Source organism: Capsulimonas sp. (genome assembly GCF_039929585.1).
Taxonomy (GTDB): Bacteria; Armatimonadota; Armatimonadia; order Armatimonadales; family Capsulimonadaceae; genus Capsulimonas.
In genome coordinates this window covers 1-57,671 of record NZ_JBDSQY010000149.1, presented here as the reverse complement: position 1 = coordinate 57,671, position 57,671 = coordinate 1, and the positions used below count along the sequence as shown (strand labels likewise).

The window sequence follows — 57,671 nt, the reverse complement described above, 5'->3', positions numbered from 1 at the left end:
AGGTCATGACGTGTTCCTCTGAAGGCGTTTTTTACACGCGAAGAGGCATACCACTGAGCGCCGCATCGTTGCGGGTTTATATTACCAAATTCAGGAAATCAAGCTCAACAAACAAGCGGCAAAGAGAGGCTAAGCGGCGAGCTGGAGATCGTCCCAGCCTTCGCTTTCATCTCGTCCCTCCTCGACAACGCGCAGGAAGATTTCTGTCAGCGTAGGATCGAAGTGCGTTCCGGCGAGGCCGCGGATATGGGCGCAGACACGGTCGTGGGACCATGCTCTGCGGTATGGACGGTCGGAGCGCAGGGCGTCCCAAACGTCCACAAACGCAAAGAGGCGAGCGGCGAGCGGGATTTCTTCACCGCTCAAGCCACGCGGATAACCGGTTCCGTCCCATTTTTCGTGATGGTAGCGTGGGATGTCCAGCGCCGGCTCTAAGAACTCAATCGGCTGCAGCATCTGAACGGCGTATTCCGGATGGAGGCGCATTACGACCCATTCGGCTTCGGTCAAGGCGCCGGGCTTGAGCAGGATTTCGTCTGGGATGCCCATTTTACCGATATCGTGCAGCAGGGCGCCCTGACGCAGAGTATTCAGCTGGTCTTCCCCCATACCCAACGCTTGCCCCATACGCAGAGTGAGTTCGGTGACGCGCCGACAGTGTCCTTCGGTCTCGTGATCGCGCATTTCCAGCGCGCGGCTCCAGCCTTCGATCGTGGCGTTGTAGGCCACCAAAAGCTCGGCCGTGCGAAGGCTGACGCGTTCTTCCAATTCATTGTTCGTTTGGCGCAGCTCTTCATGCGCCTTGCGGAGCGCCTCAGCGGAGGCGAGACGCTCCGCCCCGGCGATCAGAGCATTGCGCTGATAGGTGTAGACACAAATCGTGACCGCCAGCGACATCAGCAGGGCTACTCCAAGTCCTGCCCACACCGCGTGGCGCAGATGCGACAGGTTATCCGTATACTGGGTCGCGTTCATGTCGACACCGACAATTCCGACACAGTGTCCATGAGAATCGCGGATCGGCGCATATCCGCTCATAAACGAGCCCCAGCGATCGGGATAGACTTTGGCGTCGGCCCCAACGATCCCCGTCCGAAGAGCGCGGAGCATCGGCGGCGGCGCCTCGGGGTACTCCTCCATAATATGCGATTTGTCATCGACGCCATCTCCATCGGCGTCCCCCGCAGGCGTGGGATCCAGAACGAAGAAGACTTTATTGTTGCGCAGGACGCACGTATAGATGAATTTCATATCGCCGCTGGCGATCAGCATCGCTTGCAGCGGAGCGATTGCGCGCCGGTACTCGGGCGTCGATTCCTGAGCAGGCAAGATGAAATCTTTGTGGCGATCCGCATCCACCACGGTCGCCGCCATCGCCGCCGTGTGGCGAAGCTCGGCGCGCATGCCATCGTAAGCGGCGGACAGTGAGCTGTAGTAAAGCGCGAGACTGCTAACGCAGCTGGCCACCAGCAGGACAAAGCCGGCAAGAAGCGCCGCCTTGTACGGAGCCACCGACGTGACGCGTTGTTTGAAGCGACGCCGCCGCAATTTGTAAGTAGTGCTTAAGAAATTGTCCATAAAAGTGCGTACGAAAAATCCGGCCTACGCCTCTTTGAGAGAAGCGGACATTCGATCCATCTCTTCCGGCGCGGAGCCGGTTTTCGGTCTTGCTAAAACCACGCGGTTTCTGCCCGCGCGCTTCGCCTCGTAAAGGGCCTGATCCGCGCTGCTGACAAGCGCTTCCGGCGTCTCCCGGTCCACGGCAAAAGCGCTGACGCCGATGCTTACGGTGATCGGCCGGTGCCCGAATGCATAACATTCGATTGAGACACGAATGCGTTCGGCCATAGTCCGCGCGCCCTCCAGATCGTTGAGCGGCAGCAGCATCGCGAACTCCTCGCCGCCATAACGCGCAACCACATCCGTATCGCGCGCGCTCTCCTCCAGCAGCTGAGCCACTTCTTTGAGAACCGTATCCCCCGCCGGATGCCCATAGGTATCGTTGTAGCTCTTAAAATGGTCGACATCCATCAGCAGAAGCGCGAAGGGAATCCGATAGCGCGCGGCGCCCGCGCAGGCTTCGGTCATTCGCTCGTAAAAGACCCGATGGTTTACCAATCCCGTCATGCCGTCCGTCATCGCCAGACTTTCCAGTCGCGCGTTGGCGGCGGCCAGTGATGTGTTTCGCGTCTCAATTGCATCCTGCGCCGACTGAAGCTCCCGGTAAGCGCCGTGCAGCTTTCGGTTCAGCTGGGCGTTGTCCAGGATAGCGATGATCTGGCGGAATAGCATCAGCACCACCAGGAGCGCCGCCCCCGAGTACACTCCATATTCCAGCATGGAGGGTTCCCGGCCACGAATGCAGTAAACCACGAGACCGGCGATGGCCGGGAGCAGCGCATACGGCAGCAGCGCCAACCAAATCGCTCCGTCGGTCGGCTGCAGTTTCGGAGCTTCGTCCTCACCATGCGAAGACAGACCGTCGTGGCTCAGCGAAGAGCTTCGAAGCAGCGTGGCGGCAAGTCCGATCAGCAGATACGCCAGAGGCCAAAAAATATCCACCACCTTGCCGGTCACGTATGTCTCGTGCAGAGTTTGATACGCGAAGACGACATCGGCGATCACGATGCTGAGCATTCCCAAAACCATCAGCGCGCCCGCGCTGCGCGGAATCGTCCGGCTCTCCTGAACGCAGAGGATCAGCACGCAAAACAGCAGGATCAAGTCGCCGATGGGATATCCGGCGCTTAAAATCGTTCCAAGCGTCGATTCTTGAGACATCAGCACCGTCGGCCCCAGCACAAAGTACCAGCTGCAAGTGAAAGCGCATGTCATGATCAGCATGCTGTCCAGCAGAACACGCAGGCGCAGAGTCGCCGAGAGGGGTCGCGACGGCATCAGCAAAATCCCCGCCAGCAGCAGCGGGTACTCTGTCAGATAAGCGATATCCGCCACCGAGGGAAAAGGCGGTTCTTTCAAAACCTGTTCGTAGTAGGCCCAGATCCCCTCACCAATACCATCGCCCAGCGCCCCCAGCGCAATCATCGTGCAGGCGATGCGGATGGCTCGGGAGCGTTTCGATTCCTGTCCTCCGCCTTCGCGACGCCCCGCCAGAAGATCCCGCGCGATCCAGACCAGCGCCGCAAGCGGCGCGACTACCGACGCTCCGTTGTCGAACGCAACACGCAGGGTCTGAGAAATCCCAGGCGTCACAAGCGCCAGCAATAGCAGGCCGATAAAAACGGCTGAAAAGATCAACCGTCGGCGAAATATCGTATGGATCGAATCCGTGTTGGCGTAGCGTGGCGTAATCATGACAAAAGGAACAGCCTCACCCTTATATTATCGGAAAAGGAACGAATTCCTTTACCATGGGTATGCAAGGGTGTGGTGTCGGGCGATGAGGAGCCAGATCTGCCAGGCGAAAACGGCGCCCCAGAAGATCGTAACCCACGGGGGCTTGGCCCAGCAGCGCCATTCCTGGACGCCGCGAGCGGAGGCGAGAAGATAAAAGAGGGTGGCGAGGCCGCTGAGAACGAGGAGGGAGAAGTTCTGAAAGATCAGCACCAAAAACGCGGCCTTGCAGAAGGTGAAGGCCCATCCTTCAAAGGCGCGCCCCTGACGCTGGCGGTCCCATTCGCTCATTGGGAAGCGCCTTTCGCCAGCATCGGCAGGGCGATTCCCGCCGAGCTGGGGCGACGCGCGCGATGCAGAATATTGTATTCGCAGAACGAAATCGCTTCTCCCGTCTCCGTGAGGATCTTGGTGCAGCACTGATCGATGCGCCGCCGGTCGTACGTATGGGCGTCCATGAACGGCTTGACCACGATCCGAAAGACACGCCGGCCCATCAGCTCGGGCTTGCCGATCAAGGGCAGGACGTCGCGTAGCCCGCCCCGAAGGAACAGGATCGCCAAGTCTCGCAGCGCGCGGCCTCCGCGCAAATGGACGGTATCCGACCAAACACGCCGCGCAGCGCCGCCAATGATCCCGGCAAAGCTGATCCGATCGGCAAATAGGTCCAGATATTGTGCGACGTCTAAATGGCGCGGCAGCGGCGTGATCGTTTCGCGCCGATCGTCGAGAAAGCCATAGGTCAGCGCGCTGCAGTCGGGATGGCTGCACGGCAGGCCGACGAAATCCGAGCGCCGCAGCGCGCCATCCGTCTGCGCCTCCAGCAGAGCGAGGACATCGGTGAGCGTCAGGCGCTCGGGCGCGGCGTAGTCGTCGTGCTCGTAACGGCCGCTGCTCATGACCGGCTGAAAGTTCAGGCCGTTGACATGATCGTTGGCGAGCGCAAAACGATACAAGTCACCGATCTCATCATCGTTGACCCCGCGCTCTACCGTAGGCACGAGGGTGACGAAAAGGCCCGCCTCCCCTGCTTTTTTGAGCGCCAGCGCTTTTTCCGCGCGCAAGTCTCGTCCATAAAGGCGCTCGTGGACCTCCGGGCGAAAACTGCTGAACGAAAAGAACAGCTCGACCTTGTCGCGATGGCGACCCAGCGTCGCGCAAAGCTCATCGCTCTGTGCGATCCTCAGACCGTTCGTGTTGACAAGAACGCGCCCGATGGGATATTCGAGCGCCAGATCCAGAATTTCGGCGAACTGGGGATGTATGGTCGGTTCGCCGCCGCTGAGCATAAGCAGGTCCAAGCTCGACTGCCGCCGGAAGAACTCGTCCAGCCGCCGCCGCGCTTCGTCCACGGTCATGAAGTCGTGCCCATGCGCGTCGGCATAGCACGTGGGGCAGCGCAGGTTGCAGGCGAGGGTGATTTCCAGCAGCAGCACGCAGACCGGAGGGCCTGAGCTTGGGTCGCAGACGGTATCTCCGCCGCAGCAGCCGCCCCCCACGCGCGGCGGCGTGTACTGGCGCAGGCGTCGATACTCCCCGGCGTCCGACGCCAGAAGCGTCCGACTTGCGCCGTGGCGTGGGCACAGGCTTTCCATCCAGATGCGCCCGTCATCCTCGGTGAGTACGGCGGGAACATCGCGCAGGCACTGCGGGCACAGGCTTTGGGTTTCTTCGTTCCAGGGTGTTGTCGGCGGCATGGCGTAATTCTCCTCAGATCGGCGAAAATCAGGTTATCGATTGAATACCATGAGGCTTCCAAAGCACCAGACGAACACGCCGAGCACCAGCACGCCGAAGGTAACGAGTCCGTATCCGACACCGCGCGCAAAGTAGCGATAGGTCGGGCGCAGTGAAAAATACAGGACCGGCATGGCGATCATGCCGATTCCATAGATAAAAATCGACACAAACGAGAGGATGAACCCGAGCACCATGTCCCCCCCGGCGTTCCCCGTCACAAACTTCGATATCGGCGACGCGGGCTGAGCGTAGCCAGCCGGCGGGGGCGGCCACTGCGCGGACTGGACGGGCGTCACATTCGTACCGCAGTTGGGACAGAGGGGCTGAAAACGCGGTAACTGAAAGCCGCAGTTGGAGCAGAATCCAGACATTTGCGTTGGCTGCGACATCGCGGCCTGCGCGGGAGGAGGCGGGGCAATCGGCGTGATGGACAGTTCACGTCCGCATCGGGGGCAATGGCTTTCCATGCCCTGAAGCGCTAACCCGCATTGGGGACAAACGCCGGGGCTGGACATAGAATTTTCGATCGACATAATTTACGCTCCCCCCACGGCTTGCGCAAGCCGCGCGGGATACAAAAGCCGCTGGAGCTTGACGGAAAAGAAGAACAGTCCCGCCAGACACGCCCATTGCGCCGCCGTCAATCCCAGCGCGACAGCGTTTCCCTCGCGGAAGAACTCGATCGTAAAACGAGCGATGCAGTAAAGCACGCCCTGAAGAAAGAACAGTGTGTTTTCCGGCGGACGCTTCCGGTCGCACCAGAGCAAGACGACTAGGATGAGCGCGTTCGCGGCGCTGAGATACAACTGCGAGGGATGACGCCAGGCGCCGTGCTGCCAGATCGCCCAAGGCTCGTGGGTCGGCTTGCCGTAGCAGCAGCCGGCGAAGTAGCAGCCCCAGCGGCCGACCGCCTCTCCCGCGCTGAGGGCGACGGCGAAAAGATCGCCCGTGGGGCGCCGAATGCCGAGAAATCGCTTATACAAAATCGCCGCGATGTATCCTCCGGCAAGCGCACCCAGGACGGATTTGCCGTCAGAGCCTGCCGCGATCCACTGCGCGGCATGGCCGCCGATCAAGCCGCCAATCAGCGCTGCCGCAACGATTGCCGCCATGCCGCTGGTCGCCATCTTGCGACGCCGCGCCATCACGATCCAGGCGACGAGACCGATCGCGTATCCCAGGGCGTAACAGCCGGCGGCGGGTGTCCACGAGAACCAGTTATGCCATACAAAATTCATCCCGGTCCCATTATACTTCGCCGTGCGCCGAGCGTTATAGGTCCAAGGGCCTATTTCTGTCGCACGAATGAAACTTCCCAAAGGTTGCAAAACTCAATCAACACGAAAAAAGAGTCGTCACGGAGCGTCAATATGGAGTATTATTGAAGGCAGACCGAGAACAGAAGGTCCTAACCTTTACCCAGACTTGGATTTCCGGAAGCCGTTCCACCGCCGTCGGCGTCCCCAGAGCGCTCTCACTTCGAAAGGAAAACACCTTGCAATCATTTCGCGCACCATTTGCCCTGTGCATACTCGCATTGGCGACGCTGCCATTTCTCGCCGGATGCGGCGGGGGCGGAGGTGGAGGAGGTCCGACCGACCCGATCTCGACGTCGGCATCCATTACCCGGACGGCTCCTAACGGATTGACGGCCACGCTGAAGGAAAGCGCGAACTCCGTGAGCGCTGGCTCCAGCATCACGTACACCTATACGCTGACCAACAACACCGCCAATCCCATCACGATCTCCGCCTCCTCGGCATCGCCGACAAGGCCGACCGTCACACTTGGGATAAACGGCCCCACTGGAGCTCTTTTCTACGCCTCACTGCCGCCGCCGCCGCCGCTGGTCACGGCGACTCTGGCTCCGGGCCAATCGCTGACATCCACCGAAGTCGTCCCGCTCGGCGGGGCGGGCGTCTACAGCGCCACCGCGAAATTCGGCGATTTGACGCCTGTCTTCAGCGTCGGGACGCTTGCCGTCACCGTCCGCTAACGCCTCACTCCTCCTGGCCGGGCGGCGTCGCCGCCGCCCGCCAGAGGTTCTCCCGCACCCACGCCTTACCGCCCTCGTAATACGCCGCCCAGCAGTAAGCAATCAAGCTCACCACGCCAATCGCCGCCGTGACCGTGCTCCCCGCCCACCAATACGCACGCCCATAAATCACGTTAAAATCGCCTTGGAACGATCCCGTCAGGCAGAGCAGCGGATACCAGAACAGCACGACATACCATTGCTCCATGGCGGCGGAGGCCAGGATAATGCGCCAGATCAGCGTCACACGCCCATACCGCGCCGCAAGCGCCAGCGCGATCCCCATCGTATAACTAACGACGTTGCCCGCAAGCGCCACCCACCAATCCTGCCGATTGGTCAGCGTGTTAGGATATGTAATCTCTCCCCAGTAACCAAAGTAGTGGAGCCGAATTCCCTGTGCGCCGAAGAGCGCCGCGACCAGCGCGTGTCCGCCCTCGTGCAGCAAAACCACCGGCGGCCACAAAAAGTAAAAAGCGATACCATTCGCCAGCCGCATATCCTCCGGCGTCACCGTGTCGTCGAACAGGCTCTTGCGCCCCTTCCAGACGGCAAAAGCCATGCGAATGGCGAGCACTCCGTAAACGATGGAGATGATCGTAAGAATTGTTGGGGTTAAAACCATGGAAGAAAATAGCTCCTGCCGTTAGCTTACCTGAATTTGGGGGGCGAGCGCACGGCGCACTATCCCAGCCAGGCGACCAGAAGCGAAATGGTAAGTACGGAGATGAGGGTGGAGAAGAGGATTGCGCGGGAGGTAACGGCGGCCTCACGGCCGTAGTGCTTCGCCAGCATAAACGGCCCGGTCCCAAGGGGCAATGCGCTGAGCAGCAGCGCGGCGTGCGACCAGAGCGGCGGCATTGGAAACACCCAGAAGCAAAGCGCGCCCGTCACAAGCGGCTGAAAGAACAGCTTCAAAACGACCAACCGCCACACCGTGGACATCTCACACGCTGCGACCGGCTGGGCGAGAAACAGTCCGATCGTGACCAGCGCACAGGGACTGGCCGCCGCCCCCAGCAGCGTGGTAAAACGTAAAATCGGCGTCGGGATCACGATGTGAAGCGCCGCGCACAGCAGCCCTAGCATCGGCGCCGCCAGCAAAGGATTGGTCGCGAGCGACTTCCCAACCTTCCCCAGCGTCCGCCCCAGGCTCTTCTCCTGCTGCAAGTCCATCTCGATCAGCACAATGGCTGCGGCAAAGAGCACACACGCCGTCAGCACCGCCGCAATCGCCGCCACGGGCAGCCCCCGCTCCCCGAACACCGCGAGACACAACGGGATCCCCATAAACCCCGTATTCGGATAAGCCGCCCCCAGCCCCTCGATACTCTTATCCGCCAACCGATGCGCCTTGCGGCGATCCAGCGCAAACGCCAAAACAAACGTCGCCGCCATTCCCCCGACAAACGACGCCAGAAACCCCGGATGATTGATTTCACCCCATGTGATCCCCGCCATCGACTGAAACAGCACCACCGGCAGCGCCAGCCGCACGACAAATGTGTTCAAGTGATCGACGGCGGGGCCGAGAACGCCCCGCTTGGCGCTTAAGTAGCCAACGAGGATCAGGGCGAAGATCGGAAGGACGGAGTTGAAGATGGCTTGCATACCCGTGATTGTGCATGAAGTCGACGCCCGAATGCAAGGTTTCAGGGCGAGCATTGTATGCCGTTACAGAGTTAATGATTATGATATTTTCTTATAATCTCATATGATTCTAAGATCGTTTTGTGAACCCACTCGCGCTCTTTAGGAATCAATTGCTCTATCTGTTTTAATATTTCCATACATTTAGGGTCAGCAGTATTTTTGATAGCCGAGACAAGATCGGCTTGTTCATATTCGTCCAGTTCCTGGATTCTATTTATTACTTCATCAAGACAAGAAAGATAGTTATAACCTTCAGTGAACATGAACGCCACAATGATCGCATCTCGAATTAAGCGATCATTAACAAGCGGGCAAATAATCGGGATTACCTCATTCGGAATGAGCGAAGCGATCATTCCTATACGTCCTGCAACGGCTACACGAAAATCCTTGGCGTCTATTTCAATTTCACCTGGTCTTGGAGGATTGTATAGCAGATCGAGTAGGATTGGAATATAACTAATATCCGCCCTCGCTGCCCATTCCTCCCATACTCTATCTATTCGATTTACTTCATCTTTAATATTAAGATATGCAAATTCTATTGGCCCCCAATCCGAGGCGTCAAGATATAGAATATCTAAAATAATTTGCCGACGATTCATTGTAGTTCACACCTGACTGCGCCCACTGCTATAGACTTGGGATACTAAAAGATAATCTTAGATTGTGTATCAAAGCGGCGCTCAGACGCAAGGTTCCGAAGAGAGCATCGCAGTACTTGTTACCGCTCCGCCTCCCTCTCGGCCTTGATGAGTTTTGGCGTTTCGCGCAGGGCGAGCAGGTCGGCAAGGTTGGCGCAGAGGATCTGTTCTTTGCCGTCAAGATGCGTGGCCACGACAGCCTGAATCGAGATGCCGATCCGTACACGACCGTCGTGGAGGCGGAGAGGCTCACTGGGCTTGCCGTTGACCTCAACTGGGATCATTTCGTAATAGAAATCTTCGAGGAGCTTGATCTGCTCCGGGGAGAAATCGGAGACCGGCAGGCCGCCTTCCTGACCAGCAGTGTCGTTGAAGTATTTCTTTTTCTGCTCGGCGGTTAAGCTATCGAAAAAGGCGGCGCCTTTTTGCGCGTCATGATGACTGTCGGGAATGAAGTCGACTTGGACACCGACATCACTGAGCCCAATTTTGCTGGACTTGGTGATACCGGCGCAGATACGGACCCATAAGGTCGCGTCGGCGAGCGGATCGGGCTTCGCCAGCCATTGATCGACGACTTTGTATGGCGTTAGTACAGCTTCGTGATTTCGAAATTGGCGCAGCACCCTGGCGCGAATTTCGGGAGACCACTCGGAGGCGGGAGAAGGGCTCAGAGTGTAAACAAGGCTGTCGCGCAGGGGCGCCGGCCATTCAGTGAACGCTTTGTCGCCAATTTGCGCTTTGAGAGCCTCCATTGTGAACGCCGTGATACGCGCGTCCGCCTCGGCGGTCTGCGGCGAGAGGGCGAGCGCGGCGGGCGAACAGCAGAAAGTGGACGCGACGACTCCCAGAACAGCGATAGCGTTCATGAGCTTCATGATTTATTCTCCAAATGGGCGCCGGCGATGACGGCTACAGATATTTCGCCGCCGCTTTGGGATTAAGCGTCTTTAAAATGTGTAATGTCCCATGCCATCCACCATCGTATGCGGGTTTGCCTGCCGTAAGATCGAGAAACTTTGTTGCGACATATGTGAACCGTTGAAATGCAGGCTTGTCGCTGCTGGAAAGATACACTGCTTCGTACGTTTCTGCTAAAATTACGTAGCTCAAGGGACGATTCGGCTGCAGAACAAAAGCGCGTTCAGCATATTGTGCGGCCAATTTAGAATCATTTAAATCCTCTAACGCCATCAAGGCGTCTGCAAGCCCGAACGCGACGTCCCAGTCCTTCGGATTCTGTGCGAATAGCCGTTTTCCAAGAGCCACCAATTTACTTGAAGATTGAGGATACACACCGCCACTGCCTATGGTAGTCAGTAAGAAACGCAGGCGGCTGTACTCGTAATTGTTGCGCAGATCCAGTCGCTCAACCGCGCGAATCGCTTCGGGAGCAGGCAAGCCGACGACAAGTTTGTTGGACCAGCCCAGGTAAGCCGCGCAGCCCCATCGATACTGCGCCGTTGAGTTTAGCGGGAGCAGTTTCGCCCATCGCCGATACTCCGCGATAATCCGACCGGCGTTTTGCGGGTTCGCCAGCAGCCGCGCGTTCACCTGGGCCGCCTCGCGATGCAAGTCCGTGGAGTTGGTTGTCCATTCTTCGTCCGTCCATCTCAGATCGTCGGAAACGGTATAGGGAGTGGTGTCCGGACCGACGACGTACGCCGTGATGGACCCCAGCACGGTCATCGTCGCCGCACAGATTGCAAAAATTTTGACACCGCGATTCAATTTCATAAAAACCTTTGTGGAACGAAGCGATAACAGATTATACATCCAGGTTTTGTAAATAGCGAGTGCCCTGCACTCCGTCTCTACATCTTAAACGACGGCATTTTGGCGGTGTCCGCAATCCAATGCACGCGGCCGTCCGCAAAGCCGTAGTCGGTTCCGTGCAGATGGCGGCCGGGCTTGGGTCGCGATGCGCCAAGGTCCGAGGCATTACGTTTGTTTGCCCGGCTTTCGAAGATTGCGACCGTTTTGCTGGGGTTGCTCAATTCCGCCAGGTACCGGTGGGACAAGCTGGGGTTAAATGCGTAGGAGTACTTCTCGCTTGCAGGGGCGGAGGGATCGTGATAAACATTTTCCGATTTGAGATAGGGTTTGATCTGATCCATCCAGTGCTTGGCGTTGGGATAGCGCTCATCGTTATCCTGAACGTATTGCAGGATCGCCAGGCCAATACTTCTCAGATTGCTCTGGGAAGCAAACCGGTCCCCAGCTTCCTCCATTGGGCGCGCCACCATGGGATCAGCGAGTTTCAGTGACGCCAGGGGAGCTAATCGCAATGCTCCATTTTTAGGATCGCGGGCCGTAACCACAATCATTGTGCGCTGTTCGAGCATTTCTGGCGATTGATAATGCACTCGTACGAGATTTGCCTTGCCAAGCTCCGTTCCGTAAACTTCAAACTGCATCTGAGCAACGTTTTTGGTATCGTAGAAGAAAGCAAAGAGCGCCGCGTAGGCAGACTGGCGCAGCGTCGCGGACTGCTGATACACTTCGTTCTGAGCCATGCCGTCGAAAAAAGTGGCGCTCTGATCGCGAGTGAGGCCTGAGAAGCTCAAATAATCTCCTGGTAGGAACAGTGAAAAGGCGGATTTGAAGTCGCCGCCTGCTTTCGTCTGGGCAAACTTCTGAACGACGGAAAATGCAGGCGACGCGCTCACATCGACGGCGGGAGCGCCTGGACCAATGACATCCGAATGGACTGAGATGGGATACCCCAGCAAGATGATGGCGGCAATCGTTCCGAAGCTTCGTATTTTCATGGCTGCTTTCTAAAGTGCCGGCGCGCCGGGAAGGCCGGGATCGCTGTGGAAAGAGATCGGCGACAGGTCGGCTTCTTCTTTGAGATGCACGCCGGAAATATGCCGGCGTCGAGCCTCACGCATTAAGTATAACAGGCGGGCGGCGGCAATGGGATATGGCAGGCCCTCGGGGCGTATGTTGGAGAGACAGTTACGCTGCGAATCGGCCACGGCGCCGCGCGGCCGCCAGACGAGGTAGACGCCAAGAGAATCGGGCGTGGTCAGGCCGGGACGCTCGCCGATCAGGACGACGGCCATGTCGGCGCCGAGCGCTTCGGCGACGGCGTCCCCTACCGCAACGCGTCCTTGCTCAATGAGTACGGCGGGGCCGATCTTCCATTGAGAGTTGCGCAGCGCGGGCAGGACGGCGGACAGCAGGGGCGCGGCGTGACGGTTCGCCGCCGTGGCGCTGAGACCATCGGCGATGACGAACACAACGTCCCAGCCGCCGGGCGTTCGGGCGAGCTGATCGAGCGACGCCGGGTTCAGACGGCGGCCGAGATCGGGACGCTGAATGTATTCGGCGCGGTCGGCGGCTTCGCTGTGAAGCGCCAGGGGCTCCATTCCGAGATCTCCAAGGCTGGTTCTTAATCCATCGAGATCCAGTAGGGACCCGACGGCGTCGCGCGCCTGGGCGTGATCCCACTGGAACGCCAGATGCGCGTCCGTCGGCTGGGAAACACCCGTGGGAGCGACACCGATGCGGGCGGGGGTGAACTCCCCCAGCCTCGTCCAAATCGAGGATGCCTCCAGCGCCTTGGACGCCGGCGCGATCTCGCCGAGCGCCTCCAGCATGGGGCTGCTCGGACGCGAGGCCGTCAGGGATTGGAGGCTGCCGTCGGCGCCGAAGACGCCCATGCGCTCCAGCCATGCTTCGAACTCCGGCGCGGGGCGTTTGCCAAGAAGGCGGCGCACATAAAGGGCGTCGTGGTATGAGGTGCTCTGGTAGTTAAGCATGATATCGTCGGCGCCGGGCACGCCCATGATGAACGTACAGCCGGCGGCGGCGATCAGTGTGAGCAGAACGTCCATATCGTCCTGATCGGCTTCGGCGTGGTTGGTGTAGCAAACGTCGCAGCCCATCGGCAGGCCGAGCAGCTTGCCGCAGCAGTGATCCTCCAACCCAGCCCGAATAATCTGCTTGCCGTTAAAAAGATATTCAGGGCCGATGAACCCGACCACCGTGTTGACCAGCAGCGGCGAAAAGGCGCGGGCGACGGCGTAGGCGCGGCACTCCAATGTCTGCTGATCCACCCCGTGATGCGCCCCGGCGGACAGGGCGCTCCCCTGCCCCGTCTCGAAGTACATCACGTTGTCGCCGACTGTCCCCGGTCCCAGCGACAGCGCCATCTCGCGCGCCTCGCGGAGCATCGCAAGGTTGACGCCGAAGCCGCTGTTCGCCGCCTCGGTTCCAGCCACCGATTGGAAGACCAGATCGACCGGCGCGCCGCGCTCCATCGCCAGCATCGCATTGGTGACATGGGTCAGCACGCACGACTGCACCGGCATCTCGAAGCGCAGCCGCATGGCGTCGAGCATCTCCATGATCCGGATGCAGGCGTCTACATTGTCCGTCGCCGGGTTGACGCCGATCACGGCGTCGCCACCGCCGAGCAGCAGGCCGTCCAGAAGACTGGCGGCGACGCCGCGCGGATCGTCGGTGGGATGGTTGGGCTGCACGCGTGTGGAAAGCCGCCCTTCCAGCCCGATCGTATTGCGAAACCTCGTGACGACGCGGCATTTGGCGCCGACCGTGATCAGATCCTGCACGCGCATGATCTTGGTGACGCCCGCCGCCATCTCCGGGGTGATTCCCGGCGCCAATCGGGCGAGCGAGTCGGCGTGGGCGGCGTCCGAAAGCAGCCAGTCCCGAAACCCTCCGACCGTGAGATGGGCGATCGATGCGAACGCCGCCGTGTCGTGCGTGTCCACGATCAGCCGCGTTACTTCATCGCTCTCATAAGGAATCACGGCGCTGGACAAAAAGTCCGTCAGACGCGTGTCCGCCAGCGCCATCTGCGCCGCCACCCGCTCCTGCGCGCTGCCGGCGGCGATTCCCGCCAGCGCATCGCCCGACCGCGCCGGCGTCGCTTTTGCGAGCAGCGTCTTCAGATCCGCGAACACGTACGTCTTCCCGCCAACCGTATGCCGATAGGTCATGACGTCCTCCCGGTCCACCACAAACTACGCATGGCGAGATTACAGGCTCAGTACGCGCGCGAGCAGCGCCTTGTCCATTTTACAGACAACAGTATACGCGGGATCGAAGACATTGGCGATCTCATACTCCACGCACTGCCCCATCAGCGTATGCGCTTCGGTGACGCTCAGGGCGTAATCTTCCTGAAGCCAGCGCGCCATCTCACTGGTAGCGTGCTGCAAGGCCTGATCCAATGGACGCGCGTTGCCCGCCGCTAGGATATGCGTCGCCGTTTCGGCCCGGGGCCACTGGATCGTCTTGCCTTTGACTACGGACAGCGTGAACTCGACATCGAACGAAATCTCGATGCCGGTCCCGCAGATCTCTCCGCACCCTTGGACCGCATGGCCGTCGCCGAGAAAGAACAGCGCCCCCGGAACAGCAACAGGAAAGAACACGGTGACGCCTTCCACGAACCCTTTATAGTCCATATTGCCGCCATTCGTGGATGATGTCGCCGTAGAGATCGCCTGTCCGCCGCCCGGCGCAACGCCGAAGCACCCGACCATCGGCCGGATCGGAATTGGCAGCCGCCCCAGCTTGTTCTTGGGCGAGGTCAGCACGGCGGTTCCGGCTTCCGAATCGACATCCCACTCGCCCCTGCTTTCGGCAAAGCTGGCCATCGGCGTAAGCAAGAGAACATCGGCGGGGTCCATCACATTTGGCGCCAGCTGCGTTCCCGTCCAGCCATAGCGCCGGTTTGGGCGCAATCGATCCAGCCGCACCGCCAGCACATCGCCCGGCTCCGCGCCTTCCACGTAAAACGGCCCGGTCATCGGATTGCCGCCCGTCGCCAGACGATTACGGTTTTCATCAAAACCGGCGGCGTCCAGCGTCTTTGTGACAATCGTATCGCCATCAGCAACAGTCAATACCGGAGGGCGCTCCCCGAGTGTGCTGAAGTATTGGGTCGGCGTGAATGTGTGCTTAATCATATCCGTCCCTGCCCTTTCGGTGAGCCGATCAGCGGCGCTTAATTACTCCGTGCGGAGTTTTATCGAGCCGGTGGTAGAGATTTGCCAGAATCTCACGAGAAAAAGAATCTTCCGGATCGAGCAGGATCGCCAGATTCAGTTCATGAATGGCCTTTTTGGGATCATAACTGTCGACGGAAGGATTTGCATAGACATTCCCCAAAAGTTCGTGAACGTGAGGATCACTGGGCGCCTGCCCAGCGGCTTTCTGAAGAAGCGCGATCCCCTCAGGCATCTTGTAGCCGAATTGCCATAAGAAAAATCCGTATTCCATATTCGCGACGGACGACTGTGGATTGATCTGCACGGCTTTCTCTAGACACGCGCCTGCGGTTTGAAAGAGATCGGTCCGATAGATCCATTCGTAACGAGCGCTCAATTTCGGGCGCATGCCGTCAACGCCCAAATATTCCGCCGCAACCCCTCGCAGAAGGTTGGCGTCGAAGCCGTTCTGATCACGCCGCCACTTCTCCGTATACTCATCATAGGCGACGTCAATCACATGGGAGTGTCTTGCCCGCTTCAGCAGCTCACGCTGATAAGGCGACTGAATCGGTGTTTCTCGAATTGCTTGCCGCATCGCATTCTGGGTGACTGACTCGCGCGGGCGCTTCCACACCGCCAAGGCAATCGCCACGAAGGCGAAGCCTATGAACGATATTATTGCGTAACGTCGAAATTTCATGAATCGAATATCCTATTTCCGCTATTTCTCCGCGACAACATCCTGCGAAGTGGCGTCGGCTGAGATGCTGGAACCCGTGGAGGAGGCGCTGGTCACATGGACAGTGGCGGTAATGCTGGTCGCGGGAACAGGGAATCGCATCACGATTGCGCCTGGATTCGCGAAGTGCGCCTTGAGATAAGCCTGTGTGTAATATAGCCGATCATTACGCCCCACCGTGACCCAGCGAAACATGCCGCCTGCTGAATTTGGCGCATTGCCGGCATCATTGTTGAGGATCGACGTGCGGACCGGGCAAGTGGGATCCGTCGTCGTCCATGCCTCAGGAACAGGCGACGGCCCCAACGGCTGAGAGCCCGGAGACGAGCCGCCAGCCGGAAACTCTGTCCGATAGTTAACGGAGCCGTCGGCGGACGTAATCGTCGCCACTCCCGTGGCGTGGGTGACTTCTAGCCGATAATCTCCGCCGTGAGAGTGATTCAGAGAAAGAAGCGTTGGCCAGGCGCCGGGAGAACTCGGCTTCCAAGTGGCCGTCCAATAGCCCTCGCGGGACGCCTCCGCCTGAACCGTGGATCCTCCTGGGACCGACCCTTGAATATCCGCCGATGCATCCATAACGCCTTTAGCGCTGGTGGCCCTCGCGGACAGGGCAAGAGTCGATTGCGGCGCCCGGGCCGAGCTTGCCTTTCGCTTGTAAATGATCGCCCAGTAGCCAGGCTGAACTTGCGGAGTGACGAACGCCATGGGAGCGGAATAGCGGGATTCTTGATCGCCCATGGACGCCGTCACGACATATCGATAATGCGTTCCATTGTCAATCGCCGTGTCGGCAAACCCTGTGTCCGCGTTTCTGATCCAGCCGACGGGCGTATACTTGCCGTCATCCACATGGTACACAGTGTAAGCCGTTGCACTGGCGACTGCGGGCCACGTGAGGACCACAACATGGTCTCCCGGCGTGGCGGTGACGCGCGCCGGACCGCCGACCGGAGCTACTGTCACCGTTACCAAACGGTTCGCGGACTGACCGGCGCCATCTGTCACCTTGACCTGGACACGATATTTCCCGGCCTTCGGAAAGACCGCAGAAATCGTGGAGGCGTTCCTGCCGTTTGGAAATTGAACAGGAGACGGGGCAGATCCAGCGGCCGACCATTGATAAGTCAAGACTCTGTCCGCGAAATCGCTTTCCGCTTGGGCGCTTAGCAAAACAAGAACGCCCTCAGTCACAGGCTGAGAGCCAAGCGAGACGGCGACTATTTTGGGAGGTTTGGGCGGAACAGACTCAATTTGCTTCCAATCAGGAGTGGATTCGCCCGGCGCCACCCATATTTTTCCAGTCCCTTTCATGCGAGCCCGTTCGGACGGCCAGTCCGGGTGTGCTCTTTCGTATGCGGTCACCTTTTCAATCCGCGCGATTGTCCCCTGGGCGCCCTCCTTCAGGTCTTTGCCCGCAATCTCCCTTTGCACAAAGATTTTGTTCCAGCGTATCGTCTCCGCGCCATCGTTCTGGTCAAATGTCCGCATCCAGCACTCGTAATAGACACTCGCGATAGTAGCGTACACCCGCGGATTGTTAGGATGCCTCTTCACCAGATCCGTCGCGTAGTGGAGCGCCTCCTTTTTGTTCTGGGGAGACTCCCAAGCATTCAAATCGTGAATAAGCTTTGTCTCCACCCAGCCATCCTGTGGATCTTTCGCGAGCAGCCGTTTTCCCAGAGCCAGATAGGCGCCGTTATCCACAATATCCGTAGGCGAACTCAAATACCTTAGGCGAATATAGTCATAAGACTGCGGGTCTTTGGCGTGCACGATAACCGAGTATGTGTCAACATTGCTCGTGTAAATTCCTGGCTGCTGGTAAGCTGCCGCGAGTTGAGTATAAAGCCAGCGATACATCGATACAGGGTTTTTCTCATCCCAATGATGCACTCTCTCATAGTCGTCAATATCCCGCGTCTGGATTTGTCCGCGAGCCGCCAAACCATCTATTTCGGCTCGTATCGCGGCGTAAGGCTTGTTATTGCCTGTCCATTCCTCGGTAAGCCAGACTTTGTCTCCCGCAGTCTGGCTTCTTCCCGGCGATGGCGTAGTGACACTCCGCCAGTAGAGAGCAGCAAACTTAGGTACACGCAGAGCGAGCGCGGCGCCGCAAAGCACTACGGCGCCGACGATAAGAAAAAGCCTGGTTTTAGTTCTGAACATGAAGTTTCCGGTTTCGGGCAGCAATCAAGAATGTGCTAATATTTTACCACATTTATATAGAAACAAGCAGCCACTCCCATAGGACGGACATCTCTATGGGAGTGGCTGCTTGTTTCTTTGCCGCTGTTTAGGCCAGCGTTTCGAAGTTTACGCAAGCGTTTCCTGAATGAACGCGATATCGTCGGCAGTGAGGGTGCGGCCGTCGGCGGCGAGGTTGCATTTGGCCTGACGCTCGTTGCGGAAGCCGGGGATGACGCAGGCGACGCGCGGCTGGGCGAGGATGTAGTTGAGCGCGATGGAGGCGAGATCCTCGGTGGTGGCGCCGAACCGAGCCTTGAGCGCTTCGAGCTTGGGCTTGAGGGCGGCGATGGCTTCCGCGCCGAAGGCGGAGCTGTCTTTGCGGTGGTCGCCAGGCTCGAACTGGGGCGGGGTCTCGGGGTTGTACTTGTCGAGCAGGCGCGCCTGGGCAAGCGGGCTGAAGGCGACGAAGGTCATGCCGTGCTCTTCGAGCAGCTTGCTGACGCGCGAGCCGGGGCGGACGAACTGATCGTCGAGCGCGTGCGCCCAGCTTTGCAGCACTTGCGGCTTGACAACGGGGACGACACGCTCGAAGTCATCGGCGGAATACGCCGACTGGCCCTTGACGCGGACTTTGCCTTCGGCGACCAGGGCGTCGAGCGTGGCGGCGGCTTCGGGCAGGTATTTGGCGTCCGGGCCAAAGTCGCCGTGGTGGAAGTAGTAAACGTCGATGTAGTCGCGCTTTAAGTTGATCAGCGACTGCTCGCACTGGTGGCGGATATGCGCCGGTTCGTAGGCGTGCTCGGCGGTTCCGGGGAAGTGGCCGATCTTGGTGGCAATCACATAATCGTTGGTTTGGACGCCGAGCTTGTCGAAGACGCGAGCGAGCATCCGCTCCGCCTTGCCGTTGCCGTAGACATCGGCGTTGTCAAAGTGGTTGACGCCGGCGTCGAGGGCCGCTTTGATCCCCGCGACGATGTCGTCCTCATCCACGTTCGCCCATCCGTTGGGGCTGCCGTTGACCCAATTCAGGCCGCCCATTGTCCAGCAGCCAAAAGATATCTCCGAGACATTGACGCCGCTTGCGCCCAGGGGCCGATAATTCATTCGTGATTTCCTTATCCAACCGAAAAGATGTACGGCGGCGTGACCGTCCGTCCTCGGGATTCTACCTGACGGAAGAGTTTTCATGCGTATTGCCGGCGCGAGCCGCAGCAAGTACTTTACATCTTTGAGATAAATGATATAATAGGTCAGGCTCCGGCGTCCGTGAATGAGTTCTCCATGACCCATCACGCCCCCGGCGAACATCCACGGAGCACGGAAAAGGTTTCCTTTTGAAATACGTAACCCTTCAGCGATACCGAATGGCGGGAATGGCCGCGCTCGGAATATCGATTGTCGTGATCGCCGGATGCGGCGGCGGAGATAGCGGCGGAGACAACAGCGGTTCATCGGACGGCGCAACAACGGGCTCCACGACAGGAACGATCAACGGCATCGTGATCACTCAGGTAGACCCGCCCAGTGTTCCTTTGAACGCTGGCCGCATCGTCACCATTTCCGGCACAGGCTTCGAATCCCGGGACGCCACGGGCGCGATCATGCCCGTCACAGTGCATCTCGGAACTCAGCTCGCCAATTCGACGGTGGTCTCCGATTCCCAAATCAATGTCGTCACTCCCGGCGGCGCTCACATCGGCACGGTGGACGTGCGCGTGCTGAACGCCAAAGGAATCAGCGCGATCACTCCCAACGACAAGCTGACATACACCCCGGCGGTCTCCACAACCGGGACGACGACAGGATCGACCGACGGAACGACCACCACCGGAGGAACAACGACCACGGACGGCGGCACGACCAGCGGCGGCACGACGACCGATGGCGGGACCACCAGCGGTGGGACGACGACCGACGGCGGAACCACCAGCGGAGGAACAACCACCGACGGAGGAACGACTAGCGGAGGAACAACCACCGACGGGCCGCCGGATCCACCGTAGGATAGTCCCATCGAATGACCGCCGTCGGCTCCGTTGACAAAACGGGGCCGGCGGCGCCATAATAGACACAATTCAATAGCGCAGCATGACGTTCTTATCAAGAGTGGTGGAGGGACCGGCCCGATGAAACCACAACAACCACCCCGCCCGGGGAAGGTGTTAATTCCGGCGCCGCATTTTCGATTCGAGAATGAGGGCGCGAGATAAGACAAGCGAACGAAAACTTCTCCCGCTTGCCTCACGAAAACTTGATAGCCCGGCCGCTGCTCTCAATCTGAACATCGCTTGAGAGGAAGCACACCCATGTCCGACATCAAACTCTTCACTTCGGAGTCCGTTTCCGAAGGCCATCCCGATAAGCTCGCCGACCAGATCAGCGACGCCATTCTCGACGAGCTGCTGCGCCAGGACCCCACCAGCCGCGTCGCCGTCGAGACCCTGCTGACGCGCGGCCTCGCCGTCATCGCCGGCGAAGTCACCACCAAGGGCTATGTCGAAATCAGCGACGTCGTGCGCAAAGCCATCAATGAAGCGGGCTACACCAAGACGGCGTACGGCTTCGACGGCGACACCACCGGCGTCCTCGTCGCGCTGCAAAAGCAATCCCCCGACATCGCCGCCGGCGTCGATGAAGGCGGAGTGGACGAAGCGCAGGGCGCGGGCGACCAGGGCATGATGTTCGGCTTCGCCGTCAACGAAACCCCGGAGCTGATGCCGCTGCCGATCACCATTGCGCACCGCCTCACCGGCCTCTACGCCCAGGTCCGCAAGGATTCCAGCCTCGGCCTGCGCCCCGACGCCAAGAGCCAGGTCACCATCGCCTACGACCGCGCCACCGACAAGCCGCTCTACATCGACACCATCGTCTTCAGCGCCCAGCACGATCCCGAGCTGACCCGCGCCGATGTCCAAAAGCTCGTCAACGAGCTTGTCATCCAGCCGGTGCTTGCCGACTTTGAGAAGTACGTCACCCAGGAAATCAAGTATCACGTGAACCCGACGGGCATCTTCGTGATCGGCGGCCCGCAGGCGGACACCGGCGTCACCGGCCGCAAGATCATCGTGGACACCTACGGCGGCTACGCGCGCCACGGCGGCGGCGCCTTCTCCGGCAAGGACCCGAGCAAGGTGGACCGCAGCGCCGCCTACGCCGCGCGCTTCATCGCCAAGAACATCGTCGCCGCCGGCCTCGCCGAGCGCGTCGAGATCCAGCTGGCCTACGCCATCGGCGTCGCCCAGCCCGTCAGCGTCCTCGTCGAAACCTTCGGCACCGGCTCCATCTCCGACACCGAGATCAGCAAGCGCGTCCAGAGCGCCTATGACCTGACCCCGCGCGGCATCATCAGCCTGCTGGACCTCGTCAACCCGATCTACACCCAAACCGCCAAAAACGGCCACTTCGGCAACCCCGCCTTCGGCTGGGAAAAGACCGACCAGGCCGCGAAGCTGGCGTAAATACAGACATCTCTATCTACGGCATCTAAAAAGACAGTAGAGTGTTCTTATATTATTGGAATCTCTACTGTCTTTTTCAGAATCTGAATGCTCTAGGTTCTTTACACATAAAGAACATTTGTTCGTGCTTAAGGTATAATAGTTAAGTTTAGCGCTCACATTCGTGATTAGACCATACTGACTAGGATTTCGATATGAGAATCAATCTTGACGGGCGTATTAGAAATATTGCCCTAGCACCATCAAATGCCCTAGCACCGCTTTACGAAGCAGTGGTAAATTCGATTCAGTCGGTTCAGCAGAGATGGGGAAAGTCTGACGAAGGTGAAGTGCTAGTAAAAATCATACGCGAAGCCACACCACAAATGTCTCTCGACACAGGACAAAGTGTTCTTGATCCTGTTAGTCAATTCATTATCGAAGATAATGGAGTTGGGTTTGATCAAGGAAATTATCGTTCGTTCGAAACATCGGACTCGGTTCATAAAAGAAATATAGGTGGCAAAGGAGTTGGTAGATTTCTCTGGTTGAAAGCATTTGATAAAGTTTCAATTAGAAGTACGTTTTCTGGCAAGCCAAATAACCAATTACGTGTCTTCGATTTTCAGATTCCTGACGGAATAAGTAACCATGAATGCGGGCCAGACACATCGACTTTAATCCGCACGAGTGTAACACTGATTGGTTTTAAGCCTCAATATCAAAACCAATGTCCAAAGACAGCAGAGACAATAGCAAGCCACATTGCTGCGCATTGCCTTGAGTATTTCTTACTAGATTCTTGTCCAAAAGTACGAGTTGTTGATGATAGCAACAATTTAAATATTAGTGTTAACGACCGTGTATCATCAGAAATTATACTTGATAGGCATGACGAGGCATTTCAGATCGGAAGCAACAGCTTTAAGATTATGCACCTGCGTCTTGCTCAACGGTCTCAGATTAAGCATAGTATTCATTATTGTGCACATATGAGAGCAGTAACAAGCGAGGATCTCTCAAAAAAAATTGTAGATTTATCTTCTCGAGTTCAAGATAATGAAGGACGTGAATTTGTTTATGCAGGGTATGTATCAGGATCTTTCTTAGATCAGCATGTAAATCCAGAACGCACTAGATTCAGCATGTCTTATGGTAGTGAGCCTGATATGTTTGGGGAGATTGACTGGACAGCTTTAACTTCAGCATCCACGGCATTGTCCGCTCTGTATTTAGCGCCCTTTACCGCCCCAGTAGCTGAAGCAAAAATTAATCATATACAACGGTATATCGCAGATGAAGCACCAATGTATCGTCACTTATTAAAATGGGGAACAGATGAGTTATTAAAAATACCGCCTGATTTACCTAATGATGACCTAGAGATCGAACTGTGCAAGATTGATCAAAAAGTTCGTGCTGACATCAAAATCAAGACAAAAAATATTTCATCTAAGCGTGTTGCTGTAGTTGACAGGCCCGCGATTAAAGCAGAGATCGATGAATTGATGGAAGCAGTAACAGACATTGGTCAATCGGGATTATCTCGCTATGTTGCATACCGCAAAGTAATTATTGACCTCTTAGAAAAGGGTCTTCAAATCAATGCAAATGGAAAATATGAGGATGAAGATTTAATACATAGCATCATCCATCCCATGCGAATGACATCTGACGAAATAGAATCTACAGATTATCAAAACTTATGGATTATCGATGAGCGACTGTCATATCATTCGTTTTTGGCGTCAGATATGCGTTTCAAGCAAATTGGAGAATTAAATTCAGAGAGCTTGAACAGACCTGATTTACTTATATTAAACAACCCACTTGCCTTTGCTGAAGGAAGTGGGCCTTTATCATCAGTTGTCATTGTTGAATTTAAAAAAGCAGCCAGAAACAATTTTAACGAAGAAGAAAACCCGATATCACAAGTTTATGGATACGTTAACGAGATTAGGAAGGGAACCAAGTCAGACATCAAAGGTCGACCTTTAAATGTAAATTTGAACACACCTTTTTATTGCTATATCGTTGCCGATTTGACCCAAACACTTCGTCTTCAAGCGGCCAATCATGGTTTCCGTCCAACTCCGGATGGCTTGGGCTATTTTCATTTTAACGAAAACTACAATTCCTACACGGAAATCATATCATTTGAAAAGCTTTTAGATAATGCAAAAAAGCGCAACCGTATTCTATTTGACCGCCTAGGGTTACGATAAGTATATCTGCAACAATTGAAAATAAAATGACTTTAATTATCGGACATATGAGTCCAGAAAACGAAATCTTGATAGCAGCTGATTGCAGAATCAGCTGGCAGTCAGATGGCAGTGTATCACCTCGCGTTGCAGACAGGCTTCAAAAGATTTATTTTGTTAACGATGAAATTTCGATTGCGTTTGCAACAAACAGCATTAGGACTATACGTAGGTTACTCGGTGTAATTAAAAAGAATTTTGGAGATCACAACCTGCAAGCGAGAATGTCCCATCGCAGAGCAGTTCATATAAAGCGTGCACTACCAACATTTTTAAATGACATAAAAGTGCCCACAGAATTATTCCTTGCTTATACATCAAAGTACAACAACAAAGACAATATGCTCGTTCATTACAGATGGACAAAAAAGGGTTTTGCGATAACGGAGATCAAGCCAGGATATTTCAAAACAGGTGGATCATTAGGAACAGAACATAACAAAGCTTCTTTTGATGAAATTATAAAAAAATCTATACACCCTACAAAAACCGGAATTGAAGCCTATATACGGAGCCAATGGTTATTGTCCACATATGATGTATTCCAACGCACACAGAACAAATTACAGTGGAAAACCATCGGGCCAATACTTCAAACGGCTTTTAGCGAAAATGGTTTTTTTGACAGCCTACCTTACACTACAACGACTATAATGATCGACAATACGGATGAAAAGTTTGGGCAAACAGGAATAGATTTTGATGTGACAACAGGTAGATATTTTATCATAAATAATGTTACGGGGCAAATAATTAAGCTTAATTCTCTTGAAACAGCAATACTCGACTATCCTGTCGATGACAATGAACGCTTCCATTTACAGAGTAGATGTTGAGTTAAATTAACACTATCCTGTTAGAGCGCCCCGTCTTAACTAGTCTTACCGCCATGTAAAACACGCTATTTTGGGGTCATCTTAGCTATTTGCCAAATCTTTAAAGATCGTTCTGAATCAAGGATATTTTCGTTTTATTATGTTATTCTTTTGATCACTCCCCTAGCTCCAAATACCCCATCGCCTGCGGCGAGATGTGGGGGCAGCCCCAGCGGACGGGCGACCAGTTCATCGCGATCAGCGGGCGCTTGGCGCCGTTCGTCGCTGGGTATTCGTAGCGCAGGAAGTTGGCGCGCAGGGTCATGGGGGCGAAGTGGTCCAGACCGAGGCGGCGGAGGGTGGGCTTGGCGGGGAGGGCGATGTCGACGGTCCAGCCGGTGATGCGTTTGCCGGATTTTTGGATGGTGGCGGCGGTTCGCAGGCCGTCGAGCGTCCAGGAAAGGTCGCGCCAGAGGTCTCGGTTGCGTAGATCGGGAGCGAGGATTAAGTCGGCGTCGGAGATGGGGTCGGCGGTGAGGGTCATGACTTTATCGAAGGTGACGCAGCGGGGGCTGACTTCCAGCTCGATCCACTGGCGCGCGTCGCCCTTGACGTCCAGAAACATCTCGACGCAGTCGCCTTTGTAGATTGGATCGTCGTGGGTTTTGTAAGGAGAGTGGATTTCGGAGGAGATGCAGACGAAGCGAATATAGAGATAATCGGCGTCCCAGAGCAGTTTGACTTGCGTGGGAAGCGCCGTGAGGCCCGCGCTTTCCTCGCCCAGGGAGAGCGGCAGCGATGGGATCGTGGGCGCGTTCTTCCAGGCGGAATCCTCGGGGTTGGCCGAGAGGAACGGCTTCATGGACGCAGGCGTGACAATGAGACGCGGACGAGGCTGTGTGTTCGCGGCGCGGGCAGCGCTTCCCAAGGTCAGTGACGCGAGAGAAAGCGCCGTGAGCGAGTGGAACATGCGATAGTGGTTCATGGCGCTGTACGGATCTGAATGCGTTGCTGGCCCGGCAATTCACTTTAGCACAATTTCGCCTTTTCGCACTCAAAAATGCTATCGGCTCTCGATTCCCAGCCAGATCACGCGGCGGGCGGCCGCGGCTTGCGGGGTGTCGCTGAAAGCGCTGGGAACCTGCGGCAATTCGCGATGGCCGTCGCCGAGAAGGTTAGTCGCGGCGGCGAAGAGGCGCCAGGAACGGTCCCCGGATCCAAGCTTGTAACCGATCTTGACGTCGGCGCGAACATAGGGCGCGATGTCGTACTCGGTGTTCGCGTGGAAGACATCGCGCAAGATGGAAGAGCCGACATAATGGATATCGGCGTCCCATGTGAAGCGCGATGGACCGATGGACGCTAAAGTGAGATTCGCTTTGTGGTGCGGCGAGTAGCTGATGGGGTTCCGCTGATCGTCCGCCACATCCTGATAGGCATAGTTGAACAGTCCCTTCACGCCGCGAGCAACCCGAAAGGCGCCTTCCAGCTCCAGACCCGCCGCGTGCGCGCCGCCAGTATTCAGAGATGTATAGAGCACGCCGGTGTTCGCCGGAAACGGCGGGCTGGGCGCATATTCGGTCGGGAAGATATACATCATGTCCGAAATCTGATTGTAGAATGCGCTCACGCCGACGTAGCCTTCATGGAAATCGCGCCGGTACCCTATCTCCAGAGTGCGGATCTTCTCCGGACGCACGTTAGGATTGCCGACAAGGTTCACGGAGAGGACCGAAGGAATAATTTCGGTGCTAAAATCCAGATAGTTGTCGAACAGAGTCGGCGCACGAAAGGCGGAGGAGTAGGAAACCCGGACGGTTTGATTTTTCGGCAGATGATGCACGAGGCTAAGGTGCGGCGAGAGGTTCGCGCCATACTGAGAATCGTGGTCCAGCCGAACGCCGGCAAAGAGATTGGTCCGCGCTCCGAGACGCGCTTCGTCCTGTAAGAACCCGCTCCATGAGGAGCGCGACTTCGTCCGGTCGCTCGTGAGCAATGCGTTGACTTCCGCTCTCCGATAGTTCACCCCGTACACCAGCTGATGCCGATCGGAGACGGTGCGCTGCTGCTGGATCTCCAAGTCATAGGTATTGCTGTGAATGTCGAACTGTCCAGGGTTCGTCAAATCCAGCGTATTCAAGAACGCGCGGACCTGCACCGGGTTTCGAACGCCCGCCTCGCCGTACGATATCGTGTAGTTCCGGCTCAGCCAGTCGCTATTGGGAACGAAGAAAACGGAGTTAAAGTCCGTTTTTGTATCGTTCGTGTTGACGGACAGTCGCAGGACACCGCGCGGCATCGCGCGCTGCGCATCGGCCATCAGGATATTCGTCGAATTGCTGTCGGGAACCTTAGGCTGTTCCTGATTCCCATAGCCATCCGAAGAGTTGTAACCCGCGCCGAACGAATAGCTCCAGGCTCCAGCCTTGCCGGCGGCGTACGCCTCCATGCTGTTGGCGTTCTCACTCCCGCGCGCCGCCGTGAATCCCGACTTCGCCTCCGTCGCCATCTCCAGCGGTGTTTTGGTGATAATATTGACGACGCCATCGAAGGCGTTGGCGCCGTACAGAGCCGAGCCGGGTCCGCGTACGATCTCGATCTGCTTGATCCGTGACACCAGCAGCGGTTCCTGCGCCCAGAACACGGCGCCGTAAAAATCCTGATAGATCGACCGTCCGTCAACCATCACGAGCAGCTTGTTGGTGAGCTGATCGTTGAACCCGCGGATGGAAACATTCGATTGCGTGTTGTTCACGTCCATCACATCGACGCCCGGCGCGGAGCGCAGCAGGTCCGTGATTGTCCGCGCGCCGCTCGCCCGAATCTGATCCTCCGTGATGACCGTAACGGCGGCGGGCGAGTCACTGATTCGGCCAGTCGTCTTCGTCGCGGTAGTGACGAAGATCTGGTCACTGAGCAGCAGCTCCATATCCTGAGATGTCTCAGTTCGCCCCGAGGGCGCCGCGAGCCCCGAGGGCGCCCCGCCCGCGGCGTCCGCCAATGCGGCGATCATGACGGCGGCGGCCCCCAAACGAGTAAAGCATTTTTTTGAACTGATCGACATGAGTGACTTTCCATCTGTCTCGCCGCCACGCCCGCCTTATTCGGTCGCCCTTGGAGACAGTTAATGGAATTATCGGACTCTGCTCGCAATTTCCACAGGAGAGACGGCGCTCATGGGTAGAATGGGCGTATGACCAAAACAACGTTCGCCCTCTTAGGGCTGCTCACTCTCGCCGCCACGATCCCCGCCCGCGCCGACGACGGGGGGATCACCTTTGGCGGTTCGCCCAGACTTCTCTCAGGACATCAAACTGTCGCGATGGAAAGCGAAGTGGTGACAATGGATATCGGGGAGAATGCGGTCACGACGCACTGCCGCTTCGTCTTCAAAAACCACGGCCCCGCGTGCACCGTTCGCATGGGTTTCCCAGACCGAGCGCGCGGGGCCAACGTGATCGAAGATGAAACGGGAAAGGCGATGGCTCCTCACGGAACCTTTCAATCGTTTACCTCCAAAGTCGACGGTAAGCCCGTTAAGACCGAGGTGTTGAAAGACGCCAAAACTCCCAGCGATGTCTGGCATGCGAAGACGGTTGCATTCGGCGCGAATCAAACGCACATCGTTGAGGACGACTACAAAACGGATATAGGCGGACAGATGACCGACTACGGCAGCGCCGTTCATCAGGCATACTATGTGCTGCACACGGGATCGTCATGGCGTGGAAACATTGGACGCGCCGAAGTGATCGTACGCTTCCATCGTAAAACGATGCCTGGCCCCCTCAAGGCGCTCGACATGCGCAAAATCTCCGGCAATGCCGATGGGATCATCAAGCTATATCCGTACGGTCAAAACGCCGTCGCCTGGAGCGGCCCCTCCACACCCACGGTCTCGGGAACGACCCTGCGCTTCGTCCGCACGAACTTCAACCCACAGTACAGCGATGACGTCATTCTTCACTTCGGAGATACAAAAATCAAGAACTAGTGAGCGTGGGCAGTCTGGGTAGAATGGCCGTATGGCATACAAAACACTCACACTGCTCGGACTTTTCACCCTTGCGCTCACCCTTCCCGCGCGCGCCGACGACGGGGGGATCTCCTTCGGCGGAGCGCCGCGCCTTCTCGCCGGACACAAGACCGTCGCGATGGAAAGCGAGGTGGTGACGATGGACGTGGGCGAATACACGGTAAAGACGCATTGCCGGTTTGTCTTCAAAAACCACGGCCCCGCCTGCGCCGTGCGTATGGGGTTCCCCGACCGAGGACGCGGCGAGAAGGCCTACCAGGACGATTCCGGCAAGCCGGCGAACCCCAAAGGCACATTCCATTCCTTCACCTCCAAAGTCGATGGCAAATCCGTTCCGACGAGCGTCGTTCAGGACGCCGCGAACAGCAGCGATGTCTGGCACGCAAAGACTGTCAAATTTGGAGCGAATCAGACGCATATCGTTGAGGACGATTACACGACGGATATCGGCGGCCAAATTACCGACCACAACAGCGCCGTCCTCCAGACGTTCTATGTGCTGCACACCGGCTCGTCGTGGCGCGGAAATATCGGCCGCGCCGAGGTCATCGTGCGCTTCCACCACCCGAAAGTCCATGGGCCCATCAAAGCCATCGATCTGCGCAAGATCGGGAATCCGGATGCGGCGACCGTCAAACTCGCTCCCTATGGCAAAAACGCCGTCGCCTGGCGCGGCCCGTCCACGCCGACAGTCTCCGGGACAGCCATGCGCTTCGTGCGCTCGAACTTCAAGCCCCAATATCTCGACGACGTCATTCTCTACTTCGGCGACACGAAGGCGGGAGGATAGATCACGCCGCCAGCAGCGCCAGGATCTCGGGATTGTTCTGTGCGAAATCATGCGCCGAATCCCCTTGAGCGTTGCGTAACGCCCGGTCAGCGCCATGGTCCAGATAGAGCCGCACGAGATCGTCATGGCCAAAGCGAGCGGCGCGCATGAGAGGCGTCATTCCTTCATTGTCCTGGGTATTTACGTCCAAGCCAATATCGAGTAGGATCGTCTGAATTTCGACGCCATGACGCCACAACCAGCCCTCCATAAGATTGAGGCACGTGGCGCCGCGAGCATCGACACAATGCGGGTTCGCGCCAAGTTCCAGCAACCGCCGCACGCGATCCAGTCGTCCACGCCAGATCGCTCCCATCAGCCACGTCCAGCCCCGATCATTTGGGGCCTCCAGCGCTGCGAGCGCCTGCGGAAACAGCCGAGCCGTCTCCCATGGATCCGATGATTCCAGCGCCATACCGAGCGCTTCACCGGCGATGGGAACGGCGCCGTGCGCTAACAGCAGCGCCGCAATCTTGGGAGAAGACAACGCACGCCCCAGCAGAGAGCCATCGGTTTTCTCAGGGTTATTGACCGGCAGTCCATACTCCAGCAATAACGCCAACATTTCCGTCCAGCCATAACGGATCGCTTCCCCGGCCGCCGTGGGGGCGAACATCAGGGAGCCATCCTCACGCTCCTGATGGATGGAGCCCAGGAGATCCGCGCCGCGCTCCAGAAGCAGCCGGGCGCAGGAGACCTGCCCGGTCATTGTCGCAACCGTCAACGGCAGGAGTGTCTCGATCGGGGTATTGGGATCGGCCCCGCTGTCCAGCAATCCCCGGACACCGTTCAGGTCTCCCACAGCAATCGCTTCTGACAAGCCGAACGCGGGGCCAGCTTGCGCCAAGAACGAAGCAACCTCGCGATGCCCGCGCTTTGCGGCGAGCAGGAGCAGAGACCTTCCGCCGGAACGAACAACGGTAAAATCCGCGCCGCGCTCCGCCAGCAGTTGAACGGTCGCCAGATGCCCGCCGAGCACCGCCGAAGTCGCAAGGGACTTCCAGCCGCTTTGAGTGAGCCCTACCGAATATCCGCCATCCAGGAAACCGCGCAAGATCTCCGTTTCGCCCAAGACCGCAGCGTCCTGCGGTCCGATTTTGGCGCCCGCTTCTCGAAACAGAGCAACCATTTCATGATCGCCTCTGACGCATGCGTGATATAAAGGCGTTTGCGCATTGGGATTGAAAGGGTTGTTGACTTCGGCGCCGCGATCAAGCAAGTAACGAGCTGTCTCGACATCGCCAAAGACGCCGGCATGACACAGGTGGTCATGCATCCGGATTCGTCTTCGTGTCTCGGGAGAACGTTCCGTAGCTGTCATAACGTGGCTTTCTCAAGCGGCGGCGGGAGAATTTTGCGCTTCGCTTCGCAGAGCCTGACGCGCGGCCAGGCGTCGCCGCATCGGGGCGTCGATCCCGTGATAAACGAGAACGGCGGCAAGGAAACATCCCGCCACGACCATGAGCGCGGGGTGATGCTGGCCGCCGGAGCAGAGCAGCACTAAGATGGGCCAGTGGACGACGTAGAGGGGATAACTGAGTTCGCCTAAGTATTGCAGCGTCTTTTGGCCGCCCGCCCGCAGCAGGCCAAGCTTGGGCGGCCAGAGAAGAGCTGCGGCGACCAGCAGATAGACAGGAATCGCCAGCGGCGGCGTTGGCGGCGCATAAAGGAGCAGCAGGGGCGCGCCGGCCACGAGAAGGAGGCGCATCCAAATCTGACGTCCGTGCTTGTAGGCCAGGAAGCCTAGCAGCCACGACCAGAGCAGCAAAAACGCCGATAGGCCGTTCATATTGTACGCCCAGTCCCCCGCGCCAAGACGAGAGCGGCCGACATACGCCAGCGCGGACAGCCCTGCCAGCGCCAGCAGATGCCGAACGCGCAGCTTGGCGAAGAGCGGCGCGAAGAGGTAGTAAAGCGCCTCGATCGCCAGCGACCAGAGCGGTCCATTCGTCTCGATGCGCCGAACCGTAATCCCCTGAAGAAAAAAGGCGTTCCCCAGGAGATCCCAAAGACTTCCCGGCGCGCCGATCTTCTCCGCGTACGTCGTCACGACCGGCCCCCAAACCATAAAGGGAACCAGCGCAAACAGTAAGCCGACCAGATAGACCGGGTAAATTCTGTCTAATCGACGCCGATAGAATCCCTGCGGATGACGCACGCTATGGGCGATACTAAAGCCGCTGATCAGAAAGAACCCGATCATCGCGACTTGATAGCCCATCAAACGCAGCGGCCCAAACACGACAAGCGCCGCCCCCATATGGCGCGCATGGCTCGCCAGTACGATGGTCGCCAGCAAGAAGCGCAGCCCCGCCAGAACCGCCCATTGCCCCGCGCTATTTTCCCGGCTCTCTCTCTGCAATAAAATTTGTCTCCAAGCCGATTATATCTCAGTTACCTGGCAATCGCAAACTTCAACGCGATTCCCGTCGCCTCCAGGTAAAACGAGTATAAGACGAGACATCGGGACAACGACCGCGAAGGATACTCAAAATGCACGCAGCAGTGATAGCCCCCGGGCTTTACTCTCTCGCCGCCGGCCCCGTCAATACGTTCTTCTTGGAATCCTCCGACGGCTGCGTTCTCATTGACGCCGGCTTTCCGAGCAGATCGGAAAAGATTTTACAGGCGATCCAAGAATTAGGCAAGCAGCCCGAAGACGTTCGTCATATTATCCTGACACACGCCCATCCCGACCACATCGGCAGCTTCGCCGCGCTCAAAAAGGCGACCGGCGCGGATGCCTACATGCATCCCCTCGACGCCCCCATCGCCATTGCGGGAACGGGCTTCCGCCGTCTGTATCCCACGCCGGGACTGTTCAGCCACATCGCTATCCGCGCGCTTGCCCTAGCGCCGCAATCCGTGGAGCCTGCATCGATTGAACACGAAGTACGCGACGGAGACGTGCTGCCGATCGCCGGCGGCCTGACCGCCATTCACGTTCCCGGCCACTGCGCGGGACAGATCGCGCTCCTATGGCCCCAGTATGGAGGCGTACTCTTCGCGGCGGATACTTGCAGCAATATGCTGGGGCTCGGTTTGTCTATAGGGTACGAAAATCTGGAGGAAGGGGAGCGCAGTCTGAAAAAGCTTGCGCAGTTAGACTTCCAAATCGCGTGCTTTGGACATGGGAAGGCGATACTAAGCGACGCGTCTTCCCAGTTCAAAGCGAAGTGGGATCATTAGGGCGCTGCGCGCCTTATTTTTCCAGCCCGCGTCGGAGGCGTTTGGTGTTGAAGACGACGCTGAGGCTGCTGACGAGCATGGCGGCGGCGGCGACAACGGGAGGGGCGAAGCCGGCGATGGCGATCGGAATGCAGACGGCGTTGTAGAGGCAGGCCCAGAAGAGGTTCTGACGGATGATGGCGGCGGTCTTGCGTGAGATGGTGAAGAGGTCGGCGAGGCGGGTGAGGTCGCCTGAGAGCAGGGTGATGTCGGCGGCGCGCTGGGCGATTTCGGTTCCGGAGCCGAAGGCGATCCCGACGTTTGCCTGGGCGAGCGCGGGGGCGTCGTTGACGCCGTCGCCAACCATCGCGACCACCGTGGCGCCGTTCGCTTCCTGGACGGCGCGCAGGTGGGCGACTTTGGCTTCAGGACGCATCTCGGCGGTGGCGCGTTCGATGCCGACGGAGTGCGCGACGGCTTGAACCGTCGCGGCGGCATCGCCGGAGAGCAGCTCCAGGGTGAGGCCCATCTGCTGTAATCGATCGATGGATTCGCGGGCGCCGGCCCGGGGCGCGTCGCCGAGGATGAAGTATCCGCGCACAGATCCGGCGACGCCGTAGAAGAGGACGGTACTGCCGACGGCTTCCTCGGCTTCGGCGCGCGACAGAATGTCCGGCGGCAGCGCCGCCTGCTCAGATTTCGCCAGCGCGCGGTTGCCGACGAACCAGCGGACGCCGTCCACCAATCCCGTCACGCCCGCCGCTTCATGGCGCTCGAATTCCAGGACTTCTCCCTGCGCTGGGCGCCCCTGACCTTCGGCATAGGCGAGCAGCGAGCGGCCCAGCGGATGCTCGGAGTTTCGTTCTAAGGCGGCGACGGCGTGCAGATCATCGGGCCGTCCCTGCGCCGTCGTTTCAAAGCCGCGCACGGCGAAAACGCCTTCGGTGAGGGTGCCGGTCTTGTCCAAAATGATATGGCGGACACGCGGCAGCACTTCCATCACTTCGGTGTTCACGATCAAAATTCCGCGCTTGGCCGCCGCGCCGACGCCTGTCGTGATCGCCAGCGGCGTCGCCAGGCCCAGCGCGCAGGGACACGCAATCACCAAAATCGAGACTGCGCGGACTAGAACTTGCTCGGCCGAGTGATGGGTCAGCGCCAGAAGCAATCCTGTCCCAGCGGCCAGGGTGATAATCGCGGGAATGAAGACGCGGGAGATCCGGTCCGCCCAGCGTTCGGCGGGGGACTTCGTGGCGAGCGCCTTTTCCACCAGCGCGATCATCTGCGCCAGAGTTCCGCCGTCGCCAATGCGCGTCACTTCCAGGGTGAGCGGGGCGTCGGTGGCGACGGTCGCGCCGATCACCTCATCGCCAACGCTTTTGGTCACTGGACGCGATTCGCCCGTCAAAAGGCTTTCATCGACCTGAGCGGTTCCCGAAACGACGCGACCGTCGGCGGGGACACGCTCGCCGGGGCGGACCAGTACGCGGTCCCCCACCCCCAGCTTGCCGAGCGCCACCAGCGACTCGCGCCCATCTTCGGTCACCACCGTCGCCTTGCGTGGCAGCAGGCCATACAGCAGCGCGACCGCCCCCGCCGCATCGCCCTTCGCGCCGGATTCGATGTGCTTGCCGATCAAGACTAAGGCAATCAGCATATCCGAGGTGTCGAAGTACACATGGACGCTGCCATGCGCCATCGACCAGAGGCTGAAGAGAAATGCGGTCCAGGAACCGAGGGTAATCAGCGTCTCCATGGTCGCCGCGCCGCGCCGCGCCGCCTGAGCGGCGCGCTGAAAGATGGGCCAGCCGGCCCACATCACGGGCAGGGACAGCGCCAGCGCCCAGCGCGAAAGCATCACCTTCTCATCTGCGGCGAGCGTCTGCCAGTAGTTCAGATAGAGCGCCATGCTGAACATGCCGGCGTTCAGCGCGAAGACTAACGCGAGCACCGCGCGTACGAAATCGCCGCGCCGCGCCTTGGTCGCGGCGGTCTGGCTTTCGGAGCCTTTGTCGGAATAATTCTCCGCTGTATATCCCAATCGGCGAATACGCGCCGCGAGATCGTTTTGGTCGATACGCGCCGGCTTATAGGTCACGCGCACGACATCCGAGGCGAAGTAGACCTGGCAGTCCATCACGCCCTTCTCGTGTTTTAAGGCGTTCTCAATCAGCCACGCGCAGGACGAACACCACATGCCGCCGACCTGAAAGGCCGCCTCACGTGTCGCTTCCAGCTCATTAAAGGGATTGGGATTGATTGGATCGCCGACAGGATAAGCGGGCGCAGGCTCAGCGGGAGCGTCCGGACGGGCGATCAGTCCCATCTGAAGACACTGCTGATACAGGGGAGATTCACGCGGATCGGCGCCGGGCGCGAGTTCGCCGCTCTCGACCAGGATCTGGTAGACCTGCCGACAGCCTCGGCAGCAGAACACGCGCGCCTCGCCGCCCTGGACTGTCTCCGTGATCGGGGCATGTGCGGCCAGTCCACAAAGATCGCAAACGACGGGGGGCGCCGCCGTGGGTGTAGTCGCCATGGGTCTTATACGCCTACTGCGAGTCTCCGGGCTGAGGGTTGGTGTTCTTGTACATCGTCTTCGGGTGCATCGTGACCTGCGCGGTAATGGTGATCATCAAGCCGAAAAAGAAGATAAAAAGCACCACGAGCGCCACCAAAAAGATGCTGCTGCTGGACGGCCGGTTGCGCGCCCGCACCACAGGACTGACATAATTCGTAACTTTGCGATTGCTCCAACTTTTAGCCATGGTTTTGCTTTCTTGATCCCCTACTGCGGCCGATAAAACACCAGCGGAACTTTAGCCCGTTCCTTGGCCGACACCAGGTTGAGCGTCACGACCTTGCGCTCCCCAGGAGCGGCGTTGCCAGTGAGGATCAGCGGCGCGGCGCGCTGCTCGCGCGGCGCCAAGGTGAGGGTTTGGGATCCATCGATTTCGGCGCGGGCGTTCATGCCGTCCACGGATAGGGCGTATGTTTGCGGCTCGGGAGTTCCATTCTGCACGGTCAATAAATAGCCGTTGTGGATTCCGGAAGCATCCTGCGTGATCGCGCCGTTGGCGATTGCGTTCACCGTCATCTTCTCATGCCCGAACAGGGAGAGACCGACATAACCGGCGAAGACGAGCAGCGTCGCCAGCACCCAGAACCGCGTGGCGTCCCAGAAGCCCAGTCGCTGCTTCCAGGACAGATTGCTGGTGGCGCGCTCAGGCTCAAGGCCATAACGATATTCGATCAAGCCCGCCTTGCCGCGCTTCCCCAGGACATCATTGCACGAATCGACGCAAATGCCGCAATTGATGCATGCAAGCTGGCCGGCGCCCTGCTTGATATCGATCCCCATCGGGCAATCGACAACGCACTTGCCGCATTTAATGCAATCATCCTCACGCTCGTTCAGATAACGCACGGCGAGGGTGTTCTTGTCCGCGACGATCCCCATCAGCGGGCCATACGGACAGGCGGAGAAGCAGAACTTGCGGCGCACCCAGAGCATATCCGCAGCGACCACAGCGGCGATAATATAGACTGTCAGCGCGGCGGGAACGTCGGTCCACGGACGCAGGGCCGCACGGCCGACTTCTGCGGGCGCGAGCCAGTAGGCGGCGACGGCCATTCCCGTTCCCACCGACATCGCCAGCAAAATCAGCGACCAGATCCCGCGCGACAGCGCAAAGCGGGGCTGACCGGGGCGTGTACGCAACGCCTTGTCCAGACGCTTTTTTAGCGAATCAGCAAAGTCGCTCGCCATGGTTTGCGGGCAGATCCAGCCGCACCAGAGACGCCCGTACAAAACCGACACGGCCACCAATGCCCAGGTGGCGAGCATCGACACCCAGAACAGCATCAGCAGATCCTGGGCCGCCGTGCGATGCCAGGCAAAGTAGAATTCATGACGGCGCACGTCGAGACGCATGCCGTTGGTCAGCGGCAGCGCCACCAGCAGCACGCCGCATAAAATCTGCGCCACGCGCCGCCAAGGATTCCAGCGCCCTTTTTTCGGCGCTGGAGCCGGCTGAATAATTCTGTCAGTAAGGTCGATCGCCATTGTTCAAACCCACAAAGAAACACAAAATGGGCGCCAACTTCCGCGCCCAAACTATGACTCAATTATACCTTAATCCAGAGCAAAGTTTGCGCATTATTTCACAAACTCTCGCAAGACAGAAGCCTCTGAATGTGAATATTCAGAGGCTTCGATCGCTGTTAGTACGGACTGGCGGTCGGGCGAATAATGATCTCGCTGACCTCCACATCTTCCGGCTGATCAATCGCGTACGCAATCGAGTTGGCGACGGCTTCTGCGGAGATTGCGATGCTCCGGAAGCTCTTCATTCCCGCCTGCGCCTCTGGATCGGTGATGCTCTCGGCGAGTTCTGAAGTCGTGACTCCCGGAGAGATCACGGTCACCCGAATGTCCGTATTCTCCTGGCGCAACCCCTCCGAGATCGCGATGACGGCGTATTTCGTCGCGCAGTACACCGCCGCTGTCGGAGACACGCGATGTCCGCCGATCGATGAGACGTTGATGAACTGTCCAAAGCCTTGCCCCTTCATCACCGGCAGTCCGGCGGCAATCCCGTAGAGCACACCCTTGATGTTGACATCGACCATCCGGTCCCACTCATCCACCTTCAGCGCCTCCAGCGCCGACAGCGGCATCACGCCGGCATTATTCACGACAACATCCAGGCGACCGAATGTCGTCAGCGCAAATTGTACGAATGCCTCCATATCGTCACGATCCGTCACGTCCAATGTTCGAAACGCAGCCGACCCGCCGGCGGCCTGAATCTCGGCGGCGAGCGCCTCCAGTCGATCCGTGCGCCGCGCCCCTAGCACGACATGCGCGCCGCGCTGCGCCAGCACCCGCGCCGTCGCCTCGCCGATACCGCTGCTCGCGCCAGTAATCACGACGACTTTGCCTTCAATTCCCGACTTTGCTTCCATTGTGGCCATATCGATCTCCTTCTTATTCCTTCATCGCACTGCGATACGCTTCTTGAGTACACTTGTATTATGCTCCGCAAGTGATGAACACTGTTAGCTCAATTCTCTGCCATTATTGCCTAATACTCCATATCTACAAATCGATGGGGAGGCAAGTCAGGTACAATGTAGGAAGACGTTAGGAAAGAAGTGTCATGGGCATGAATAGATCGATAACACCAAAAGATGAACGGTGGGCGGAGCTGGCGCAGATCATGGAGCGACATACCGGGAAGGACGGCGCGCACTCGACGCCGATCTCCGGCCTTCGGCTCTTTCGCGCCTCCGCGCCTTCCGAGCCGATCCATGCGATTTACGAGCCTTCGCTCTGCCTGGTGGCGCAGGGCGACAAGCAGCTAATGCTTGGGGAAGATATCTTCCGTTACAATCCGTGGCAATGCCTGCTGGCGTCCGTCGATCTGCCCATCGTCGGGCAGGTGACCTCCGCGACGCCGGAAACGCCGTATCTTGGCATGAGCCTCAGCATCGATCCCGGCGAGATCGCGGCGCTGATCGTGGAGGCGTCGGACCTGCCGGCGCCGCGCGTCCGTCATTCTGGACGGGGCCTCAGCGTCAGCCCCATCGCGACGCCCCTGCTGGACGCCATCCTGCGGCTTTTGCGGCTTTTGGATACACCCCCGGATATTCGAGTGCTCGCGCCGCTTGCCATGCGCGAGATTCTCTACCGACTGCTCACCGGCGAGCAAGGCGCACATCTGCGCCAGATCGCCTCCGGCAGCGACCACACCCAGCGCGTCGCTGCCGCGATCTCCTGGCTCAAGCGCAACTACGCGCAGCCGTTCCGTATTGAAACCCTCGCACGCGAAGCCAACATGGGATCGTCAAACCTGCACCAGCACTTCAAGGCGGTCACCGCCATGAGCCCGCTGCAATACCAAAAGCAGCTGCGCCTCCAGGAAGCCCGCCGTCTGATGCTCGGCGAAGCGATGGACGCCAGCACCGCCAGCTTCCAGGTCGGCTACGAAAGCCCCACCCAGTTCAGCCGCGAATACAGCCGCCTCTTCGGCGCCCCGCCCCTGCGCGACATCGCCCGCCTGCGCGGCCTCTCCCAGGGGGGACTGGAAGCGGCGCTGTAAATCACGAAAAGTGATATAATAAGCTGAGGATTGAAATCATGGCGACGCAAGCGCACCGGCTGTACACCCCAGAAGAATATCTCGCGATGGAACGGCAGGCCGAATTTCGCAGTGAATACGTTCACGGCGAGATCTTTGCAATGTCTGGCGGCAGCCGCGCGCACAGTTACATTGCAGGCAATGCCTATAGGCTTCTTGGCAATCAGTTGGAAGGACGTTCTTGCGCCCCATTCGGCAGCGACATGCGCGTCCTTGTCAACCCAGGCGGCCTCTACACATACCCGGATGTCAGCATCGCTTGCGATCCACAGTTCTCAGACTCCGCAGTCGACACCCTAACCAATCCCATTGTAATCGTGGAAGTGCTCTCACCCTCCACAGAGGCGTATGACCGTGGCCTGAAGTTCGCTTACTATCGGCGTCAAGCTTCTATTAGCCATTATGTACTCATCGCTCAGGATCAGCCTCACGTGGAGCTTTATACTCGCCAGGAAGACGACAAGTGGCTCCTGACTGAGATTAATTCACTGGAAGGCGACGTAAATCTGGACGCAATCGGCTGCAAGCTTCCTATAAACAAACTGTACGACCGCGTGGAATTCTCCGCGAGACCCGAGTTTGCATAGCGCCTGGGCCTAAACCTTATTTCGTCGTCGCCAATCTTCCAAAATCGACTTTAACGCCTTGTGGCATTCGCGTTTCGTCTTGAGAGATGCGGGCTCCGGTAATTCAAGCCGTTCACAGCTTCTCCTGATGTTCGCCTGGACTTCTGGTTTGAGTTTCGTCCAAATCTGCGGATGATTGAGGATGATCCCAACGAACTTCACATAGGACAAACTAATATCGTATGTCTCCGGCGGGTCTAGAAGAAGCTTGATGTTCTCAATATCGTATCGAACGAGCGAAGACCAATCCGAAAGCAGCATCAGCAGGCTTGCCGCGTAGATCTTATGCCAATAACTTGTCTCCGACGTCGGAATCACCGTCATAGCAATCATAGCAATGGCGTGCGTACCCTCGTGCATTGCAAGACCGGCCGTCGACATCCAATCCCCTACTGGCTGGTTATCCACATATCGGCCTAAAAGTTTGTGCGTCATATGGATATGGGAATCTTGAAACGAATAGCATTCCTCAATGACCCAGCGATCCACCGGCCCTAAGTCGTCACGAAGCAATATTCTTTCGCGGTCTTCTTCACTCAGCGCCATTCTTCACCACTCCATTCATTTTCCATCGAGAACTTCTCGTAACCCCACACCGGCCTCTTCAAAAATGCTCTTTGACGCCTCCACGATTCCCGTCATTTGCAGCGCGCCGTGGATTAGTCCGGGCAATCGCATGTGATGCACTGGAACGCCGGCGGCTTGGAGTTTGGCGGCGTACTGTTCGCCGTCGTCACGCAGGGGATCGTATTCGCAGGTGAGGATGACGGCGGGGGGAAGGCCGGTGAAGTCGGCGGCGCGGAGGGGGGAGGCGTCGGGGGAGGCGCCTTCGGCGGGGTCGCTGAGGTAATAGCCCCAGCAGGTTTCCATGGAGGCGCGTGTGAGCGAATAGCCTTCGGCGAACTCGGCGTAGGATGGGGTGTCGAAGGCGTAATTGGTGACAGGATAGATGAGGAACTGGGCGGCGATTTCGGGGCCGCCGGCGTCCCGGGCGCGGCGGGCGACAGCGGCGGCGAGGTTGCCGCCGGAGCTGTCGCCGGCGACGATCAGTGGCTGCTGCGGGCTGACGGCGGCGAGACGCTCCGCCGTGGCGCATGTGACGGCCCAAGCGTCTTCCAGCGGCGCCGGAAACTTATTTTCCGGCGCTAGCCGATAGTCCACGCTCACGACGGTACAGCCCGTCGCATTCGCCAAATAGCGGCAGGGCGTATCGTACACTTCCAGCGTGCCGCGGAACCAGCCGCCGCCATGGAAATAGACAATCGTCGCCCCATCGGCGGACGAGGCGACCGGCGTGTAAACACGGACGGGAAGATCGGACATCGGGCCAGGGATCGTCATTTCCTGAACTTGAGCGACTTCAGGCGCCAAGCCCTGCCATGAAATCAGGCCAACAGCTCCGGCGCGGGCCTGCTCCATGGGGATCGAGCCGATGGGTGCGGCGCCGACGGCGTTCATCTTTTCCAGAAGCGCGGCGACTTGCGGGTCGAGCGGCATATTGTCTCTCCTACAATGGCGCTCTGCGCCGGATTTCTCCAGAATACCCGGCGCTTGCTTCGCGAGGCAAGAGGCGGAGCCGGAAACTCAGACGCCGCGCGCCCTGGGTATACGGGGTTTTCTCCGAACATCGCACTTTCGCATTTATTAGCCAACTAGCACGGGATAACGCAAAGAATTTGATTGACAACTACGCATCTAAACGTTACAATGAGCAAAATCAAAGATTCTCGTCGCGCCCAATTGGGCGCAAGACTCATGCATTATTCCATAGGAGAAAGTTATCGATGCGACATTCTTGGAACTTCGGATCGCTGGCGGCCATGACCGTGGCGGCAATGACGCTTGCGACTGCGGCCGGCGCAGCGGGAGGACGGCTGACGATCAAAGCAGATCAGCCAGGGGTCAAAATCAGCCCGATGCTTTACGGACTGATGACGGAAGAAATCAATCATTCGTATGACGGCGGCCTGTACGGCGAGCTGATCCAGAACCGCGTCTTCAAGGACGATCCCACCGCCCCTATCCACTGGTCCGTCGATATGCGCGACAGCGCGAATGGGTCGATCGCGCTTGACGCAACACAGCCAGTCCCGGGAACCGCGCTGACGACGTGTCTGCGGATGGATGTGACGGCGGGCGGTACGGGGCGCGGCCTCGGCGCGGCAAACGACGGCTATTGGGGAATTCCCGTCACCCCCAACACGACTTACCAGGCATCATTCTACGCCAAGACCGACGGAAACTTCAAAGGTCCGCTGACGCTAACGATCGAAAGCGCGGACGGAAGCCGAATCGCTGCAACAGCCGCCGCGCCGGCGCCCACTACGGCCTGGAAAAAGTACACGGTCACTCTCAAGACGAATGCGGCGGCGAGCAAAGGATCAGAATATCGATTTGTCCTCTCGGCCAAAGGAACAGGAACCGTCTGGCTGAACCAGGTATCGCTCTTCCCGCCCACATTTCACAACCGTCCGAACGGCAATCGCGCCGACTTGATGACGCTTCAGGCGGAGATGTTTCCCACGTTTTTGCGGCTTCCCGGCGGTAACTATCTGGAGGGCGGTACGATCGCCGATCGGTTCGACTGGAAAAAGACCTTGGGGCCGATCGAGCAGCGGCCAGGGCATCAGGGGCCATGGGGCTATCGCTCGACCGACGGCATGGGTCTGCTGGAGTTTCTGGAGTGGTGCGAGGATCTGAAGGTGGAGCCGCTGCTCGCCGTCTACGCGGGATATTCACTGGGGGGCGAGCATGTGGATCCCGGTCCAGCCCTGGAGCCGTTCGTGCAGGACGCGCTGGATGAGATCGAGTATCTGATCGGCGACAAAAACACGACCTGGGGCGCGCGGCGGATTGCGGACGGTCACCCCAAGGCATTCCCGCTCCAGTACGTGGAAGTCGGCAACGAGGACGCTTTCGACAGGTCCCGCAGCTACGACGGGCGCTTCACGCAATTTTACGACGCGATCCGAGCGAAGTACCCCAAGCTGCAACTGATCGCCACGGCGAACGTCACTCAGCGCAAGCCCGATCTGATCGACGACCACTTCTACAAAACCGCCGCCGAGATGGAGCGCGACAGCGGGCATTACGACAGCTATGACCGGAGCGGCCCGAAGATCTTCGTGGGCGAGTGGGCGTCTCAGGATGTCAGCGCGCCCTGGGTGGACGCCGACAAGAAGGGCCCCACCCCCAGCCTCTCCGCCGGCCTCGGCGACGCCGCCTGGATGATTGGGATGGAGCGCAACTCCGATGTCGTCGTGATGTCCTGCTACGCCCCGATGTTTGTCAATGTCAACGCCGGCGCGCGGCAGTGGGCGGTGAACCTGATTGGTTACGACGCGAACGCCAGCTTCGGCTCACCGTCTTACTACGCGCAGGCGATGTTCGGCGCGAACAAAGGCGATGTCGTACTTCCCGTCGATGTCGCGCTCGCCGACATCCCCGCGCCGGCGCTCCCTCATGGCAAGGTCGGCGTCGGCACCTGGGGAACGCAGGCGGAATTCAAAGAGATCCAAGTGGAGCAGAACGGCGCGTCTCTGCTTCCTGTGGGAGGCGGCTCCTGGACGATGGGGTCAGGCGAGTGGAAGCAGGATGCAGGAGTTCTCACACAGTCCAGTGCGACCAACGGAACGGACGCATTAATCGGCGACGCCAATTGGACTGACTATACTTACCGTGTCAAGGCCCGCAAAATCAGCGGCAACGAAGGATTCCTGATCAAGTTCCACACGCTCGACAGCGCGAACTACGTCCAGTGGAACATCGGAGGCTGGGACAACAGCCGCTCCACCCTCCAGCGCGCCCACGACGGTTCCTTGGAGGAGTTCGGCGGCGCCGCTCCGCTAAAAGTCGACACAGGCCGCTGGTATGATATTCGGATCGAAGTGCAGGGCATGAAGATCCGCTGTTATCTCGACGACAAACTGATCACCGAGGCGACCGACACCCCAAGCGTTCCCCCAACCTTCTTCACGACCGCGAGCCGCGATCTGAAGTCCGGCGACGTAATCCTGAAAGTCGTCAATGTGGAGAGCGCCCCGCGCTCGCTCGACGTAAATATCCAGGGCGTCAACGGCATCCAAGAAACCGCCATGTCCCAGGTGCTGACCGGCCGGCTCACAGACGTGAACACGATCGCCGATCCAGAAAAAGCCGCCATAAAGACAACCACGCTGCACGGCGTCAGCTCCGCGTTCACACATGAGTTCCCAGCCTATTCCGTCACCGTCCTGCGCCTGAAGACAAAAAAATAACAGCATGACTGAAATATCCCCACTCCTAAAGCATCGCCCGGAGTGGGGACGCGTCCTCACACCAGCCGATGTCCGCCGTCGATATTCAGGGTTTCCCCCGTAGTGAAGGCGCTGCCCATCAGAAACAGAGCCGCCAGCGCGATATCGGCGGGCGAACCGATGCGTCCGACCGGCAGACGGCTCGCCATTTGGGCGAGAATCGTGTCTTTGTTTCCGCCGCCAATGGTGTCCCAGATTGGCGTGTCCACCCATCCCGGCGAGATCAAATTGACGCGAACCGGGGCGATCTCCAGAGCCAGGGCGCGCACGAGGCCGGACAGACCGGCGTTGGCCGCCGCCAGCACCGAGGCGCGCGGGCCGGGACGATCCGCCGCGATCCCACCGGTGAAGGTGAATGAGCCTCCCACGCGAATCCGGTCGACGCCGTGCTTCACGAGCATCAACGGCCCAATAAGCTTGGCGTCGAGCGCCCTGCGAGCCTCATCGATATCGAACTCACGCACGGGCTGATAGGCCGCCCAGACGGCGGTGCTGATCAGATGGTCAAAGCTTCCGACCATTTCAAAGAGCCGCTGGATCTGAACTTCGTCAACGGCGTCCGCAACGACGGCCCGGACCTGCGGCGGGCTGCCCAAACCCAATAACGCCTGATCGAGCTTCTCCTGTGAACGCCCCACAATCACGACTTCCGCCCCGTCTTTGAACGCCGCTTCCGCGATCCCCAGGCCAATGCCGGAGCCGCCGCCCACCACAATCACCGTTTTTCCTACAAGAGTCATTCGTCGATCTCCTTTAAAATTTATCTTCACTTCAAGATACTTTGAATTAAGATACCTATTCTTTCATGCTTCTGTCAAGTATAATGGGATATGCAAACCGATCGTGTGGATGAGATTTTGGCGCAGTGGCGCAGGGAACAGCCGGAGCTAAACACGGAGACAATCGCGGTGGTCGGTCGTATTCTGATGGCGTCGGAGATGCTAAAAACGCGTATTCAGCCCGTCTTCGAGCATTATGGGATCAGCTTTGGAGGCGGCGACGTGCTGGCGTCGCTGCGCCGCAATGGTCCGCCGTACGAGCTTTCCCCGACACACCTCTACCGGGAGCTGATGCTGACATCCGGCACAATGACAAACCGTCTCGACCGCCTAGAGCAGAGCGGCTTCATTGCGCGGCGTCCCGACCCCAACGACCGGCGTGGCACATTGGTTTGCCTGACGCCCGAGGGACTGGCAGTGATCGATGAAGCGATGGCCGAACATATGGAAAACGAACGCAATCTGCTCAGCGCGCTCGGCGCGGAAGAACAGCAGAAGCTTGCGCAGCTACTGTCGCGATTAATTCGCAGCTGGGATTGACATTTTCCCAGTCATGCAATATACTTTGTTTTATAAAGTAGTTTAAATCAGAAAAAGGGAACTATCCTTGTCACCCACAATTCGCCCTGTACGCTGGAACGGCGCCGTTATCGCCGCGCTGCTGTCCGTTATTTCCATGGCGGTGGAGCTGTCGATCCGGATTTGCTCCGAAATCATGTTCGATCCGCTCCCGGACACTGTCGCTGTTTTCGCCTATGGGCTGATCCCCTTGACATTGCTGCTGAATGTACGTCTGCTTCGGAGCGCGGAGATTCCCCCAGAACGGCTTCGAGTGCTCCATGGCGCAGCCTACGCAGCGACCATAATTTCAATTGTCGTCGCCGCGCTCTATACATTCAGCTTCTTGGTGCTGATGCCGCTTAGTTTGATCGCGATCATGTTTTTTGGCATTGGCTTCTGCGCCTGGAGTCCCTTGGTCAACCTGATCGTGCTCTGCCATCAGCTTCAGGCGCTTAAAGAGCGGCGGCGGCTGGAGGAGATTACGCTTTCCCCATTGTCGAACGCAGCGGCGGTCTGTGTGAGCGCGCTTCTGATGATCGAGATGGTAGCCGCACCGATAATAACCGGCCAGGCCGTTCGGGAAGCGATGACTGTACCGGCAAAGCGCGCCGCAGCGGTGACGCGTCTTCAATTCCTCCACGCCGATGAGGCTCTTCTCGCGAACTCTGGAGTATCCCACCCCAGCTTCTGGTTTCTGATGGGATCGGATCAATTCTCGTCGATCTTTAGTAGTTTTGATGACGAGGATTGGCAAGAAAAGCCAAAGGGAGAGATTGACGCCAAGGCCTTGTATTACCTTGTGACGGGCCGGTCGGCGTCCACTGCCCCGCCGCCGTCGGGGCGACGCGCCGCCCTGGGCAACGCCGCGGAAGACGCCGCCTGGGAACAGGACATGGCTGTGGAGGAAACCGGCGGGACGAAGGTGGGACATCCGGCGCGCGGACTTCTTCTGGCGTCCTCCGAACTCAACGGCACACTCACGCCGGATCGGGAAAGCGCAGCGTGTGACTGGATCATGGAGTTTCGCAATACCGGCGACCAGCCTCAGGAAGCGCGCGCGGATATTTTACTGCCCGAAGGCGGAGTAATCGACCGCGCATCGCTCTGGATCAACGGCGTGGAGCGCAGCGCCGCGTTCGGTTCGACGGGAGCCGTGCGGGAAGCATATCAGAAAGTCGCCGTGGTGGAACGTCGCGATCCTCTGCTCGTGACTTCCGTCGCCCCGGGGCGGGTGCTCGCCCAGTGCTTCCCTGTTCCCGCGCATGGCGCCATGAAGATCCGCCTCGGAATGACCGCTCCCCTGCAATGGCGCGACCCTGCGGCTCCGGCTCTCGCCTTCACGCCGCCCATTCTTGAAGATGCAAACTTCCGAATCGATCGATCTCTGCGTCATTCGATGCATTTGGAAGGAAAATGGAGCCAAGGGAGTGGGCGCCTGAGCGGAGCGCCGCAATGGCAAATCGAGGATCGCGGCGATCTTCATACCGCCTCCCTTCTCCTAAACGCGAAGGAGACGCGAACTCCCCCTGCCCTGACGATTTCCGGAGGTCCGGCGCCGCAGGCAGGCGACAAAATCGGAAGCGACCGCGTGCGGCGTGTGTCGCCGTTTGCGCCGCCCGCGCACCCCGTCAATCTCGTCGTGCTGATCGATCCCACGGTGCGCGTCGGCGAGGCAATGGGCTCCGAGAGGCAGCGCGAATTGCGCGCCGCGCTGGCGGCGCTTCCCGCTGGCTCGCGGTATCTGATCGCAAACTCCCGCCATCCGGAGCGCGGTTCGACCGGATGGGAGTCGGCCGGCGCTCCTATCCCAGACGACGATTCCTGGTGGAGCGACCTTCACTATGTCGGCGGCCTGGATTCGATGGGGGCGCTTGAGTGGGCGTGCGGCGCCGCCAAAGCCAGGACAACTCCCTCCGCAGTCCTGTGGCTGCATGACACAAAACCAGATTCCGTCTGCGATGTCGATACCCTGAAGACCGCCAAGGGCTCGCCTATTCATCACACGATCCTGGTCGGCGTCCGCTGCGGGGCCGGCGAAGACGCCGTCATGGAAGCCATCGCAAATGATCACGGCGTCTATGCTCTCTCGGCCACTACGAGCCACGCGATGGAGAACGCCGTCCGTCTCGCGGCATGCGCCGCCACGGCGCCTTCGAACACGGCGGAAATTCCGCTCGGCGGCCGAGAGCCCGCCGTCAACGGCCTTTATCTGCCGCCGAATGTTTCAGACGGAGACAGCGTGTCCGCCGCAAGCCGCGTTCTCGCGACCTGGCGGCACGCCGCATCCACGCACAACGAGCGTCTCGCCGCTTCCAAACTCGCCGTCGAAAGCCACATCGTTACGCCGCTCTCCGGCGCGGTCGTTCTGGAAACCAAAGGACAGTATCAGGAAGCTGGCCTGAACGCGCCCGCGCCTGCCGCCGTTCCGGAACCATCCGGCGTCGCGGCGCTGCTCCTCGGAGCTTTGCTCCTGTTCTGGCAAGTTCGGAGACGGCGCCCCGCATAACGCTCACCCCAGAGAGAAACCATGTCCTCCATTTCCCGTTGTAGGAGATATCCAAGCGGCAATGGAGGCGACATGGAGCACAAACACGAAACGGTGGATGAAACACGCCGCGTCACGCTTGGCGTTTGCTTCTTCGCCTTTTTGAAGGACGCTCCGGATTTCGTCGTCATGCCCCTCCGCGCTCCACCTCAATTCGTCGAACGACGCGCCTGTTCGCTTTTTCCTTGACGGGATCTTATCTCCAAGAACATCTGTATAATAAAGGAGCAAGCACAATATCCTAGTACGAATGGCTCTTCATGACATTCATCCCGACTGACAAAGAAACGTGAAGAAAAAAGAAAATGCAGCGCCAATTTTTGACCGTTAAACATCTGCCGACTCTGCTGGCGATCACAGGATCCCTTGCGGCCTCACACTCGGTCCATGCCTGTGCGACGCTCTCCTTGCCGGGAACGGCCATGGAGATTGCACAGGAGCAGGCGATCATCGTCTGGGATCCCGCGACACATACCGAGCATTTTATTCGTCGCGCGGATTTCGTGGGGACCGGAAAGGATGTGGGTTTTCTTGTACCGACCCCGGAAGCGCCAAAACTCAATCCCGTCAATGATGAGGTCTTCGGGGACCTCGATAAGTTTGGCGAGCCCGAAATCAACGCTGATCCAAGGCAAGGGATTCGGTTCACTAGCGTGCTGGAATACTTAGGTCAGACCGCCGGGAACAAACTGGGGACAGTCGGGGGAAATGTGACGGCCGAAGTCGATGTCGTCAGCTCGGAAACGGTGGGCGGATACGACGCGACGGTTCTGCGGGCAAACGATGCAGGGGCGCTGGAGCAGTGGCTGCACAGCTATGGGTATTCGCCGCGAACCGCGCTGTCGAAGTGGCTCGCGCCCTATGTCCAAAAGGGCTGGGCGATTACCGCGTTCAAAATCACCGCTGGTGGGCATCAGGGAGCAGATCCATCCGCAAGCGTTTGTATGACGTTCCACACGGAGAAGCCCTTTTTCCCATACAGTGAACCCTCGGATTCCAGAATTCCGAATGGAAGCTCCATTCCTCGCAGCCTGAGCATCTATTTACTCACGACATCGCGAATGGAAGGCGTCCTGGAAACAGGAACAAATGATTGGCAAGGCGAGACGCTGTTTACCAAACGGCTTTCCGCCGGACTCGCTCCGGAACTGCGAAAAAAACTAACCCTGAGTGAGGAGGACGCCGCACCGGGGCAATGGATCACGGCGTTTGTCGATAGGGCTCCAGCGCGTATTGGCGATGGCGATCTTGACTTTCAACCCTCCCGTAGCCAAGATGAGATCGTACCGCCGACGAAGTTCATCGGGCGTGACGAACGAACGCCGATTTATGTCGATGTCCTTGCATTCTTCGCTTTGATCGTTTTCTCGATAGCTGGCGGCTGGAAGAAACTCGGCGCGGCAATAGCGCGCCGACGGCGTCAGCGCCAGGCGCTTTGAACTTTCAGGGGATTACAATGCCGTTTCATTCACAAACACAGAACTATAAGCTCTTGATTGTAATTGCCGCCGCACTAATAATGCCGGCGCATTCCCTCTTCGCCTGCGCGCAGGCGCTGCCAAAGGGAGCAACGGCATCGGTCGCCACCGAGGAAGCGGTGATTGTCTGGGACCGCAAAACCAATACCGAGCATTTTATTCGTCACGTCAGCTTTCAAAGCAAAGCCACAAACTTCACCTTTCTCGTGCCGACACCCGAGCCGCCGAAGCTCACGGAAGGCGACGCTAACCTCTTTGCGGAGCTTGATCAGACATTCCATCCCAAACTTATCCAACGGCCGATCACCGGCTTCAAGCTCTCAACACTTCCTGGAATGTTTCTCAAACCGCTCAGCAAAGAGCGAGAATCCGAGCCGCGATCGCAAACACAAGAAGCGGTGCGCGTGCTTCGTACGCAGCAAATCGCCGGATTTGACGCGACCGTTCTGCGCGCCGAGAGCGCCTCAAAATTAGCCGACTGGCTGAAGCGTCATGGCTACGAGGCGCGTCCGTCGCTCACGCAGTGGCTTCAAATTTATGTCCAGCGCGACTGGACGATCACGGCTTTCAAGATCGCGAAGACCGATCCCACCAACTGGCGTATCGCCTCGTCGACCATGGACATGACGTTTCACGCCGATCAGCCATTCTTCCCTTACAGTGAGCCGGCCGATCAGCGAACACCCGGCGCTCAGTACGGCCCGCGCCTGCTGCGCCTATTCCTGCTCAGTGACACACGCATGGACGCCGGGATGTACTCGCCGGAAGCGGCGTGGCCCGGCAAGACCGCCTGGGCCAATGTCGTTCCTAGTGGGACCGCCAATCGCTGGCCGTCACGCGAGGACATTACAGAGGCGGCGGGCATGGACGCAAATTCGGCCCCGGATCAGCTCTGGCTCACGGCCTTCGAAGACCATTCCTCACCAAGGCCTGGAGTCGCGGACCTTTACTTCCAGACATCCAAGACACAGAAGCCGGTGGAACCGCAGCCGGTCGATTTCCCTATCGACAAACGCATCCCAATCCCCGTCGATTTTCTCGTGGCGGTTACCGTCATTGGCTCAGGGCTTATCTGGCGCCGAAAAACAAGCGGCTCTCTTTAGCACACGGAGTCCCCAACATCTCATTCCACCGTCGTCGAAGCCGGCATCCACCCATAACGAGTTGGAAACCAACAAACAATATCAAGAAGCCGAGCGGACAGCACAATAAGAATAAATTCGAACGCAAGCTAACGAGCACGAGTACTTCTACCGATATTGGATACGGAAATCAATTCAATCAGTAGGATAAACTCAAAATGAAATGGTTCGCTAATCTTGCAGTCGGTCGGAAACTTGCTCTGGGATTTGGGGCGTGTTTAGCCGTCGCCGCTCTTCTGGGAGCGCTGGCGCTGGCCCACATGACACGCCTCGGAGATGTTGCTCAGGAGATCGCGCGCAACCCGCTGCCGAAGTCCGTAATCGCCGCGCACATGACAGGTGCGGCGCGGCAGGTGCGCACGCGTGAATTTCAGCATCTTCTGGAACAGGGAGACGAAGGCAAGGCGAAATACGATGCGGGGATCGCCGAAGCGCAGTCAGCGCTTCAAGGGGATTTCGACGCCTACGCGAAGACGCCGCTGACGGACAAAGAACGCACCGTTTTTGAGACATTCAAAAACAGCTGGGCTTCGTACTCTCAGATGAACGACCGCGCACTGGCTTTGAGCCGCCAGCGCCACACCAGCGAAGCCCTGACACTGCTGAACGGGGATATGAAAAAGCTTTTTCACAAGGGTGTGGAGGATCCGCTCACGGAATTGTCAGGCTTCAATGAGCAGTACGGCCAATCGCTGGCGCGGCAAGCCGTAGAGACGAGCCGAACCGCCGCGCTTCAAGTGACGACACTGCTGATTGCAATGCTGGCGCTCGGATCCTTGGCCGCTTATGCGATCTCCCATAATATTTCCCACTCTCTGAAGCTGATGGCGAAGGCGGCCGACGGTCTGGCTCAAGGCGATCTCGACCAGAAAATCACCCTGGATACACGAGACGAAACAGGGCAGCTGGCGAAGTCTCTGCGCACGCTGATCGACTATCAAAACGGAATGGCCCGCATCGCGGAAGCGATTGCGGATGGAGACCTCACCGGCCAGATCACTCCGCGCTCCGACAAAGACACACTGGGACACGCCTTCGCCGCGATGAACCGTCAGCTGCGCACACTGATTGGCGAGCTGTCCGAAAGCGCCGAAGCCGTGACGACGGCTTCGGGCATGCTTGCGGGATCGTCGCGTATGGTCAGCGAGTCGGCGGCGGAAGTCAGCGCCTCAATGAACGAAATTTCCAGCGCCAGCGAACAGTCGGCGCGCGGCGCGAGTGAAATCGCCCACGGCAGCGAGACCGCCGCCGCCTCTCTTACTCAAAGCGCGGGACTGCTGCGAGAAATGATGGGCTCCGTCCAATCCGTGGCTCAGGACGCCGACGCGGCTAGGTCCGCCGGAACGGACGCGACTCGCGTGACCGGAGACGGCGCGCGGACAGTGGCGCGATCCATGGAAAGCATGCAGGGCGTTCAAAAGTCCGTCTCACGATCCGCCGATATTATTCAGGGATTGGGCGCGGCGTCGGGTCAGATCGGCGCCATTGTGGAAACCATCGACGATATCGCGTCGCAGACGAACCTTCTGGCGCTCAACGCCGCCATCGAAGCGGCTCGGGCGGGAGAAAGCGGACGCGGCTTCGCGGTGGTCGCGGACGAAGTCCGCAAGCTCGCCGAAAGATCGGGCATCGCCACCAAAGAGATCGCTTCGCTGATCTCAGATGTACAGAACCGCACGAAGCAGGCCGTACAGTCGATGGAGGAGGGCACGCGTGACGTAGAAGCCTCTTCCGCCCTCGCCGCCGAGGCCGGCATCGCACTCACAAAGATCGAGCGGGGAATTCAAACCGTCTCGCAGCGTGTTGAGGAGATCTGCGCGGCTTCCAGCAAGATGACGCAATCGGCAGAGCAGGTCAATCAGGCCATTGGAGACGTAAGCGCCGTGATGGAGCAAAGCTCCGCGGCGACAGAAGAACTTTGCGCCTCCGCCGAGGAGGTCTCCGCCTCCATTGAGATGGTTGCGGAGGCCACCCACCGTCAGCAATCCTCCGTAGAAGACCTTGCTAGCGCCTCACGCGATCTGTCCGGGGTGGCTAGCCAGCTTCAGGACACGATCGCACGGTTCCGCCTGGAAGAACAGGCGCCGCAGGTGAAGCTGCGGATGGCCGCCTGAAAGTCCTTACTTGACGCGCGTGGAATCTGGCAGCGGTTCGTTACCCCAGAGCGGGCCGCCGCCCAGTTCGCGCCGCCAGCTGTCGCGCCAGCGATGGATGTCCTGCGGGAGGATCTTGGGCATTGGCTGCCGCTGCGCTTTCGGGAGGATGGCCGGGAAGGGCGCATGCGGCTCACTCTGGTACCAGTAGGCGACCGTCGCGAGGTCCAGCGTCAGTGAGTTCGCGTGGCCATGTTCGATGGAAGCGCGCAGAGATTTTTCGAAGTAAATCGGGTCTTCGAGATGGAATCGATAGCAGTGCGTCCGGCCGAGAAAACCCGTTTCGCCGTTCACGCGCGCGTAGCCGAAGTACGGATGCGCATATGTCTCTTTGGGGCACCAGGAGCCGTTGAAGTAATCCTCCGTCCCGGTGCCGTGCAGAGAGCCGGGCCACGGTTCGCCGTCGATCAGGAACATATCGTCACCCTCGCCGTACCAGAGCGGCGTCGGCGAATCGACATAATAATTGACGCCGACATAGTGCCCAACCCCCTCAGCGTGCATGAACACGTGATTGTTGGCGTCGGACGGATTGATCGGCTGCACTCCCAGCGTCTCCCATTCGTTCTCCCGGTCGCCGCACGCCGATTCCGGCCCCGGCATCTGCCGGTTCCACCAGGCGTGAAAACGCCCGATTTCCGCCCCAATCCCCGCCGTATGCTCCTCGTAATCGACATAGTAATAGAAATTGTCGATATTCTTGTCGGACTGGTTCTCGATCTCGATCTGCGCTCCCTCGCCGAACGGCATCGGGAAGTAACAGTTCAGCGCGTTGCCGCCCCCAGGCGCCGCCGCCAGCGGCAGTGAGGCGTAAAGATATTGCTCCCCCCACCCCTGTCCGAAAAAATCCCCCAGCGGACACTCCACCGACGGCGACGCCTCCCCATCCCAGTACATACGAAGGATTGCATTGCGCCGGATCATAGGATCGGCGCAGTTGATCGTGATCCAAATATGTTTGATCACCCCCGCCCCGGTAACTTCCGCCAGCGTCCGCGTCTCCCCCGACGCGATCGGAACGAAGTCGTTGTTGCCCCCCGTTCGGTCGTAGGACGAGACGCGTTTCGTGCGCACTCCGGGTCGTAACAGGGGAAGGTTATCGAGTGGTCCGGGCATAGAAATTCTCCAGACTTGGATTTTGTTCTACTATACCTGTCAGTCTCTTCCACAGGCAAGATCAGGACAAATGTTCGATGCGTGCTTGACATTCGGATGGCGTGTCCCGCATACTAAAGACGAGAACTAACTATGCTGACATCCACTTTTGTACACGCCCCCGGCGTTGGACCCGCGACGGAGCAGATGCTTTGGAGCCAGGGCGCGGTGACCTGGGAAGCTTACGTAGAACGCGCCACGGGGCTGAAATTGCCGCCTCGGCATCGGGAGGCGCTGGAGACGACGGTCGCCGACAGCATCGCGGCGCTGGAGGAGGCGCGCGTGGATTACTTCGCGCATAACCTCGCAAAAAAAGAGCACTGGCGGGCAGTGAGCGAGTTTCCCAAGATCGGGTACCTGGACATTGAGACGGACGGTGGGTTCGGCGGGGAATCGATCACGGTAATCGGTCTCTACGATGGGTTTGAGACGCATACGTATCTGAAGGACAAGAATCTAGCGCAGTTCGCCTTTGAAGCCCAGGATTATGATGGGTTCGTGACGTTTTTTGGAACGGGGTTCGATCTTCCGTTCCTAAAGCGCCGGTTTCCCGTACTGGAGAACGTCTTCGCGGACAGATTTCATGTCGATCTCTGTCCCCTGCTCAAACGGCTGGGGCATCGCGGGGGACTGAAGAGTATCGAGCGTCAGCTAGGGATCGCGCGTGTGGATGAGGCGGATGGGCTTTCGGGAACCGACGCCATCCGTCTGTGGCGCGAATACCGGCGCGGCGGGCGCAATTCCGAAGAGGCGCTGCGGCTGCTTCTGAGCTACAACCGCGAGGATGTGGTCAATATGAAGTATTTGCTGGACTATGCGCTGCCGCGCATGCGCGCGGACAGCGGCTTTCCAGCGCATCCAGGCTAAGACTGCGCGGCCGGCGCGCCCTGCGCCGGCTTTGCTTTCCAAGCGCCGGATATTCCCTCGAAAATCTCCAAGCGCCGCGTCACCGGCCCCATCATCGTCAAGATCCGCCAGACCCCGGCGCCGCGCTTTGCGGCAATTCGCAGATGCCGACCTGTTTCTTCCAAAAAACTTTGCAGCTTGAGCAGCCATCGGATTCCGTTGGAATCGACGTACGGCGCCTGCGTGACATCCACGAGAACGACGCGGGCGCCGCTGACGCGAACCCGATCGAGAACCTCCTGCGCGGATAAGCCCATTCCATCCAACGGACCGTCGCAGCGCAGCAGCAACACACGTCCCAGAAGACGCTGAATAATACTCACGAGTGAAGCTTGCCTTTCCATGGAAACGCCGCAGGGGCGTACGGGGAAGATCGGCGGAAGTCCGCCGATCCATTTATACCCGCGCTCAAGAGGGCGGCAAACGGATGACGGGGATAAGTTTTATGGCGGGATCAGTTGTTGATCGCGAAGATGGTCAGGCGAGCGCCTTTGACGGCCGGCCCGAACCACAACTCGCCGTCACCAATCATCAGACCGCGCCAGTTAACGAACAGATCTTTCTCATTCTGCTTGGCAACAGCCTTTTTGACACGCGCATTGAAGATCTGCGGATACCAGCGAACAAACTGCGCCGCATCCTTGACCTGCTCCGATTTCCCATGCACACGCGCAATGACGGGAAATGCGATCAGGCTCGCGACTTTCTTGCGGTCGCCATGGCGCACGGCGGTTTTGAGCGTACGCAGAAAGACGCCCACGGAGGCTTCGTCATCAATCCCCGCAGTCTCATATCGATTGGCGGCTTGTGGAGCGGCCATGGCGCGAGGACACGCCATGGAGCCAAAAGCCAAAGCCACGATGACCACAAGAAATGGCATTCGTTTCATGGTTCGCTTCTCCTCTTTCTATCGCTCGGCCCACGCCGAAAGCGCTATAGCCGGAGCAGTTTGCGCTTCGCCATCCGAAACTCTTCTTCAGTAAGCGCGCCCATTTTATGCAGGTTCGCCAGGCGCTCCAGGTCCGCGACCAGATCCGTCGAGGCGGGAGCAGCCGCCTGCTGCGGCTCGCGCGAAAGCGTCGCATAGGAGGAGGGAGAGGAGCGCGCCGGGGCGGAGACGAACTCCATCAGCGCATCGAGCGACTCTTCATGCCGTTCCGGCGCGACCGGAGTTTCGCTGGGAACCACGGGATCGCGGTCCGTCGTCGATTCTTCCAAACCGTGCAAATTCACGGATTCTTCGGCGGCGGGAACGCCATGAAGCTGCTGCATGATGGCGGCGCGCGCCTTGGCGCGCTGGGCGGCTTCCTCAATCGCGGCGCGATCGTCGGCCTCGCGCTCCCGCTGGATCTGCGCCTGGCGCTCGGCCTCGATTTCCTGCTGACGCCGCTCCATGTTCGGGCGATCCAGTTCGAAGCGGACCTTCTTCATAAAAGCGGCGGCCTGCGCCTGCACCCGCTGGTTCTGCGCGGAGCCAAAGCCGACATTGGATGCATTCAGCTCCACGCCGCTGCCGCCGGAAACTGGCAGGATTTTCATTTCGATCTGGACGGGGATTTGCAACTGCTCCCCCGACTGTGTCTCCCGGATCGCGAAACGCGTTCGCTCCTGCGCGAGCACCTTCCACTTCATGGAAGCCGCCGCACGCTGGCAGGCGAGCATTACGACATCCGAGGGCTCCACCATCACAAGTTTCTCTTTAAACGACGCCATCACTGTATCCCCTCTTAGAAATCAACCCATGGGGTTCCATGGTCAGCGCCGCACATGGGGGCGCTATAATTTTCATATTTTAACACGATTTCATACGAACCACAATCGACATACAGAGTATTCCATGTTTTATACGTGTGTGAATGGGTAAGAGTTCATTATATTATGCGCCATAAGGCGCTGCCGAGGTAAAACATTATGAAAGCTCGATACCCAATCCTTGCCGCCATTGGCATTTTTGCCACATTAGGCGCCGCAAGCGCCCAGTCTGCGTCCACCAACGCCGTCGTTGTCGGCGGCACGCCCATCATGCGAGTCCGCACCGCCGCCGGCGGCATGACTCCCGAACAGCGCGCGGATCAGATCCAGCTGCGCGTCAACAAAGTTTTAGGCCAGGGCCCGATTATGGCGTCCGATATCACCGTGGAGCCATCGGGCGGCGAAGCGGTCGTCAACGTCAAAGGACAGCTGCTGCTGACCGCCGACAGGGCGACAGCGCGGTTCAACCAGAGCACCCCCATGGAGCTCGCACAATCCTGGGCAAACAATATGCGCAATATCCTTCCATCGCTGACGCAGCCGAAGTAAACTTCGCATGCATCCTAGATCTGATGGATGTCTCTTATTTCTTTAGAGACTCTCACTGGTGTCCGCTCTTCAAAATAACGCCCAATTGTGCGCCTGTTGCGTTTACGATTGATTTCCATGCGGTAAACCGCAATATGGAAACGGCAAAGAAGATTGCCTCACAGAGACACGAAGAGCAAATCAACGGAGATCATAGAACAATGACCAAAACAGTGGTAGGACTTTTCGACGATCCGATGGAAGCGCAAAACGTCGTCCAAGAACTAGTGAGCGGCGGCTTCTCGCGCAGCGATATCGGCGTCATCGCCAACAATTCCGAGAATCGATACTCGACAGGTACGGTCGCGGGAAACGAAAATTATCAAAGCGCGGGCGATGAAGCCGCGCATGGCGCTGGAAAGGGCGCCGGGACCGGAGCGGTGGTCGGAGGGCTGGCCGGCTTGCTCGTCGGCCTCGGAGCATTCGCCATTCCCGGAATCGGCCCGATCGTGGCGGCAGGCCCGATCGCCGCAGCTTTGGCCGGCGCCGGCGTCGGCGCGGTAGCCGGCGGCCTGCTGGGCGCTCTGACCAACATCGGCGTTCCGGAAAACGAAGCCCATTACTACGCAGAAGGCGTCCGCCGCGGCGGTACGCTGGTGACAGTCAAGACGGACGACGCCTCCGCCGATCGCGCGGCGGATATCTTCCACCATCACAATGCCGTGGATATCGATCGGC

General features: G+C 58.6%; 52 protein-coding genes, 1 pseudogene and 1 riboswitch (1 of these 54 running past the window's edge). Of the genes and pseudogenes, 19 read left to right on the top strand and 34 right to left on the bottom strand.

Going from position 1 to position 57,671, the window contains the following annotated elements; translation table 11 throughout:
* From ABIZ35_RS10440 to ABIZ35_RS10410, 7 genes are all read right to left on the bottom strand, one after another.
* A protein-coding gene (locus tag ABIZ35_RS10440; RefSeq protein ID WP_348219834.1) for a hypothetical protein crosses the window boundary here: on the bottom strand, positions 1-7 show its start. The gene continues 440 nt to the left of window position 1, outside the view; only the first 7 of its 447 coding nucleotides appear in the window; the start codon lies at positions 5-7; its stop codon lies beyond the left edge, outside the window.
* 122 nt (positions 8-129) lie between these two features.
* Positions 130-1,578 carry an HD-GYP domain-containing protein gene (locus ABIZ35_RS10435; protein ID WP_348219833.1) on the bottom strand — a complete coding sequence of 483 codons (1,449 nt, stop codon included), beginning with the start codon at positions 1,576-1,578 and terminating at the stop codon, positions 130-132.
* Positions 1,579-1,602: 24 nt separating this feature from the next.
* Positions 1,603-3,315, bottom strand: coding sequence for a GGDEF domain-containing protein (locus tag ABIZ35_RS10430; protein ID WP_348219832.1), 1,713 nt, complete (start codon positions 3,313-3,315; stop codon positions 1,603-1,605).
* Between the two features lie 51 nt (positions 3,316-3,366).
* Entirely contained in the window at positions 3,367-3,645 is a 279-nt protein-coding gene (locus tag ABIZ35_RS10425; RefSeq protein ID WP_348219831.1) for a hypothetical protein, read from the bottom strand.
* Positions 3,642-5,051 (bottom strand): radical SAM protein, encoded by a 1,410-nt coding sequence (locus tag ABIZ35_RS10420; RefSeq protein ID WP_348219830.1) that lies wholly within the window; start codon positions 5,049-5,051, stop codon positions 3,642-3,644. The genes ABIZ35_RS10425 and ABIZ35_RS10420 overlap by 4 nt, the downstream gene beginning before the upstream one ends.
* Before the next feature lie 33 nt (positions 5,052-5,084).
* Positions 5,085-5,627, bottom strand: a complete 543-nt coding sequence (locus tag ABIZ35_RS10415; RefSeq protein WP_348219829.1) for a zinc ribbon domain-containing protein — start codon at positions 5,625-5,627, stop codon at positions 5,085-5,087.
* A gap of 3 nt (positions 5,628-5,630) precedes the next feature.
* Entirely contained in the window at positions 5,631-6,332 is a 702-nt protein-coding gene (locus tag ABIZ35_RS10410; protein WP_348219828.1) for a prolipoprotein diacylglyceryl transferase family protein, read from the bottom strand.
* 257 nt (positions 6,333-6,589) lie between these two features.
* On the opposite strand from ABIZ35_RS10410, the gene ABIZ35_RS10405 reads away from it, so the two are divergent.
* The gene (locus tag ABIZ35_RS10405; RefSeq protein WP_348219827.1) at positions 6,590-7,090 is read left to right on the top strand and encodes a hypothetical protein; all 501 of its coding nucleotides are present in this window, start codon (positions 6,590-6,592) and stop codon (positions 7,088-7,090) included.
* Positions 7,091-7,094: 4 nt separating this feature from the next.
* Here ABIZ35_RS10405 and ABIZ35_RS10400 read toward each other — a convergent pair whose 3' ends face one another.
* From ABIZ35_RS10400 to ABIZ35_RS10345, 12 genes and pseudogenes are all read right to left on the bottom strand, one after another.
* The gene (locus tag ABIZ35_RS10400; RefSeq protein ID WP_348219826.1) at positions 7,095-7,754 is read right to left on the bottom strand and encodes a M50 family metallopeptidase; all 660 of its coding nucleotides are present in this window, start codon (positions 7,752-7,754) and stop codon (positions 7,095-7,097) included.
* 59 nt (positions 7,755-7,813) lie between these two features.
* Positions 7,814-8,740 carry an AEC family transporter gene (locus tag ABIZ35_RS10395; RefSeq protein WP_348219825.1) on the bottom strand — a complete coding sequence of 309 codons (927 nt, stop codon included), beginning with the start codon at positions 8,738-8,740 and terminating at the stop codon, positions 7,814-7,816.
* Between the two features lie 71 nt (positions 8,741-8,811).
* Positions 8,812-9,387: a hypothetical protein gene (locus ABIZ35_RS10390; protein WP_348219824.1), complete on the bottom strand. Its 576-nt coding sequence runs from the start codon at positions 9,385-9,387 to the stop codon at positions 8,812-8,814.
* A gap of 119 nt (positions 9,388-9,506) precedes the next feature.
* Positions 9,507-10,304: a hypothetical protein gene (locus tag ABIZ35_RS10385; RefSeq protein ID WP_348219823.1), complete on the bottom strand. Its 798-nt coding sequence runs from the start codon at positions 10,302-10,304 to the stop codon at positions 9,507-9,509.
* Positions 10,305-10,338: 34 nt separating this feature from the next.
* Positions 10,339-11,163, bottom strand: coding sequence for a hypothetical protein (locus ABIZ35_RS10380; protein ID WP_348219822.1), 825 nt, complete (start codon positions 11,161-11,163; stop codon positions 10,339-10,341).
* Between the two features lie 77 nt (positions 11,164-11,240).
* Complete coding sequence (locus ABIZ35_RS10375) at positions 11,241-12,197, bottom strand: hypothetical protein (protein ID WP_348219821.1); 957 nt, start codon at positions 12,195-12,197, stop codon at positions 11,241-11,243.
* Between the two features lie 9 nt (positions 12,198-12,206).
* Complete coding sequence (gene eutC / locus ABIZ35_RS10370) at positions 12,207-13,031, bottom strand: ethanolamine ammonia-lyase subunit EutC (RefSeq protein WP_348219837.1); 825 nt, start codon at positions 13,029-13,031, stop codon at positions 12,207-12,209.
* A 9-nt stretch (positions 13,032-13,040) separates the two neighbouring features.
* A pseudogene (locus ABIZ35_RS10365) lies at positions 13,041-14,396 on the bottom strand (ethanolamine ammonia-lyase subunit EutB); the annotation flags it as partial.
* 39 nt (positions 14,397-14,435) lie between these two features.
* Positions 14,436-15,371 carry an acetamidase/formamidase family protein gene (locus ABIZ35_RS10360; RefSeq protein WP_348219820.1) on the bottom strand — a complete coding sequence of 312 codons (936 nt, stop codon included), beginning with the start codon at positions 15,369-15,371 and terminating at the stop codon, positions 14,436-14,438.
* Between the two features lie 28 nt (positions 15,372-15,399).
* The gene (locus ABIZ35_RS10355) at positions 15,400-16,095 is read right to left on the bottom strand and encodes a hypothetical protein (protein ID WP_348219819.1); all 696 of its coding nucleotides are present in this window, start codon (positions 16,093-16,095) and stop codon (positions 15,400-15,402) included.
* Positions 16,096-16,116: 21 nt separating this feature from the next.
* Positions 16,117-18,300, bottom strand: a complete 2,184-nt coding sequence (locus tag ABIZ35_RS10350; RefSeq protein ID WP_348219818.1) for a PKD domain-containing protein — start codon at positions 18,298-18,300, stop codon at positions 16,117-16,119.
* 147 nt (positions 18,301-18,447) lie between these two features.
* On the bottom strand, positions 18,448-19,425 hold the full coding sequence (locus ABIZ35_RS10345) for an aldo/keto reductase (RefSeq protein ID WP_348219817.1): 978 nt from the start codon (positions 19,423-19,425) through the stop codon (positions 18,448-18,450).
* 230 nt (positions 19,426-19,655) lie between these two features.
* Between ABIZ35_RS10345 and ABIZ35_RS10340 the strand changes: the two genes are divergently transcribed.
* The 4 genes from ABIZ35_RS10340 (at position 19,656) to ABIZ35_RS10325 (ending at position 24,858) form a co-directional block, all read left to right on the top strand.
* Entirely contained in the window at positions 19,656-20,324 is a 669-nt protein-coding gene (locus ABIZ35_RS10340; protein ID WP_348219816.1) for an IPT/TIG domain-containing protein, read from the top strand.
* A gap of 91 nt (positions 20,325-20,415) precedes the next feature.
* Positions 20,416-20,534: riboswitch (SAM riboswitch) on the top strand.
* Positions 20,535-20,627: 93 nt separating this feature from the next.
* Positions 20,628-21,779: a methionine adenosyltransferase gene (metK, locus tag ABIZ35_RS10335; protein WP_348219815.1), complete on the top strand. Its 1,152-nt coding sequence runs from the start codon at positions 20,628-20,630 to the stop codon at positions 21,777-21,779.
* Positions 21,780-21,973: 194 nt separating this feature from the next.
* A complete protein-coding gene (locus ABIZ35_RS10330; RefSeq protein WP_348219814.1) occupies positions 21,974-23,983 on the top strand; it encodes a hypothetical protein in 2,010 nt (669 codons plus the stop codon).
* Between the two features lie 26 nt (positions 23,984-24,009).
* Entirely contained in the window at positions 24,010-24,858 is an 849-nt protein-coding gene (locus tag ABIZ35_RS10325; protein WP_348219813.1) for a hypothetical protein, read from the top strand.
* Positions 24,859-25,012: 154 nt separating this feature from the next.
* On the opposite strand, the gene ABIZ35_RS10320 is transcribed toward ABIZ35_RS10325, so the two are convergent.
* Together ABIZ35_RS10320 and ABIZ35_RS10315 are read right to left on the bottom strand one after the other, a co-directional pair.
* On the bottom strand, positions 25,013-25,822 hold the full coding sequence (locus ABIZ35_RS10320; RefSeq protein ID WP_348219812.1) for a carbohydrate-binding family 9-like protein: 810 nt from the start codon (positions 25,820-25,822) through the stop codon (positions 25,013-25,015).
* A 78-nt stretch (positions 25,823-25,900) separates the two neighbouring features.
* Positions 25,901-27,901 carry a TonB-dependent receptor gene (locus ABIZ35_RS10315; protein WP_348219811.1) on the bottom strand — a complete coding sequence of 667 codons (2,001 nt, stop codon included), beginning with the start codon at positions 27,899-27,901 and terminating at the stop codon, positions 25,901-25,903.
* A 129-nt stretch (positions 27,902-28,030) separates the two neighbouring features.
* Between ABIZ35_RS10315 and ABIZ35_RS10310 the strand changes: the two genes are divergently transcribed.
* On the top strand, positions 28,031-28,831 hold the full coding sequence (locus tag ABIZ35_RS10310; RefSeq protein ID WP_348219810.1) for a hypothetical protein: 801 nt from the start codon (positions 28,031-28,033) through the stop codon (positions 28,829-28,831).
* A gap of 31 nt (positions 28,832-28,862) precedes the next feature.
* The gene (locus ABIZ35_RS10305; protein ID WP_348219809.1) at positions 28,863-29,663 is read left to right on the top strand and encodes a hypothetical protein; all 801 of its coding nucleotides are present in this window, start codon (positions 28,863-28,865) and stop codon (positions 29,661-29,663) included.
* A gap of 1 nt (position 29,664) precedes the next feature.
* On the opposite strand, the gene ABIZ35_RS10300 is transcribed toward ABIZ35_RS10305, so the two are convergent.
* Positions 29,665-31,023 (bottom strand): ankyrin repeat domain-containing protein, encoded by a 1,359-nt coding sequence (locus tag ABIZ35_RS10300; RefSeq protein WP_348219808.1) that lies wholly within the window; start codon positions 31,021-31,023, stop codon positions 29,665-29,667.
* Between the two features lie 12 nt (positions 31,024-31,035).
* Positions 31,036-32,064, bottom strand: a complete 1,029-nt coding sequence (locus ABIZ35_RS10295) for an acyltransferase (protein ID WP_348219807.1) — start codon at positions 32,062-32,064, stop codon at positions 31,036-31,038.
* A 131-nt stretch (positions 32,065-32,195) separates the two neighbouring features.
* Between ABIZ35_RS10295 and ABIZ35_RS10290 the strand changes: the two genes are divergently transcribed.
* Complete coding sequence (locus tag ABIZ35_RS10290; protein WP_348219806.1) at positions 32,196-32,891, top strand: MBL fold metallo-hydrolase; 696 nt, start codon at positions 32,196-32,198, stop codon at positions 32,889-32,891.
* A 13-nt stretch (positions 32,892-32,904) separates the two neighbouring features.
* On the opposite strand, the gene ABIZ35_RS10285 is transcribed toward ABIZ35_RS10290, so the two are convergent.
* The 4 genes from ABIZ35_RS10285 to ABIZ35_RS10270 all read right to left on the bottom strand — a co-directional run bounded on the left by ABIZ35_RS10285 (position 32,905) and on the right by ABIZ35_RS10270 (position 37,838).
* Positions 32,905-35,409 carry a heavy metal translocating P-type ATPase gene (locus ABIZ35_RS10285; protein WP_348219805.1) on the bottom strand — a complete coding sequence of 835 codons (2,505 nt, stop codon included), beginning with the start codon at positions 35,407-35,409 and terminating at the stop codon, positions 32,905-32,907.
* Positions 35,410-35,422: 13 nt separating this feature from the next.
* Positions 35,423-35,638, bottom strand: coding sequence for a hypothetical protein (locus tag ABIZ35_RS10280; protein WP_348219804.1), 216 nt, complete (start codon positions 35,636-35,638; stop codon positions 35,423-35,425).
* A 20-nt stretch (positions 35,639-35,658) separates the two neighbouring features.
* On the bottom strand, positions 35,659-36,858 hold the full coding sequence (locus ABIZ35_RS10275; protein ID WP_348219803.1) for a 4Fe-4S dicluster domain-containing protein: 1,200 nt from the start codon (positions 36,856-36,858) through the stop codon (positions 35,659-35,661).
* A gap of 236 nt (positions 36,859-37,094) precedes the next feature.
* Positions 37,095-37,838, bottom strand: a complete 744-nt coding sequence (locus ABIZ35_RS10270; RefSeq protein WP_348219836.1) for an SDR family oxidoreductase — start codon at positions 37,836-37,838, stop codon at positions 37,095-37,097.
* A 200-nt stretch (positions 37,839-38,038) separates the two neighbouring features.
* Between ABIZ35_RS10270 and ABIZ35_RS10265 the strand changes: the two genes are divergently transcribed.
* Both ABIZ35_RS10265 and ABIZ35_RS10260 read left to right on the top strand, forming a co-directional pair.
* Positions 38,039-38,974 (top strand): AraC family transcriptional regulator, encoded by a 936-nt coding sequence (locus ABIZ35_RS10265; protein WP_348219802.1) that lies wholly within the window; start codon positions 38,039-38,041, stop codon positions 38,972-38,974.
* Between the two features lie 38 nt (positions 38,975-39,012).
* Positions 39,013-39,600, top strand: coding sequence for a Uma2 family endonuclease (locus tag ABIZ35_RS10260; RefSeq protein WP_348219801.1), 588 nt, complete (start codon positions 39,013-39,015; stop codon positions 39,598-39,600).
* Between the two features lie 9 nt (positions 39,601-39,609).
* On the opposite strand, the gene ABIZ35_RS10255 is transcribed toward ABIZ35_RS10260, so the two are convergent.
* Both ABIZ35_RS10255 and ABIZ35_RS10250 read right to left on the bottom strand, forming a co-directional pair.
* Positions 39,610-40,185 (bottom strand): hypothetical protein, encoded by a 576-nt coding sequence (locus ABIZ35_RS10255; protein WP_348219800.1) that lies wholly within the window; start codon positions 40,183-40,185, stop codon positions 39,610-39,612.
* A 15-nt stretch (positions 40,186-40,200) separates the two neighbouring features.
* A complete protein-coding gene (locus ABIZ35_RS10250) occupies positions 40,201-41,136 on the bottom strand; it encodes an alpha/beta hydrolase (protein ID WP_348219799.1) in 936 nt (311 codons plus the stop codon).
* A 287-nt stretch (positions 41,137-41,423) separates the two neighbouring features.
* Between ABIZ35_RS10250 and ABIZ35_RS10245 the strand changes: the two genes are divergently transcribed.
* Entirely contained in the window at positions 41,424-43,895 is a 2,472-nt protein-coding gene (locus ABIZ35_RS10245) for an alpha-L-arabinofuranosidase C-terminal domain-containing protein (protein ID WP_348219798.1), read from the top strand.
* A gap of 56 nt (positions 43,896-43,951) precedes the next feature.
* On the opposite strand, the gene ABIZ35_RS10240 is transcribed toward ABIZ35_RS10245, so the two are convergent.
* Entirely contained in the window at positions 43,952-44,674 is a 723-nt protein-coding gene (locus ABIZ35_RS10240; protein ID WP_348219797.1) for an SDR family oxidoreductase, read from the bottom strand.
* A 90-nt stretch (positions 44,675-44,764) separates the two neighbouring features.
* Between ABIZ35_RS10240 and ABIZ35_RS10235 the strand changes: the two genes are divergently transcribed.
* The 5 genes from ABIZ35_RS10235 (at position 44,765) to ABIZ35_RS10215 (ending at position 52,553) form a co-directional block, all read left to right on the top strand.
* Positions 44,765-45,253, top strand: coding sequence for a MarR family transcriptional regulator (locus ABIZ35_RS10235; RefSeq protein WP_348219796.1), 489 nt, complete (start codon positions 44,765-44,767; stop codon positions 45,251-45,253).
* Positions 45,254-45,320: 67 nt separating this feature from the next.
* On the top strand, positions 45,321-47,780 hold the full coding sequence (locus ABIZ35_RS10230; protein WP_348219795.1) for a PEP-CTERM sorting domain-containing protein: 2,460 nt from the start codon (positions 45,321-45,323) through the stop codon (positions 47,778-47,780).
* 359 nt (positions 47,781-48,139) lie between these two features.
* On the top strand, positions 48,140-49,258 hold the full coding sequence (locus tag ABIZ35_RS10225) for a DUF2330 domain-containing protein (RefSeq protein ID WP_348219794.1): 1,119 nt from the start codon (positions 48,140-48,142) through the stop codon (positions 49,256-49,258).
* A gap of 17 nt (positions 49,259-49,275) precedes the next feature.
* Positions 49,276-50,400, top strand: a complete 1,125-nt coding sequence (locus tag ABIZ35_RS10220; RefSeq protein ID WP_348219793.1) for a DUF2330 domain-containing protein — start codon at positions 49,276-49,278, stop codon at positions 50,398-50,400.
* Positions 50,401-50,597: 197 nt separating this feature from the next.
* Entirely contained in the window at positions 50,598-52,553 is a 1,956-nt protein-coding gene (locus ABIZ35_RS10215; RefSeq protein ID WP_348219792.1) for a HAMP domain-containing methyl-accepting chemotaxis protein, read from the top strand.
* Between the two features lie 6 nt (positions 52,554-52,559).
* Here ABIZ35_RS10215 and ABIZ35_RS10210 read toward each other — a convergent pair whose 3' ends face one another.
* Positions 52,560-53,708, bottom strand: coding sequence for a glycoside hydrolase family 172 protein (locus ABIZ35_RS10210; protein WP_348219791.1), 1,149 nt, complete (start codon positions 53,706-53,708; stop codon positions 52,560-52,562).
* 132 nt (positions 53,709-53,840) lie between these two features.
* Here ABIZ35_RS10210 and ABIZ35_RS10205 point away from each other — a divergent pair, with 132 nt between their 5' ends.
* A complete protein-coding gene (locus ABIZ35_RS10205; protein WP_348219790.1) occupies positions 53,841-54,614 on the top strand; it encodes a ribonuclease H-like domain-containing protein in 774 nt (257 codons plus the stop codon).
* Here ABIZ35_RS10205 and ABIZ35_RS10200 read toward each other — a convergent pair.
* The 3 genes from ABIZ35_RS10200 to ABIZ35_RS10190 all read right to left on the bottom strand — a co-directional run bounded on the left by ABIZ35_RS10200 (position 54,611) and on the right by ABIZ35_RS10190 (position 56,366).
* Positions 54,611-54,976, bottom strand: coding sequence for an STAS domain-containing protein (locus ABIZ35_RS10200; protein ID WP_348219789.1), 366 nt, complete (start codon positions 54,974-54,976; stop codon positions 54,611-54,613). The two genes, ABIZ35_RS10205 and ABIZ35_RS10200, sit on opposite strands and share 4 nt — an antisense overlap.
* Positions 54,977-55,107: 131 nt before the next feature.
* Positions 55,108-55,542, bottom strand: a complete 435-nt coding sequence (locus tag ABIZ35_RS10195; protein WP_348219788.1) for a hypothetical protein — start codon at positions 55,540-55,542, stop codon at positions 55,108-55,110.
* A gap of 44 nt (positions 55,543-55,586) precedes the next feature.
* Entirely contained in the window at positions 55,587-56,366 is a 780-nt protein-coding gene (locus ABIZ35_RS10190; RefSeq protein WP_348219787.1) for an SHOCT domain-containing protein, read from the bottom strand.
* A gap of 198 nt (positions 56,367-56,564) precedes the next feature.
* Here ABIZ35_RS10190 and ABIZ35_RS10185 point away from each other — a divergent pair, with 198 nt between their 5' ends.
* Positions 56,565-56,954: a hypothetical protein gene (locus tag ABIZ35_RS10185; protein WP_348219786.1), complete on the top strand. Its 390-nt coding sequence runs from the start codon at positions 56,565-56,567 to the stop codon at positions 56,952-56,954.
* Between the two features lie 200 nt (positions 56,955-57,154).
* Positions 57,155-57,671: general stress protein (locus tag ABIZ35_RS10180; protein ID WP_348219785.1), on the top strand; the 517-nt coding region annotated here is incomplete at its 3' end.

Coding starts and splice junctions, on each gene's coding strand:
- ABIZ35_RS10435 (WP_348219833.1), bottom strand. CDS start 1,578: ATGGACAATTTCTTAAGCACTACTTACAAATTGCGGCGGCGTCGCTTC.
- ABIZ35_RS10430 (WP_348219832.1), bottom strand. CDS start 3,315: ATGATTACGCCACGCTACGCCAACACGGATTCGATCCATACGATATTT.
- ABIZ35_RS10425 (WP_348219831.1), bottom strand. CDS start 3,645: ATGAGCGAATGGGACCGCCAGCGTCAGGGGCGCGCCTTTGAAGGATGG.
- ABIZ35_RS10420 (WP_348219830.1), bottom strand. CDS start 5,051: ATGCCGCCGACAACACCCTGGAACGAAGAAACCCAAAGCCTGTGCCCG.
- ABIZ35_RS10415 (WP_348219829.1), bottom strand. CDS start 5,627: ATGTCGATCGAAAATTCTATGTCCAGCCCCGGCGTTTGTCCCCAATGC.
- ABIZ35_RS10410 (WP_348219828.1), bottom strand. CDS start 6,332: ATGAATTTTGTATGGCATAACTGGTTCTCGTGGACACCCGCCGCCGGC.
- ABIZ35_RS10400 (WP_348219826.1), bottom strand. CDS start 7,754: ATGGTTTTAACCCCAACAATTCTTACGATCATCTCCATCGTTTACGGA.
- ABIZ35_RS10395 (WP_348219825.1), bottom strand. CDS start 8,740: ATGCAAGCCATCTTCAACTCCGTCCTTCCGATCTTCGCCCTGATCCTC.
- ABIZ35_RS10390 (WP_348219824.1), bottom strand. CDS start 9,387: ATGAATCGTCGGCAAATTATTTTAGATATTCTATATCTTGACGCCTCG.
- ABIZ35_RS10385 (WP_348219823.1), bottom strand. CDS start 10,304: ATGAAGCTCATGAACGCTATCGCTGTTCTGGGAGTCGTCGCGTCCACT.
- ABIZ35_RS10380 (WP_348219822.1), bottom strand. CDS start 11,163: ATGAAATTGAATCGCGGTGTCAAAATTTTTGCAATCTGTGCGGCGACG.
- ABIZ35_RS10375 (WP_348219821.1), bottom strand. CDS start 12,197: ATGAAAATACGAAGCTTCGGAACGATTGCCGCCATCATCTTGCTGGGG.
- eutC (WP_348219837.1), bottom strand. CDS start 13,031: ATGCTGGAGGCGCTCGGCGAGATCGCGCCGGCGTCCAAGGCGCTGGAG.
- ABIZ35_RS10360 (WP_348219820.1), bottom strand. CDS start 15,371: ATGATTAAGCACACATTCACGCCGACCCAATACTTCAGCACACTCGGG.
- ABIZ35_RS10355 (WP_348219819.1), bottom strand. CDS start 16,095: ATGAAATTTCGACGTTACGCAATAATATCGTTCATAGGCTTCGCCTTC.
- ABIZ35_RS10350 (WP_348219818.1), bottom strand. CDS start 18,300: ATGTTCAGAACTAAAACCAGGCTTTTTCTTATCGTCGGCGCCGTAGTG.
- ABIZ35_RS10345 (WP_348219817.1), bottom strand. CDS start 19,425: ATGAATTATCGGCCCCTGGGCGCAAGCGGCGTCAATGTCTCGGAGATA.
- metK (WP_348219815.1), top strand. CDS start 20,628: ATGTCCGACATCAAACTCTTCACTTCGGAGTCCGTTTCCGAAGGCCAT.
- ABIZ35_RS10330 (WP_348219814.1), top strand. CDS start 21,974: ATGAGAATCAATCTTGACGGGCGTATTAGAAATATTGCCCTAGCACCA.
- ABIZ35_RS10325 (WP_348219813.1), top strand. CDS start 24,010: ATGACTTTAATTATCGGACATATGAGTCCAGAAAACGAAATCTTGATA.
- ABIZ35_RS10320 (WP_348219812.1), bottom strand. CDS start 25,822: ATGAACCACTATCGCATGTTCCACTCGCTCACGGCGCTTTCTCTCGCG.
- ABIZ35_RS10315 (WP_348219811.1), bottom strand. CDS start 27,901: ATGTCGATCAGTTCAAAAAAATGCTTTACTCGTTTGGGGGCCGCCGCC.
- ABIZ35_RS10310 (WP_348219810.1), top strand. CDS start 28,031: ATGACCAAAACAACGTTCGCCCTCTTAGGGCTGCTCACTCTCGCCGCC.
- ABIZ35_RS10305 (WP_348219809.1), top strand. CDS start 28,863: ATGGCATACAAAACACTCACACTGCTCGGACTTTTCACCCTTGCGCTC.
- ABIZ35_RS10300 (WP_348219808.1), bottom strand. CDS start 31,023: ATGACAGCTACGGAACGTTCTCCCGAGACACGAAGACGAATCCGGATG.
- ABIZ35_RS10290 (WP_348219806.1), top strand. CDS start 32,196: ATGCACGCAGCAGTGATAGCCCCCGGGCTTTACTCTCTCGCCGCCGGC.
- ABIZ35_RS10285 (WP_348219805.1), bottom strand. CDS start 35,409: ATGGCGACTACACCCACGGCGGCGCCCCCCGTCGTTTGCGATCTTTGT.
- ABIZ35_RS10280 (WP_348219804.1), bottom strand. CDS start 35,638: ATGGCTAAAAGTTGGAGCAATCGCAAAGTTACGAATTATGTCAGTCCT.
- ABIZ35_RS10270 (WP_348219836.1), bottom strand. CDS start 37,838: ATGGAAGCAAAGTCGGGAATTGAAGGCAAAGTCGTCGTGATTACTGGC.
- ABIZ35_RS10265 (WP_348219802.1), top strand. CDS start 38,039: ATGAATAGATCGATAACACCAAAAGATGAACGGTGGGCGGAGCTGGCG.
- ABIZ35_RS10260 (WP_348219801.1), top strand. CDS start 39,013: ATGGCGACGCAAGCGCACCGGCTGTACACCCCAGAAGAATATCTCGCG.
- ABIZ35_RS10255 (WP_348219800.1), bottom strand. CDS start 40,185: ATGGCGCTGAGTGAAGAAGACCGCGAAAGAATATTGCTTCGTGACGAC.
- ABIZ35_RS10250 (WP_348219799.1), bottom strand. CDS start 41,136: ATGCCGCTCGACCCGCAAGTCGCCGCGCTTCTGGAAAAGATGAACGCC.
- ABIZ35_RS10245 (WP_348219798.1), top strand. CDS start 41,424: ATGCGACATTCTTGGAACTTCGGATCGCTGGCGGCCATGACCGTGGCG.
- ABIZ35_RS10240 (WP_348219797.1), bottom strand. CDS start 44,674: ATGACTCTTGTAGGAAAAACGGTGATTGTGGTGGGCGGCGGCTCCGGC.
- ABIZ35_RS10235 (WP_348219796.1), top strand. CDS start 44,765: ATGCAAACCGATCGTGTGGATGAGATTTTGGCGCAGTGGCGCAGGGAA.
- ABIZ35_RS10220 (WP_348219793.1), top strand. CDS start 49,276: ATGCCGTTTCATTCACAAACACAGAACTATAAGCTCTTGATTGTAATT.
- ABIZ35_RS10215 (WP_348219792.1), top strand. CDS start 50,598: ATGAAATGGTTCGCTAATCTTGCAGTCGGTCGGAAACTTGCTCTGGGA.
- ABIZ35_RS10210 (WP_348219791.1), bottom strand. CDS start 53,708: ATGCCCGGACCACTCGATAACCTTCCCCTGTTACGACCCGGAGTGCGC.
- ABIZ35_RS10205 (WP_348219790.1), top strand. CDS start 53,841: ATGCTGACATCCACTTTTGTACACGCCCCCGGCGTTGGACCCGCGACG.
- ABIZ35_RS10195 (WP_348219788.1), bottom strand. CDS start 55,542: ATGAAACGAATGCCATTTCTTGTGGTCATCGTGGCTTTGGCTTTTGGC.
- ABIZ35_RS10190 (WP_348219787.1), bottom strand. CDS start 56,366: ATGGCGTCGTTTAAAGAGAAACTTGTGATGGTGGAGCCCTCGGATGTC.
- ABIZ35_RS10185 (WP_348219786.1), top strand. CDS start 56,565: ATGAAAGCTCGATACCCAATCCTTGCCGCCATTGGCATTTTTGCCACA.